The sequence below is a fragment of the Actinoplanes solisilvae genome, assembly GCF_003999975.1.
GTDB classification, from domain to species: Bacteria; Actinomycetota; Actinomycetes; order Mycobacteriales; family Micromonosporaceae; genus Actinoplanes; species Actinoplanes solisilvae.
In genome coordinates this window covers 1-46,120 of record NZ_RJAC01000041.1, presented here as the reverse complement: position 1 = coordinate 46,120, position 46,120 = coordinate 1, and the positions used below count along the sequence as shown (strand labels likewise).

41 protein-coding genes are annotated in these 46,120 nt (G+C 70.1%); 20 read left to right on the top strand and 21 right to left on the bottom strand.

Annotated elements, in window-relative coordinates; genetic code table 11:
- Positions 1–180 precede the first annotated feature (180 nt).
- On the top strand, positions 181–1,092 hold the full coding sequence (locus EER30_RS44390; RefSeq protein WP_127508610.1) for an ABC transporter ATP-binding protein: 912 nt from the start codon (positions 181–183) through the stop codon (positions 1,090–1,092).
- Positions 1,082–2,719 (top strand): ABC transporter permease, encoded by a 1,638-nt coding sequence (locus tag EER30_RS44385; protein WP_127508607.1) that lies wholly within the window; start codon positions 1,082–1,084, stop codon positions 2,717–2,719. Before EER30_RS44390 ends, EER30_RS44385 begins: the two co-directional genes overlap by 11 nt.
- A 256-nt stretch (positions 2,720–2,975) precedes the next feature.
- On the opposite strand, the gene EER30_RS44380 is transcribed toward EER30_RS44385, so the two are convergent.
- Together EER30_RS44380 and EER30_RS44375 are read right to left on the bottom strand one after the other, a co-directional pair.
- Entirely contained in the window at positions 2,976–4,481 is a 1,506-nt protein-coding gene (locus EER30_RS44380; RefSeq protein WP_127508604.1) for a long-chain-fatty-acid--CoA ligase, read from the bottom strand.
- A 29-nt stretch (positions 4,482–4,510) separates the two neighbouring features.
- Entirely contained in the window at positions 4,511–5,947 is a 1,437-nt protein-coding gene (locus EER30_RS44375) for a WS/DGAT/MGAT family O-acyltransferase (protein ID WP_205650695.1), read from the bottom strand.
- Positions 5,948–6,057: 110 nt separating this feature from the next.
- On the opposite strand from EER30_RS44375, the gene EER30_RS44370 reads away from it, so the two are divergent.
- The 3 genes from EER30_RS44370 to EER30_RS44360 are packed head-to-tail and all read left to right on the top strand — an operon-like array spanning position 6,058 to position 8,266.
- Positions 6,058–6,933 carry an alpha/beta fold hydrolase gene (locus EER30_RS44370; RefSeq protein WP_127508601.1) on the top strand — a complete coding sequence of 292 codons (876 nt, stop codon included), beginning with the start codon at positions 6,058–6,060 and terminating at the stop codon, positions 6,931–6,933.
- Positions 6,934–6,974: 41 nt separating this feature from the next.
- A complete protein-coding gene (locus EER30_RS44365; RefSeq protein ID WP_127508598.1) occupies positions 6,975–7,922 on the top strand; it encodes a patatin-like phospholipase family protein in 948 nt (315 codons plus the stop codon).
- A 5-nt stretch (positions 7,923–7,927) separates the two neighbouring features.
- Complete coding sequence (locus tag EER30_RS44360; RefSeq protein WP_127508625.1) at positions 7,928–8,266, top strand: helix-turn-helix domain-containing protein; 339 nt, start codon at positions 7,928–7,930, stop codon at positions 8,264–8,266.
- Between the two features lie 23 nt (positions 8,267–8,289).
- Here the strand turns inward: EER30_RS44360 and EER30_RS44355 are convergent, their stop codons facing one another.
- Complete coding sequence (locus EER30_RS44355; protein ID WP_127508595.1) at positions 8,290–8,571, bottom strand: hypothetical protein; 282 nt, start codon at positions 8,569–8,571, stop codon at positions 8,290–8,292.
- 246 nt (positions 8,572–8,817) lie between these two features.
- On the opposite strand from EER30_RS44355, the gene EER30_RS44350 reads away from it, so the two are divergent.
- From EER30_RS44350 to EER30_RS44340, 3 genes are all read left to right on the top strand, one after another.
- Positions 8,818–9,108: a hypothetical protein gene (locus EER30_RS44350; RefSeq protein WP_127508592.1), complete on the top strand. Its 291-nt coding sequence runs from the start codon at positions 8,818–8,820 to the stop codon at positions 9,106–9,108.
- 103 nt (positions 9,109–9,211) lie between these two features.
- Entirely contained in the window at positions 9,212–9,607 is a 396-nt protein-coding gene (locus tag EER30_RS44345) for an Hsp20/alpha crystallin family protein (RefSeq protein WP_127508589.1), read from the top strand.
- 135 nt (positions 9,608–9,742) lie between these two features.
- Entirely contained in the window at positions 9,743–10,159 is a 417-nt protein-coding gene (locus tag EER30_RS44340) for a beta/alpha barrel domain-containing protein (protein WP_127508585.1), read from the top strand.
- Positions 10,160–10,228: 69 nt separating this feature from the next.
- Here the strand turns inward: EER30_RS44340 and EER30_RS44335 are convergent, their stop codons facing one another.
- The 6 genes from EER30_RS44335 to EER30_RS44310 form a co-directional block, all read right to left on the bottom strand.
- On the bottom strand, positions 10,229–10,735 hold the full coding sequence (locus tag EER30_RS44335; protein ID WP_127508582.1) for a flavodoxin family protein: 507 nt from the start codon (positions 10,733–10,735) through the stop codon (positions 10,229–10,231).
- A 13-nt stretch (positions 10,736–10,748) separates the two neighbouring features.
- On the bottom strand, positions 10,749–11,642 hold the full coding sequence (locus EER30_RS44330) for a class I fructose-bisphosphate aldolase (RefSeq protein WP_127508579.1): 894 nt from the start codon (positions 11,640–11,642) through the stop codon (positions 10,749–10,751).
- Between the two features lie 78 nt (positions 11,643–11,720).
- Positions 11,721–13,172, bottom strand: a complete 1,452-nt coding sequence (locus EER30_RS44325; RefSeq protein ID WP_127508576.1) for a bifunctional aminoglycoside phosphotransferase/ATP-binding protein — start codon at positions 13,170–13,172, stop codon at positions 11,721–11,723.
- 197 nt (positions 13,173–13,369) lie between these two features.
- Positions 13,370–14,947 carry an ABC transporter permease gene (locus EER30_RS44320; RefSeq protein WP_127508573.1) on the bottom strand — a complete coding sequence of 526 codons (1,578 nt, stop codon included), beginning with the start codon at positions 14,945–14,947 and terminating at the stop codon, positions 13,370–13,372.
- Complete coding sequence (locus EER30_RS44315) at positions 14,944–15,867, bottom strand: ABC transporter ATP-binding protein (RefSeq protein WP_127508570.1); 924 nt, start codon at positions 15,865–15,867, stop codon at positions 14,944–14,946. Before EER30_RS44315 ends, EER30_RS44320 begins: the two co-directional genes overlap by 4 nt.
- Positions 15,868–15,912: 45 nt before the next feature.
- Positions 15,913–16,389 (bottom strand): universal stress protein, encoded by a 477-nt coding sequence (locus EER30_RS44310; RefSeq protein WP_127508567.1) that lies wholly within the window; start codon positions 16,387–16,389, stop codon positions 15,913–15,915.
- A gap of 215 nt (positions 16,390–16,604) precedes the next feature.
- On the opposite strand from EER30_RS44310, the gene gap reads away from it, so the two are divergent.
- The 3 genes from gap to EER30_RS44295 all read left to right on the top strand — a co-directional run bounded on the left by gap (position 16,605) and on the right by EER30_RS44295 (position 20,877).
- Positions 16,605–17,618 (top strand): type I glyceraldehyde-3-phosphate dehydrogenase, encoded by a 1,014-nt coding sequence (gene gap / locus EER30_RS44305; RefSeq protein WP_127508564.1) that lies wholly within the window; start codon positions 16,605–16,607, stop codon positions 17,616–17,618.
- A gap of 1 nt (position 17,619) precedes the next feature.
- Complete coding sequence (locus tag EER30_RS44300; protein WP_240670713.1) at positions 17,620–18,237, top strand: CBS domain-containing protein; 618 nt, start codon at positions 17,620–17,622, stop codon at positions 18,235–18,237.
- A 246-nt stretch (positions 18,238–18,483) separates the two neighbouring features.
- A complete protein-coding gene (locus tag EER30_RS44295) occupies positions 18,484–20,877 on the top strand; it encodes a phosphoketolase family protein (protein ID WP_127508619.1) in 2,394 nt (797 codons plus the stop codon).
- A gap of 302 nt (positions 20,878–21,179) precedes the next feature.
- Here EER30_RS44295 and EER30_RS44290 read toward each other — a convergent pair whose 3' ends face one another.
- Together EER30_RS44290 and EER30_RS44285 are read right to left on the bottom strand one after the other, a co-directional pair.
- On the bottom strand, positions 21,180–22,190 hold the full coding sequence (locus EER30_RS44290; protein ID WP_127508561.1) for a hypothetical protein: 1,011 nt from the start codon (positions 22,188–22,190) through the stop codon (positions 21,180–21,182).
- A gap of 94 nt (positions 22,191–22,284) precedes the next feature.
- On the bottom strand, positions 22,285–23,244 hold the full coding sequence (locus EER30_RS44285) for an Acg family FMN-binding oxidoreductase (protein ID WP_127508558.1): 960 nt from the start codon (positions 23,242–23,244) through the stop codon (positions 22,285–22,287).
- A 114-nt stretch (positions 23,245–23,358) separates the two neighbouring features.
- On the opposite strand from EER30_RS44285, the gene EER30_RS44280 reads away from it, so the two are divergent.
- Positions 23,359–24,003 carry a response regulator gene (locus EER30_RS44280; RefSeq protein ID WP_127508555.1) on the top strand — a complete coding sequence of 215 codons (645 nt, stop codon included), beginning with the start codon at positions 23,359–23,361 and terminating at the stop codon, positions 24,001–24,003.
- Between the two features lie 48 nt (positions 24,004–24,051).
- Here the strand turns inward: EER30_RS44280 and EER30_RS44275 are convergent, their stop codons facing one another.
- Positions 24,052–24,435 carry a hypothetical protein gene (locus EER30_RS44275; RefSeq protein WP_127508552.1) on the bottom strand — a complete coding sequence of 128 codons (384 nt, stop codon included), beginning with the start codon at positions 24,433–24,435 and terminating at the stop codon, positions 24,052–24,054.
- A 9-nt stretch (positions 24,436–24,444) separates the two neighbouring features.
- Positions 24,445–27,102 carry a pyruvate, phosphate dikinase gene (gene ppdK, locus EER30_RS44270; protein ID WP_127508549.1) on the bottom strand — a complete coding sequence of 886 codons (2,658 nt, stop codon included), beginning with the start codon at positions 27,100–27,102 and terminating at the stop codon, positions 24,445–24,447.
- Positions 27,103–27,255: 153 nt separating this feature from the next.
- Here ppdK and EER30_RS44265 point away from each other — a divergent pair, with 153 nt between their 5' ends.
- The 8 genes from EER30_RS44265 to EER30_RS44230 all read left to right on the top strand — a co-directional run bounded on the left by EER30_RS44265 (position 27,256) and on the right by EER30_RS44230 (position 35,120).
- Entirely contained in the window at positions 27,256–28,296 is a 1,041-nt protein-coding gene (locus EER30_RS44265; protein ID WP_127508547.1) for a zinc-dependent alcohol dehydrogenase family protein, read from the top strand.
- Positions 28,293–28,937 carry an SRPBCC family protein gene (locus EER30_RS44260; RefSeq protein ID WP_127508544.1) on the top strand — a complete coding sequence of 215 codons (645 nt, stop codon included), beginning with the start codon at positions 28,293–28,295 and terminating at the stop codon, positions 28,935–28,937. The genes EER30_RS44265 and EER30_RS44260 overlap by 4 nt, the downstream gene beginning before the upstream one ends.
- Before the next feature lie 30 nt (positions 28,938–28,967).
- A complete protein-coding gene (locus tag EER30_RS44255; RefSeq protein ID WP_240670712.1) occupies positions 28,968–29,660 on the top strand; it encodes a CBS domain-containing protein in 693 nt (230 codons plus the stop codon).
- Positions 29,661–29,703: 43 nt separating this feature from the next.
- Positions 29,704–30,180: a Crp/Fnr family transcriptional regulator gene (locus EER30_RS44250; RefSeq protein WP_205650694.1), complete on the top strand. Its 477-nt coding sequence runs from the start codon at positions 29,704–29,706 to the stop codon at positions 30,178–30,180.
- Positions 30,181–30,438: 258 nt separating this feature from the next.
- On the top strand, positions 30,439–31,098 hold the full coding sequence (locus EER30_RS44245; protein ID WP_127508540.1) for a sensor histidine kinase: 660 nt from the start codon (positions 30,439–30,441) through the stop codon (positions 31,096–31,098).
- A 150-nt stretch (positions 31,099–31,248) separates the two neighbouring features.
- A complete protein-coding gene (locus tag EER30_RS44240) occupies positions 31,249–31,443 on the top strand; it encodes a hypothetical protein (protein ID WP_127508537.1) in 195 nt (64 codons plus the stop codon).
- A gap of 59 nt (positions 31,444–31,502) precedes the next feature.
- Positions 31,503–32,390 (top strand): universal stress protein, encoded by an 888-nt coding sequence (locus EER30_RS44235; RefSeq protein WP_127508534.1) that lies wholly within the window; start codon positions 31,503–31,505, stop codon positions 32,388–32,390.
- Positions 32,391–32,423: 33 nt separating this feature from the next.
- On the top strand, positions 32,424–35,120 hold the full coding sequence (locus EER30_RS44230; RefSeq protein ID WP_127508531.1) for a cation-translocating P-type ATPase: 2,697 nt from the start codon (positions 32,424–32,426) through the stop codon (positions 35,118–35,120).
- A 325-nt stretch (positions 35,121–35,445) separates the two neighbouring features.
- Here the strand turns inward: EER30_RS44230 and EER30_RS44225 are convergent, their stop codons facing one another.
- From EER30_RS44225 to EER30_RS44190, 8 genes are all read right to left on the bottom strand, one after another.
- A complete protein-coding gene (locus tag EER30_RS44225) occupies positions 35,446–35,988 on the bottom strand; it encodes a flavin reductase family protein (RefSeq protein ID WP_240670714.1) in 543 nt (180 codons plus the stop codon).
- Positions 35,989–36,107: 119 nt separating this feature from the next.
- Entirely contained in the window at positions 36,108–36,875 is a 768-nt protein-coding gene (narI, locus tag EER30_RS44220; protein WP_127508529.1) for a respiratory nitrate reductase subunit gamma, read from the bottom strand.
- Positions 36,872–37,537 carry a nitrate reductase molybdenum cofactor assembly chaperone gene (gene narJ, locus EER30_RS44215; protein ID WP_127508526.1) on the bottom strand — a complete coding sequence of 222 codons (666 nt, stop codon included), beginning with the start codon at positions 37,535–37,537 and terminating at the stop codon, positions 36,872–36,874. Before narJ ends, narI begins: the two co-directional genes overlap by 4 nt.
- The gene (narH, locus tag EER30_RS44210; RefSeq protein WP_127508523.1) at positions 37,534–39,216 is read right to left on the bottom strand and encodes a nitrate reductase subunit beta; all 1,683 of its coding nucleotides are present in this window, start codon (positions 39,214–39,216) and stop codon (positions 37,534–37,536) included. Before narH ends, narJ begins: the two co-directional genes overlap by 4 nt.
- Positions 39,216–42,884, bottom strand: coding sequence for a nitrate reductase subunit alpha (locus tag EER30_RS44205; RefSeq protein WP_127508520.1), 3,669 nt, complete (start codon positions 42,882–42,884; stop codon positions 39,216–39,218). The genes narH and EER30_RS44205 overlap by 1 nt, the downstream gene beginning before the upstream one ends.
- 110 nt (positions 42,885–42,994) lie before the next feature.
- Positions 42,995–44,170 (bottom strand): MFS transporter, encoded by a 1,176-nt coding sequence (locus tag EER30_RS44200; protein WP_164842749.1) that lies wholly within the window; start codon positions 44,168–44,170, stop codon positions 42,995–42,997.
- 426 nt (positions 44,171–44,596) lie between these two features.
- The gene (locus EER30_RS44195) at positions 44,597–45,517 is read right to left on the bottom strand and encodes a universal stress protein (protein ID WP_127508515.1); all 921 of its coding nucleotides are present in this window, start codon (positions 45,515–45,517) and stop codon (positions 44,597–44,599) included.
- Between the two features lie 75 nt (positions 45,518–45,592).
- On the bottom strand, positions 45,593–46,120 hold a 528-nt coding region (locus EER30_RS44190), incomplete at its 5' end, for a universal stress protein (RefSeq protein WP_205650692.1).

Here is a 46,120-nt window from a genome sequence, read left to right as displayed (position 1 = left end):
GGCACACCTGGGGTCTGGGCCGGTGGTGGGCGTCCCTGCCGATCGTCCAGAAGAACCGCTGGCTCATCTGAGCCACGGCTCCGAGCCCGGCCGCTTGATGGCGGCCGGGCTTGCGCGTGCCCGGCCGATCGGGACCAACGGCTCTGGTCGGCGTGGTGCTTCGGCCCGGATGCTGTCGTCATGGCCACCATCGTCGTGCAGGACCTGACCCGGGCGTACGGATCGGTGCCGGCCGCGGACCACGTCAGCTTCTCGGTCGGTGAGGGCGAGATCTTCGCCCTTCTCGGCCCCAACGGCGCGGGCAAGACGACCATCGTGGAGATCCTCGAGGGCTACCGGTCGCGGGACTCGGGCCGGGTCGAGGTCCTGGGCTACGACCCCGCGACTGGTGGTTCCGCCTACCGCGCACGCATCGGAGTGGTGCTGCAGTCGGCCGGTTTCGAGGAGGAGTTCACCGTCCGCGAACTGCTTCGCCTGCAGTGCGGCCTCTTCCCGCGCCGGCACGACCCGGACGAACTGATCGACCTCGTCGGGCTCGGTGACAAGCGCGCCACCCGGGTCAAGGGCCTCTCCGGGGGCCAGCGACGCCGCCTCGACCTGGCGCTGGGCCTCGCCGGCGCCCCCGAGTTGCTGTTCCTGGACGAGCCGACCACCGGCTTCGACCCGGCGGCCCGGCACCACGCCTGGGATCTGGTGAGCCGTCTGCGCGGGCTGGGCACGACCATCCTGCTGACCACCCACTATCTCGAGGAGGCGCAACGTCTCGCCGATCGGGTGGGGGTGCTGCGATCCGGCCGTCTGCAGGCCGTCGGCACCCCCGACGAGCTGCGGGCCGCCAGCCGACTACCCACTGTCATCAGCTTCGGTCTGTCCCCGGCACGCCGCGCGGCCGACCTGCCGTCACTGAGCGTCCCACCCGAGGTCGACGGCTCCCACGTGCGATTCCTGTCGCGTGATCCGCTGCCGGACGCGCGACGGCTGACGCAATGGGCGTCGGACAACGAGGCCGCGCTGTCCGACTTCACGGTCGCTCCTCCGACGCTGGAGGACGCCTACCTCGCGTTGACCGAGGAGCCCGCCCATGTCAGTTGAGGACCGAGAGCGCGTACGCCTCGAACCCGCGAGCCGGTCAGCTGCGTTGCCGATGCTGACCGGGCATGCCGTGCGAGCCTTCCTGCGCAACCCTCTCGCCGCCTTCTTCACCCTCGCCTTTCCGCTGGCCTTCCTCGTCATCGTCTCGACGATCATCGGCGATCAGACCACCGGGCATGGGGTGCCGGTGACCCAGTTCCTGGTCACGCCGTTCGCTGTGTTCGGCGTGGCCCAGGCGTCGTTCACGCTGGTGGCCGTGGACACGGCCGTGCTGCGGGAGAGCGGGGTGCTGCTGCGGCTGCGGGCCACGCCGGTTCCTCCCCGCACGGTTCTCGCGGCCCGCGTCGCCGCCTCCGCCGCCATCGCCGGCGTCGCCGTGCTGCTGCTGACCGTCGTGGGTGTGGTCGCCTACGACGTGCAGGTCGTCGGGAACAAGCTGCCGGCCGCGCTGCTCACCCTGCTGCTGGGTATTGCCTGTTGCACGGCGCTGGGTCTGGCTCTCGCCACCGTGACCAGGACCGTGACGGCCACCCAGGCGTTGGCGCAGGGGCTGCTGATCCCGCTGGCGTTCGTGTCGGACGTGTTCATCGTGGGCGCGGAACTGCCCCGGCCGTTGTCCGTGATCGGCTCCCTTCTGCCGTTGAAGCACTTCGCCCGGGCCATGGCCGAGACGTTCGAGCCGGGCGCCGGCGCGGGATTCTCACCCGGGCACCTCGCCGTGCTGGTGGCCTGGACTCTGGGCGGGATGCTGATCGCCCGGCTCCGGTTCGGCTGGCAGCCGCGGGGCGGAGCGATGTCCCGGCGAGCCGCGGCGGAAGTCATCGGTCCCGCACGGTCGAGCCTGTCCGCACCGCGGGAGCCCGGCCGCGGTTCGCCGGCCGCGCTGCTCGGCGGCCAGATCTCGTACGCCCTGCTCGGTCTGCGTCGCGACCCGCTGTCGGTGTTCTTCGCGATCGTCTTCCCGGGGCTGCTGCTCGCGCTCTTCCCGAGCGTGTTCGGCGACGCCCGGGTGCACGGCTTGACCATGGCCCAATACCTGTTCGCCGGCCTGGCCGCCTACACGGTCGCGGTCACGGGCTTCGTCGACATGCCGGAGGGTGTCGTGGGTGCCCGGTCCGCCGGTGTGCTGAAGCGGTTGCTCGGCACGCCGTTGCCTTTCCGCTGGTACGTGGCCGGACGGGTGTGCGCCGCGCTGATCGTGGGGCTTCTCGGTGTCGCCGTGCTGGCGACGGTGGGCCTGACCTTCTTCGGCGTACGCGTCGACCCGGCGCGGCTGCCCGCCGTCCTGCTCGCGGTGGCGCTCGGCTCGTTGTGCTTCTCGGCGCTCGGACTGGCCGTGGCGGCCCTGCTGCCGGCTGCCCGCTCCCTCGTCGCGGTCACGCTCGGCGTCCTGCTGCCGTTGTGCTTCGTGTCGGAGATCTTCGTTGTCGGCGACCGTCCGCTCCCCGGCGGGATCACCGCCTTCGCCGACGTGTTCCCCGTGCGGCACCTGCTGCAGGCGCTGCTCACCGCCACCCGGCCGGACGGGCCCGGCGCCGGGTTCGCCTGGGGCCATCTCGCCGTCGTGGCCGCCTGGGCCGCGCTCGCGCTCGTGGTGGCGCGGGTTCGCCGATCCGGTCTGACGTGAGCGAGGCCTGACAGGAAGGCACGGATCGGGGTGGCCGGCGCCGCGCGACTGCCCTCTCCGAACGCCACTCGTGCTGACGCCCGGCGCACCGCCCGAGGTGGTGGTCCCCGCATGCTGCTGAGCTGACATCGCCCGCACGAGGCCGGCGATGCGCTGAGAAGCGCGCCCAGCGCGGGAGCGCCGGCCGAGGCCGGCCGAACGGGGAGATCGGCAACCGCCCTGAGTGGCGGGGTGGTCATCGCGATCCGGGCCACGTTCAGACCAGATCCTTCTTGAGCACCTTGCCGGTGCCGGTCAGCGGGAGCGAGTCCCGGAACTCGACGAGTCTGGGGTACTTGTACGCGGCCACCCGTTCCCGGCAGTACTCGACGATCTCCTGGGCGCTCAGGCTGTGCCCCGGCCGGGCCACGATGATGGCCTTGACCTCCTGGCCGAGCCGATCGTCCGGCACGCCGACGACGGCGGCGTCGCGAACGCCCGGGTGGTGGTAGAGGACCTCCTCCACCTCGCGGGGGTACACGTTGTAGCCACCGCGGATGATCAGCTCTTTCTTGCGGTCGACGATGTACAGGAAGCCGTCGGGGTCGGCGTACCCGAGATCCCCGGTGTGGAACCACCCGCCCCGGTACGCCTCGGCGGTGGCTTCCGGGTTCCCGTGATAACCCCGCATCGTGTGATATCCCCGGGTGACCAGTTCGCCCACGTGCCCACGGCCCGGTGGCATCCGCCGGTCCTCCGCGTCCCACACCTGAACCTCCACGCCCCAGACGGGCTTGCCGACGCTGTACGGGCGGCGGTCGTCGGGCGCCGGGTTGAAGGTGATGGTGGAGGCGGTCTCGGTCATCCCGTACCCCTCCAGGATCGGCACCCCGAAGCGCTGTTCGAAGGCGTCGAAGACGTGCGCCGGGATGGCGTCCCCGCCCGAGACGCACACGCGCAGCGACGACGTGTCGTACGTATGACCGTCGGTGTAGGCGAGGAGCGCGCCGAACATGGTGGGCACGCCGTCGAAGATGGTCGCGCGATCGCGTTCGACGGCCTCGAGCACCTTCTCGGGGGTGAAGCGCGGCACGAGCGACAGCGCACAGCCGAAGCGGATGCCGAGGTTCATCGCGCTGGACATGCCGTACACGTGGAACAGCGGCAGGACGGTGAGCACGACGTCCTCCGGTTTGATCTCGAACAGCCGGCCGGGGATGTCGGAGTTCATGTACATCTGGAAGTGCGTCAGCTCGGCGCCCTTCGGCAGCCCCGTCGTGCCGGAGGTGTAGATGATCGCGGCGACGTCACCGGGGGAGCGCTCCGCCAGCGGGACCGGTTCGGCGACGGGCGTGGTGAGCTCGGCGAAGGGCCGGCCCGGGCTGTCCGGGCCGCCGTGGATGACGAACACCTCGGGGACGTCCGCCTCCGCGGCGCCTTTCGCGGCCTCGTCGGCGACCCCGGCCCACGTGATGAGGGTGCGGGCGCCGGAGTCTTGCAGCTGATGGGCGATCTCCGGACCGCGCAGCAGGACGTTGAGCGGAACCACCACCGCGCCTGTCTTCAGGATGCCGAAGTAGGCCACCGGGAACTCGGGAATGTTGGGTGCCTGGAGGGCGACCCGATCACCGGGGCCGATGCCCCGGTCGAGGAGCGCCGCGGCCACGGCATCCGAGCGGGCGTCGAGCTCGGCATAGGTGATCGTTCCTCCGTCGTGCAGCAGGGCCGGCGCGTCCGGGCGGCGCCCCGCCGATTCGTGCAGGATCACGGCAAGGTTCAGCATCGCTGTACACCTCTTTCCGGTACAGGGAGTCAGGTGGGTTCCGCGACCCGGGCGGCTGCGGCGGTGCGCATGCGCGCTCGCGGTGCCGGTGCCGGGGCCAGTTGCCGCACCTCGTCGAGAATCGCGCCGGCGATGTCGCCGCCCTCGGGCACTGTCGCGAAATCGGTGGTCACGCCGATCACGGCCTGGCCCTGGTAGGTCATCACGGCGACGCCGATGCGCAGCCGCTCGGCGATCGGCACGTACGGCAGGATCTCGCGGATCGGCCGGCCCAGGATGAACAGCGGGACCGGCGGTCCGGGCACGTTCGTGGTGACCGTGGCGAGCCCGCGCTGGGGGAGGCGCAGCGCGGAGCGGACGACCAGCGAGACGGCCGGGAACGGCTCCTGGTCGGCCACCGCCACGAGCGCCACGCCCGCCTCGACCTCGTGCCGGGCCCGCAGCGCGGCGACGCGCTCGTGCACGGCCCGCAGCCGGCCGGGCCCGTCGTCGATCTCCACGGGCAGATCGACCAGCAGCGACGCCACCCGATTGTCGAAGATGTGACGGGCGCTCTCGGTACGCACGTTGACCGGAACCAGGGTCCGGACCGCTCCGGCTAGCGGCTCCTCGCCACGCGCGAGCATCAGCCGGCGCAGCGCCCCGGCGACAGCGGCCAGGTAGACGTCGTTGATGGTCACCTCGTGCGCCTTGGCGACCGCGCCGATCTGCTCCAGCGGCAGGCGAGCCACCGCGTAGCGGCGTGCGCGGCCGAGCGGCCCGGCCAGGGACGTGGCCGGGGCCGGGACGAAGGCAGAGACCAATGCCGCGGCGCCGCGCGTCAGGGCGCCGATCTGCCGGGCGGCGCGAGCCGGTTCGCGCAGGGCTCCGGCAAACCAGCGAGCCTGGTCGAACGGGATCCGCGCGAGTTGGCCGAGAGCGTCGAGGGTGAGGTCGACGTCGTCCTGCGGGACGCCGGGCTCCCATGTGTCGGGCACCGGCCGGCGCGGCTTCGGGCTGCTGTCGCAGATCAGGCGGTACAGCTCGTTGCCGGTCACTCCGTCGATCATGCAGTGGTGCACTTTGGAGATCAGCGCCCACCGTCCCTCCGGCAGACCCTCGACGAGCCAGTTCTCCCACAGCGGCCGGTCCCGGTCGAGCCGCTGCGACATGACCCGGCCGATCAGCCGTTCCAGGGCGGCGTCACCGCCGGGCTCGGCCAGTGCGGTGCGCCGCAGATGAAAGTCGAGGTCGAAGTCGGGGTCGTCGACCCACACCGGCCGCCCGAGGTTGAGCGGCACGCGGCGTACCTTCTGCCGATAGCGGGGCACGAGGGCCAGACGGCCGCGGATCGCCTCGGCGAACTCCGCCTGGCTGGGCGCCGGGCCGTCGAGCACGGCGACCGACGCGATCGCCAGCGACGCGTGCGGGTCTTCGTCCTCGGCGTCCAGGAAAGACGTGTCCAACGGGCTCAGGTAGTCCACCATGGCCTCCTTCAGGCGCGGCCGTCTCCTTACACCGTGGCCGTGGCCGTGTCCTGGTCACCAGGGTCGAACGGCCCGTGCGGCCCGGGCGGGAACGGGATGAGGCTCGAGGCATGACGTCAGGCATCGCGCGGCACGGACCCGTGGAAATCGCGTACGAGGTGGAGGGGCCGGACGGCGGCAGCCCACTCCTTCTGATCATGGGGCTGGGTTTGCAGCGGCTCTTCTGGCCCGAGACGTTTCGGAGGCTGCTGGCCGACGGTGGTTTCCGCGTCGTCACGTTCGACAATCGCGACGTCGGGCAGTCCACGCATCTGACCGGGCTGGGCGTCCCGTCCCCGCTGACGCTGCTGTCCCGGCATCCCGGTTATGGCCTTCCCGACATGGCCGCGGACGCGCTGGCGGTGCTGGACGATCTGGGCTGGTCCAGCGCTCACGTCGCGGGCGTGTCCCTGGGCGGCATGATCGCGCAGCTGCTGACCGGCTCCCACCCCGGCCGGGTTCGCACCCTGACGTCCCTTTCGTCCACTCCGTCACCCCGCATCGGCCGGCCGCATCCTCGCGTCCTGGCCACCCTGCTGGCGGGTCCCGCCCGCGACCGCGATCAGGCGGGCGAACAGATGGTGCGGATCTTCCGAGTGATCGGCTCGCCGGGTTACCCCCTTGACGAGGACTTCATCCGCGACGCCGCGGCCCGCAGTTTCGACCGTGCCCATGACCCGGGCGGGGTCCGGCGACAGCTCGCGGCAATCGCCCTGGCCGCCGATCGCAGGCCGGTGCTCCGGCGCCTGCGCCTGCCGACGCTGGTGATTCACGGTGACGCCGACCCGCTGGTGCGGCTCTCCGGAGGCCGGGCGACGGCACGAGCGATCGCCGGCTCGAAGCTGGTGGTGTTCCCGCGAATGGGCCATGACCTGCCCCGAGCACTGCAGCCGGCGATCGCCGAAGAGATCTGCCACCTGGCGGAGCAGTGGTCGCCGGCCCGGTGATCGTGGCACCATGTGCCTCAGATCACGGGACGGTGAGCTTGGTGAGCGGCAAACGCGTGGGCCTGGTGCTGGGCGGCGGGGGGATCCTCGGGGCGGCCTGGATGATCGGCGGTCTGGCCGCGGTCGAGGAACGCATCGGCCGGCCGCTGGACGACTGCGACGTCATCGTGGGCACCAGTGCCGGCAGCATCGTGGCGGCCGCCCTGCGGCTCGGCTTCACGCCCGCCCAGCTCGTGGCGCACCAGCTCGGTGACGGCGAGGCGCACCTGCCGGGCGCGCACGAGTTCCAGCACGACTCCGGGCGCCTGCCGCCTCCACCGCGGATGCGAATCGGGTCCGCCCGGATGCTCGCAACGGCGGCGCTCGCGCCCCACAGTGTGCACCTGCGGGCGCTGGCGAGCGCTTTCGTTCCGCAGGGCCGCGCCGAGCATCGAACCCTGCGCCGCTATCTCGAGACGATGGTAAGCGACGATCCGGACCAGTGGCCCGAGCGCGACACCTGGATCGTCGGCGTCGACTACGAGCGCGGTCGCCGGGTGGTGTTCGGTCGTGCCGGGAGCCCGTCGGCCTCGTTGCCCGACGCGGTGGTGGCCTCCTGTTCCATCCCGGGCTGGCACGCGCCGACCGTGATCGGCGACCGTCGGTATGTCGACGGGGGAGTGCGTTCCGCGGCCTCTCTCGACCTGCTGCAAGGCCGAGGGCTCGACGAGGTGTACGTGCTGGCGCCGATGGCCAGCTATGAGACGGATCGGCCGCTGCGGCCGTCCTGGTGTGCCGAACGCAGGTTGCGTCAGGCGTTCGCCGTGCAGGTCAGCCTGGAACGACGGAAGGTGGAGCGAGCCGGTGGCCGGGTCACGGTCATCACCCCCGGCCCCGACGACCTGCCCGCGCTCGGGATCAACCTGATGGACGGCCGGCGTCGTCATGACGTCCTGCGGACCGCGCAGGTGACCATCCCGGCCACGCTGAGCAGGTCCGGCGTTCGGTGAGCACCATGCCGAGCCTCGGCGAGATCATCCGGCACCGGCGCGAGCTGGCCGAGCTGCCGATCCGCCAGTTCGCCTCGATGGTGGGAATCTCCGGCCCCTACCTGTCGCAGATCGAGCGGGGGTTGCGGGCACCGTCGGACCGCGTGCTGCACGCCATCGCCGGGTCCTTGCGGACGACCGCCGACGCGCTGCGCCGTGAGGCCGGACCCGACGAGGACGCCTCGCCGGCAGTGCTCACCGCGATCGCGGCCGATCGGCGGCTCACCGCGCGGCAGCGCCAGGCGCTGGCCGAGGTCTATCAGGCATTCGTGGCGACCGGGAACGGGTCAGGGCCCGGGGAGTGACCCCCGGGCCCTGACCCGCCACGTCACCGCAGCGCCTGGCGTGCCGTCTTGACATAGGCAGCTCCGACGTCCTCGACGAGCCCCGCCGTCATGGTCAGCGCGGACTTGACCCACGGGTACGGAGCGATCTTCGCGGCATCCTTCTCCAACGCCACGATGTCGGCGATGCCGCGCTCGTAGGCGTTGACCGCCAGGATGCCGACGTCGCGTCCGATGCGGCGGGTGCGCTCGCGGCGCTCCTCGGGCTTGGTCGCGGGCTTGGCCGGTGCGGACTCGCGGACGGTCTTCGTATTGGTGGTCGTCATGTTTTTTCGCCTCCTCCCGACTTGACCCTTCACTTAGCAAGTTAGCCCGGTTCAGCTAACAGCGTCAGGGTCGAAGGTCCCCTCGTTCCGGCGGCAACCACCGGTGGCCGGGCATTCCACGCGGTCCGGAGATCGCGGGGAACTGTCGCGCGACCAGGGCTGAAGGTCCCGGTCCGGAGTTCCCTTCGCTCCTGTCGCGCCGTGGTTGCCCGCCGATACCGTCAGGCGTCAGGAGGAGGCGCCGACGTGATCATGTTATTGCTGGTCGTCACGGTGTTGCTGACGATCATGGCCGTCGGGATGTGGGCCGCCCTCAAGGACCTGCCGGCGCGCGATCCCGACGACTCCTCGCCCGGCGAACGGCGACCGGCTTCCTCGCCGACCGCGAGCAGCCTGGAGGGAGCCCTGGTCGCGAGCCTCCTGCGACACGAGATCACCCCCGGTCAATACCAGCGGGCGATCGAACGGCTGGCGGAGCGGGACGACGACATCCATCCGTTCACGGTCCCTCCCGAGGGAAGCGTCGGCCACGAGTGACGTCGTGCCCGGGAGGCGACCGGCAGACGGGTCCTTCGGCCCTGCCCGGGCGCGCGATCCCGCAGTCGGATGGAGGCAGAGGCAAAGGCGGAAGGAGAAGGAGATGGCTGGAGGACTGCTGCCCCGGCTCTTCGAGGACATGACCGACTGGCTGGAGGTCGATTTTCCGCGCCCGCTGCCGGCGATCCGTTTCGAGGACCGGATGTCCGATCAGGAGTATCTGCTGCGTGCGGAGCTGCCCGGCTTGGATCCCGACAAGGACCTGCGGATCACCGCGCTGCACGGGGTGCTGACCGTGAAGGCCGAGCGCCGGGAGGAGGAGAAGGGCCTCAACCGCAGCGAGTTCCGTTACGGATCTCTGCAGCGCTCGGTGCGGCTGCCGGCCAATGCGGACGAGGGCAAGATCGTGGCCTCGTACCGCAACGGAATCCTGGAGATCAAGGTGCCGCTCACCGCGCCGCCACCGGCCGGTCGCCACATCGCGATCACCGCGGAGTGATGCTCCCTCATCACCGACCGGCGGCCAACCCCCTCAGGCCGCCGGTCGGTCCGTGGGCCGGGGACCTATGACCCTGGCTCGACGGGTACGCCGGCGGGATGATGAAGCAAGAGGTCGAGTACCCGGAGGACGACGATGATCAGTCACTCGCGTGAGCCGTGCGTACCGACCGGACAGGGCCCGGTCCTGGCGGCAATTCTGTCGGTGCTGTCCGCCGACGACGTCCTGCGAACCGCCTTCACCGAAGCTGATCATCGCTGCGTGCCGCTGGTCGTGCAGATGTCCGCGGGCGTGACCGGCGATGAGACATTGACCGAGTCGATCGAGCGGTGGGCGGAGAAGTATCCGCACGTCCCGTTCTCGCTTTCGGTAGCGCGGGGAATCGACCCGGCGATCACGCTGACCGCCGCGACCGCGGGGTCTGCGCTTGCCGTCCTGCCCGCGCCGGCGAACACCTTCGAGGCCGCTCTGCTGAGGGCGGTGACGCGCCGGGCACGGTGCCCGGTCCTGACCGCCCTCACTCCGGGCGACGGGAGCTTCAGGCCGGCCTGACCACCGCGACCGGGCAGCGGCGTGGTGCAGCAGGGATCGGTTTGTTCATGGCCCATCCCTTTTCGGGGGTCAGACCGGGTGGCGTTCGATCAGCGTTGCCGCCGCGACGCGGCCTGCCCACTGACGGGCCCTGTCCACTTCGCCGGGGAGCAGCGGTCCGCGGGTGCCCGACACCCGGAAACTCTCGGGCGCGGCGGGTAGGCGGCAACCGAGCCCGCGCAGACGACGATGCGCTCGTCGCGCGGCGGAGCCCGGCAGTCGCGGTTTGTCGACCCGGGTGTCGAAGGCCGCCGCCGTGCAGGTGAGCATGGGTGACACGTCCAGGTACTCGCGAAGCCCGACATCGGGACGGCGGGTGCTGCCCTGCCGTACGGCGTCCTCGCGGGTACCCGGACGGCTGAGGCCGAACGCGTGCGTCGGCGCGCCCACGACCAGCAGGTCAACGCCGTCGGCCGAGGGGATGTCGCAGGCCGGCGCCAGAGTGACGTCGAACGCGGACTCCAGTTCCTCGGCCACCGCGTGGGCGATCAGCTCGGTGTTTCCGAACATCGACTCATAGACGACCAGGGCCTTCATGGCTGTGCTCCGTTCAGGGCGTCGGGTACTTGGCGAGGATCTGCCGCAAGCGGTCCACGAAACGCAGCGATTCCTCGTGGTCGCGCTGCCAGACGTTGCGGCCGAAGATCAGGCCCGTCGCGCCGGCGGACATGGATTCCTGGGCCTTCTCGAACATGGCCTCATCACTCGCCCGGCTGCCTCCGGACACCAGCACCATTGTCCGGTTGGCCGCGCGGACCACCGCGTCGATGGCGTCCTGGCTGCTGAAGTCGACCGCGTAGTCGGCCGGCACCGCGATGTGCTTCTCCGGGTGCGGGAAGTTGACCTTGACTATGTCCGCGCCGAGCTCGCTGGCGACGCGGGCGGCGTAGTGCACCGCGTAGAAGGAGTCTTTGCCGCCCTTCTTCTCGATGGCCTCGCCGCGCGGGTACGCCCAGACGATCAGCGGCATGCCGAAGCGCTGGGCCTCCTGGCGAACGACCCGGTACTGCGCGAAATCGTCCTCCTGGGCGGGTGTGCCGACGTACAGGGTGTAGCCGACCGCGTCCGCGCCGAGGCGTACGGCGTCCTCGACCGACGCGTGCAGCGGTGAGAGGGCCCGGGCGTCGTTCGGGATGTCGGTCTTGCCGTTCAGCTTCAGGATCAGCGGGACCTCACCGGCGTAGTCCCAGTAGAACTTCTCGGCCAGCCCGATCTGGAGGGCGATGCCGTTGAACCCACCCTCGAGCGCCAGCCGCACGATGTACCGGGGGTCGCCCGCGATCGGATCGGCGAAGAAGTCCCGCGGTCCGTGTTCGAGGCCCTGGTCGTACGGCAGGAACAGCGCGGTTCCGTTGCCGAGTCCGTGTTTGTAGAGAATCCGGTGCAGCCGGGCCCTCTTGCCCGCGCTCAACCCACAGTTCGCCAGTCGTAGCCGCGCGCTCATGGCGGTCTCCCTTCCTCTGCTCTCACGCTTCTCCCGCACCGGGCCGGGCGTCAGGGCCGGACGTCCCGACCGGCGCGCCTACCGGCCTGGTTCGACGACGGCGAGCGCACGTTCGAGGGTCTCCCCGACAGTGCCGGCGGTCAGCACGTCGGCCTCCGGCCAGGGCGCCGCGGTGGCCGCCATCGCGTCGGCGATCCCGGCGTCGGCGTCGGACATGGTCGCCGTGCGGTGGGCCAGGCGCTCGACGACCGTTGGCCGGTCAGCCGTGCATCGCAGCTCGTAGAGGTCGCTCCGGGTGCCGGTCGCGAGCTCGCGCGCGGCCTGGCGGTGCCGTGCCGCCGTCCACGAGGCGTCCAGAACCACCGTCTCACCCCGCCGCAGCAGTTCTGCGGCTCGGTCGAGCAGCTCCCGGTAGGCGCGGTCAGTCCACTCCCGCGTATAGATGCCGTGCCGGTAGGCGGCGGCGGCGCTCATCTCCGGTGCGAGACCGGTCATCTCCTTACGGATCCGGTCGTTGCTCAGCACGACCGCGCCCAGCCGGTCGGCGATCCCTCCGGCCAGTGTGGTCTTGCCGGTCGCCGGCCCGCCGCCGACCACGATCAGTCGCACCGTTCCGGCGCGCAGATGCCGCACGGTCAGGTCGGCGTACGAACGCACGTCGGAGGCCGCGGCCGGATCGCCCTGGCGGTGCCGCAGGCAGGCCACCTTGGCCCGGACGAAGGCCCGATAGGCGAGGTAGTGGTGCCGCAGGGGCGGCGGGGCCGGGTCGCCGCTGAACTCCGCGTAGTGGTCGAAGAACTCGGAAGCTTCTCTTGGCGCGCCCAGGTGCTCGATGTCCATGGCGAGGAAAGCGGCGTCGTCGAGCGCGTCCAGATAGCGCAGGCGGTCGTCGAACTCCAGGCAGTCCAGCGGGCGAGGACCGTCCGGGAGGCAGAAGATGTCGTCGGCGATCAGGTCGCCGTGCCCGTCAACGATGCGTCCCTGCTCCACCCGGTGGGCGAACAGCGTCTCGCGCCCGGCCAGGAACCGGTGCGTACGCTCCTCGATCTCACCGGCGGCCGCGTCGTCGAGGACGTCGCCGCGGAAACCCCGCAACTGTTCGAACGTGGCGTCCCACCGGCCGAGCAGAGCGTCCCGGGTGCCTTCGGCCGAGATCGCCGGTCCTCGATCGGCGGTGGCGTGGAAGCGCGCGAGCAGCCGGGCCAGCCGCCGCAGATGGTCGTCGACCGCGTCACCGGCCCGGATCATCGTGGAAAGGCGCCGGTCGTCGGGCATGCGCCGCATCACCACCAGATGCTCGCAGACCTTGCCGTCGGGACCGTGCACGTCGGCGACGCCGAGATAGACGTCGGGGGCCAGCCGCCGGTTGAGCTCGACCTCGCGGTGGCAGACAGCCTCCCGGTCGGCCCGCTCGCAAAAGTCGAGGAACCCGAGGTCGACGGCTTTCTTCATCTTGTAGACCCGGTCACCGAGGAAGAACAGCACCGCGGCGTGCGTCTCCAGCGTGGTGGCGCGGTCGGCGTTGACCATGACGGAAACCTCCATCGCCTTCGGATGTCCGTCTCCAGCGTGGGTCGCGGCGCGGCGCCGGCGTAGGGGGCTAGGAACCGCCTTGCCGGGACCTTCGGCACGGCCGCCCAACGCGCGTGGCCGCCGACGACAGCGAACAGTTCACGCGCCGCCCGGCGCCCCTGACGTCCTGACAGGGCGGCGGTGCCGGCCTCGCCTCAGCGACCGAAGTCGCGGCGGCGCAGGCCGGCGTAACCCGTGACGGCCGACGCGGCGGCGATCATCCCGATGATCAGGAGCGGGGCGACGGTGAGCGTGTCGAGCGGAACCCGTGGCGTCTGTGCGAACGGCGAGGCACGCTGAGTCCAGCCCGGCAGGTCGAAGGAATCGGCGAAGAGCCCGACGACGGCGCAGTAGCCCACGGTGGTCCAGGCGATCGGTGCCGCCGCCTCCGGCAGCCAACCGACGGCCAGCACGGTCACGGCGATGATGAGCCACACCGCGGGCAGATAGGCGAACGCGACCCCGATGAGCCGGGGAACCTGGCCGAGGTCCGAGACCGTCAGCGCGTACGCCAACCCCTCACCTGTGCCGATGGCCAGCATGGCCAGCGCGCTGCCGGCCAGGGCGACGACGGTGTGGCTCGCCAGCCAGACGAGACGGCTGGTCCTGGTGGCGAGTACGGGTTCGGCTCGGCCGGACGTCTCCTCGACGCGCAGCCGCAGCACGCTGGTTACCCCGTAGGCCGACGCGATCAAGGCCGACAGGCTGACGGTCAGGGCCAGATACGAGTCGACGACGCTTTGCGCGCCCCCGGCCAGGAATTGCGCGATCTCGGGATTGTCCTCGACGTACTGCTCGATGCTGTTGCCGACCGACCCGTACGCGGCCCCGAGCAGCATCAGTCCCGCCACCCAGCCCACCAGAGCCGGTCGCTGCAGGCGCCAGGCCAGCCCGAAGGCGTTGCCGAGGGCGGGGGAAGCGGTGGCCCGGCCCGCGCGGGACGGCACGAGGCCGGCCCCGAAGTCGCGTCGCGCCAGCAACGCCGCGGCGAGCACGACCAGCAGCGCGCTCGTCGTCAGGGGCAGCAGCAGAGGCCACCAGCGGTCACCGGCGTACGGGAAGGTTCTTTGCCCCCACCCGATCGGCGAGAGCCAGGACAGGGCGCCGTTGCCGGCGTCGCCGACGGCGCGTAGGGCGTAAGCCGCGCCGAGTACGAAGGCGACGGCGCCGTAGACGGCGCGGGTGTTCTCGAAGAGCTGAGCCGCGACCGCGGTGAGCGCGGCGAAGGTCACCCCGACCGCGGCCACGGCCGCGCCGGCCAGAGCGGACCCGCCGATCGGAAGGCCGGTGCCGTAGGTCGCGGCGAACACGAGCAGCCCGGCGGAGAGGTCGGCGAGGCCGGCGAGAGCCAGCGCGGCCGCCAGGGGTGCGTGGCGGCCGACCCGTGCCGAGCGCATCAGTTCGGCGCGCCCGGCTTCCTCGTCCGCCCGGGTGTGCCGGCCGACCAGGAACATGGTCATCAGGGCGACCACGATCGCCGTGAACGCGAAGATCTCGAACATGACCTCGCCGCCGATCGAGTCGAGCAGCCGGGTGGGGCCGCTCATCGCGATCACGGCGGTGTTGCCGCCGATTGTGCGGCGCAGGTTGGCGAGCTCTTCCGGTGTGCCGTAGAGGTTCTGGCTCTGCGTGGACTGCACGAGGACCAGCAGGGTGGCGCCCAGCAGCCACCAGGGCAGGCCGACGCGTTCGCGGCGAAGCATGAACCGCAGCAGTCCGAGCGTCCCGGTCATGATGACACGGCGGGGATCCGCGCGCCGTCGTCGCCGTAGTGCCGCAGGAACATCTCCTCGAGCGTCGGTGGAGTGCTCGTCAGGCTGCGCACGCCCAGCGGGGCGAGACGGCGCACCACGGCGTCCAGGTCGGCGGTGTCGACGTCGAAGCGGGCGCGGTGGCCCTCCAGCACGAGATCGTGAACGCCCGGCAGGTCGGCGACGTCGTTCAGCGGTTCGGCCGTCTCCACGATGATCGACGTTCGGGTCAGGTGGCGGAGCTCGCGCAATGTCCCCGACTCGACCCGTCGCCCGAGCCGGATGATGCTGACCCGGTCGCACAGGGCCTCCACCTCGGCGAGGATGTGGCTGGACAGCAGCACCGTCCGGCCTTCCTGCCGCACCTCGCGGATGCAGTGCTGGAAGGCCGACTCCATCAGGGGGTCGAGGCCGGACGTGGGCTCGTCGAGCAGCAGCAGTTCGGCGTCCGAGGCCAGGCCGGCGATCAGGGCGACCTTCTGCCGGTTGCCCTTGGAGTAGGTGCGTGCCTTCTTGCTCGGGTCCAGGTCGAACATCCCCAGAAGCCGGTCGCGGCGGCGCCGGTCGAAACGGCCGCGCATGCGTCCGAGGAGGTCGATGACCTCACCGCCGGTGATGCCCGGCCACAACGTCACATCGCCGGGCACGTAGGCAAGCCGGCCGTGCAAGGCCACGGCGTCACGCCACGGATCCTGACCCAGCATCACGGCGGCGCCCGAATCGGCGCGCAACAGGCCGAGCAGGACGCGGATGGTGGTGGTCTTGCCGCTGCCGTTGGGGCCGAGGAAGCCGTGCACCTCACCGGCCGCGACGCTCAGATCGAGCCGGTCCAGGGCCTTGACGGAGCCGAACGACTTGCTCAGGGCCGTGATGGAGATGGCGGGCCCGCTGAACCTGTTCATGAAGCCTCCAGCTCCGTGCCCGGCAGCATCGCTGCGCGAGCCCGTTCACCGACGAGGAACGGGCTCCGTCTCCTCGGTGTGCGCGTCGGACGGCACCGGAATCACGACGACGGGGCACGTGGCCTTGCGGACGACCTTCTCGCTGACTGAGCCCAGGACGGTGTGCCGCACGCTGCCGTGCCCGTGGCTGCCCAGCACCAGCAGGTCCGCCGTACGGCTGCACGCGCCGAGCACCTCTGCGGGCGCGCCCTCGATCACCTCGGCTGCTACCGGGATGTGGGAGCCGTACTTCGGGAGGAGAGCCTTGATCTCGGCGTCGAGCAGACGGGTCGCTCGCTCCCTCGCCTGCTCGGGATTCGTCGCGAGGACCGGGCCGAACTCCATCCCGTCCCACGACCAGGCGGTGACGGCCTGCACCGCGCTGCCGCGCTCACCGGCCTCGCGCACGGCCCACTCCAGAGCGCGCCGGCCGCCTTCGGAACCGTCCACGCCCACGACGATCAGATGCCGGGTGGTCGTCATAGTTTCACCTCCGTCAGCTTCGCACTCCACGGTGCCGTCCGTCGATGTGTTTCAGCAGAGTCCAAAGTCCCGACCACGGGCTCCGGCGAACCCCGGGCCGGCCGTCGTCGGAGTGGACGGGCCGCGCAGGACCCTTCGCGCCGGGTCCTTCGGCCCTGCCGCGTACGGGCCGGCGGCGAAAGGCTGAGGGCACCGACGACACATGGAGGACGACGATGACCTACCGCATCGCGATCAACGGCTTCGGCCGCATCGGGCGCAACTACCTGCGCCGGCTGACGGAGAAGAAGTTCCGCGACGCCGGCCTCGAGGTGGTGGCGATCAACGATCTGTACGACACGGCCACCCTCGCGCACCTGTTCGAGCACGACTCGACGTTCGGCCGCCTCGACGCGGAGGTGAGCTCCAGCGACAACGAACTGATCGTCGACGGGCGGCGCATCCCGACGTTCAGCCGGCGTTCGCCCGAGGAACTGCCGTGGGCCGAGCTGGACGTCGATCTGGTGATCGAATCGACCGGGAAGCTCCGGACACGCGACGACGCGGCGCTGCATCTCAAGGCGGGCGCCGACCGGGTGCTGATCTCGGCTCCCGGCAAGGGTGTCGACGCCACTCTGGTGCCCGGCGTGAACGCCGAGACCTACGACCCGGCGCGCCACCAGATCATTTCGGCGGCGTCCTGCACCACCAACTGTGTGGCCCCGCTGCTCAAGGTGCTGCACGAGGCGTTCGGCATCGAACGTGGCTACCTGACCACCGTGCACGCCTACACAAACGACCAGAACGTGCTCGACGCACCGCACAAGGACCCGCGCCGGGCTCGCGCGGCGGGAGTCAACATCATCCCGACGAGCACCGGTGCGGCCAAAGCGGTCGGGCTCGTGCTTCCCGACCTCGCCGGACGTCTCGACGGCGTCGCCCTGCGGGTGCCGGTGATCGACGGTTCCGTCTCCGACCTGACCCTTCAGTTCGCCACCGAGGTCACCGCCGAGCAGATCAACGAGGCGGTCGCCGCGGCCGCCGCCGGCCCGGAACTGCGCGACATCATCCGGTACGCCGACGCACCGCTGGTCTCTTCCGACATCATCGGCGACCCGGCGTCCTGCGTGTTCGACGCCCGTCTGACCCAGGCGCAGGGCCGGCTCGCCAAGGTGTTCGGCTGGTATGACAACGAGTGGGGTTACACCAGCCGCCTCGTCGACCTGACGCTGCAGATGGCCCGGAGGTGACATGATGCGTGCCAAGGACATCATGTCGAGCCCCGTCCACACCGTTTCCCAGACGGCTTCGGTCGAGGCCGCGGCGGCGCTGATGACGGCCAAGGCCGTGACCGCGCTGCCGGTGGTCGACGACGACGATCGCCTGGTCGGGATGGTGAGCGAGAGCGATCTGCTCTGGCACCGGGTGCCCTCGGACCCGACCACGCACCTGCGGGCCCTGCCCGACCTGGACCCTTCCGCCCGGCCGGGCATGGTGCTGGAGGTCATGGCCTCCTACCCGCTGGCCACCCAGCCGGAGACGGACGTGGCGGACGTGGCCGAGGCCATGCTGGAGCACGACGTGCGCAGCCTGCCGGTCGTGGACGACGGCGCCCTGGTGGGCATCATCAGCCGTCGTGACATCCTGCGGGCGATGGTGCGCACCGACGAGGTGCTGGCCCGTGAGGTGCGGCACCGGCTGGAGGAGTACAGCGACGGTGCGCCGCGCTGGACCGTGGCGGTCAAGGACGGTGTCGTCACGGTGTCGGGGGAGTACGACAACGATACCGAGCAGGCGATCGTGACGGTGCTGGCCAGGACGGTCCCCGGCGTCGCCGGGGTCCGGACGGGTTCGCCCGCGCTGTCGTGAGCGGATCGACGAAAGGTGGCGCCGATCCGGCGCCACCTTCGTTCGTGCGACCCGGCTTTCCGTCTGCGTCCTCCGCCCGGGCCCTACGCGGATCGGCGGAACCCCGGCCGTGGCGCGCGTTGACGGTAGACTAGGGCCGAAAGTCCCGTCGGCTGCTTCTTGCGGCCCTACGGAGCCTGCGTTCGCCACCATACGGTCGTAGACGACCGCAAAGCCCAGAACGAGGGAGTCGCCGTGACCGCGGTTATGTCCGATCTGCAGAAGACCCTCGCCGAGCCCGACGAGGTCGACCTCGGCCGCCTGGACGCCTGGTGGCGGGCCGCGAACTACCTGACCATCGGCCAGATCTACCTGCAGGGCAATCCGCTGCTGCGCGAGCCTCTGACCGCCGAGCACATCAAGCCCCGGCTGCTGGGCCACTGGGGCACCAGCCCCGGCCTGTCGCTGATCTACGCGCACGTGTCCCGGCTGATCCGGCACACCGGCCAGGAGGCGATCTACCTGACCGGACCCGGCCACGGCGGTCCGGCGCTGGTCGCCGCCGGCTATCTCGAGGGCGCCTACAGCGACATCTACCCCGCGGTGAGCCAGGACGAAGCCGGCATGCTGCGGCTGTTCCGGCAGTTCTCCAGCCCCGGCGGCATCCCGAGCCACGTCTCGGTGACCACGCCCGGATCCATCCACGAGGGCGGCGAGCTCGGCTACGTGCTGGTGCACGCCTTCGGTTCGGTGATGGACAACCCCGACCTGCTCGCCATAGCGGTGGTCGGTGACGGCGAGGCCGAGACCGCCCCGCTCGAGGGCTCGTGGAAGGGGGTGTCGTTCATCAACCCGGTCCACGACGGCGCCGTCCTGCCGATCCTGCACCTCAACGGCGCGAAGATCTCCGGCCCGACGGTTCTGGCCCGCAAGGACCCCGCCGAGGTACGCGAACTGCTGAGCGGCCACGGCTACGACGTGATCGAGGTCGAGGGCGAGGACATGCCTGGCATGCACTTCCGCTTCGCGGCCGCACTGGCCGAGGCGTGGGGCCGGATCCGCGAGATCCAGACCTCCGCCCGCGAGGGCGAATGGGACGGCACCCGGCCGAACTGGCCGTTGATCATCCTGCGTTCACCGAAGGGCTGGACCGGGCCGGAGGAGGTCGACGGGATCAAGGTCACCGGCACGTGGCGGTCGCACCAGGTGCCGCTGTCCGGGGTGAAGGACAACCCCGAGCACCTCGCGCTGCTGGAGCGCTGGCTCAAGTCGTACCGTCCGGAGGAGCTTTTCGATTTTGCCGGGGCGCCGGTCGCGCCGATCCGTGAGCAGGCGCCCGACGGCGACCTGCGGATGAGCGCCAGCCCGCACGCGAACGGGGGCCTGCTGACCCGCGACCTCGACCTGCCCGACTTCCGTGACTACGCCGTCGACGTCGCCGAGCCGGCCCGGTCGCACGCGGAGTCGACGCGCAAGCTCGGTGAGATGATGCGCGACATCTACACGCGCAACCCGGACCGGTTCCGGCTGTTCTCGCCGGACGAGACCAACAGCAACCGCCTCGGTGCGGTCTTCGCGGTCTCCGACCGTGCCTTCATGGAGCACGTCACCCCCGACGACGTGGCGATCGGCCGTGACGGCCGGGTGATGGAGGTGTTGAGCGAGCACAACTGCCACGGCTGGCTGGAGGGTTACAACCTCACCGGCCGGCACGGCATGTTCGCCACCTACGAGGCGTTCGCCATGGTCAGCGCGTCGCAGACCGTCCAGCACGGCAAGTGGCTGCAAGAGGCCAAGAATCTGCCCTGGCGGGCGAAGGTGCCCAGCCTCAACGTCCTGCTCACCTCGACGGCGTGGCGCAACGACCACAACGGCTTCAGTCACCAGGGCCCCGGCCTGATCCAGGTGGTGCTCACACAACGCGGCGACGTCGCCCGGGTCTACCTGCCGCCGGACGCCAACACCCTGCTGTCGGTGTCCGACCACTGCTTCCGCTCGCGGTCGTACATCAACCTGATCGTCATCGACAAGCAGCCGCAACTGCAGTACCTGTCGATGGACGAGGCCATCAGGCACTGCGCCCGCGGCGCCGGCATCTGGGAGTGGGCCGGCACCGACGACGGCGGCAGCGACCCCGACATCGTGCTGGCGTGTGCCGGCGACGTGGTCACCATGGAGACCGTCGCCGCAGCGCAGATCCTCAAGGAGCGGCTACCCGCCTTCAAGGCCCGGGTCGTCAACGTGGTCGACCTCATGACGTTGCCCCGGCCGAAGGACCACCCGCACGGCATGACTGAAACCCTGTTCACCGAGTTGTTCACTGACACCGTCGACGTCGTGTTCTCGTTCCACGGCTACCCCGGAGCGATCCATCAGCTCGTGCACGGCCGGCCGGACGCCGACCGGTTCCGCGTGCGCGGCTTCATCGAACAGGGCACCACCACGACACCGTTCGACATGACCGTCCGCAACAAGGCGTCGCGCTACCACCTGGTGATGGACGCGATCAACAACGCCAAGCGGCTGCCCCGTGGGGCAGCGGACCTGAAGGCGTGGTGCGAGAGCCAGCTCGAGCGGCACGAGGCGTACGTGGTGGAGCACCTGGAGGACATGCCCGAGGTCCGCGATTGGACTCTCGGCGACTGGGCTCAGCGCGGTTGATGCGGCCCCGGCCGGTGGCTTTCCGAAGCCATCGGCCGCGCCGTGGCGCTGCCATGACATCGCGAGTCCCCGGGCCTTTGGTCCCGCAGGCGAGGGCTGGTCGACCCTGCCGGTACGGGACTCCTCGGGACAGGATGAAGAGGAAGGGCGGCGAGCCGCCCGGAGTCACGGCCGGTAGACATGCGGCAACTACCCGAACAGGGTGGGGCGGACCGAGGGATTTCCCCGCGCCTACATGCGAGGTTCGACTCCTCGCCCGGCCACCATCTCGCCGGCAGCCTGGTCCTGGCGGTCGCCGGCGGTCAGCGCCGGAGCCGGTAGAGGCCGGCGTGATCGTTCGCGTCGCCGACCGATCCGACGAGTTGGCCTCGATCGCCAAGAGCGTCGAGTGTCGGATATTCGGGAACGCCGCGCCGGTGGAGGTCGATCGTCGTGCCGTCGCGCCACAGAAAGGCGTGCGTTGCGGCGTCAGCTCCGGCAGGTTGGCTGAGACCCAGGATCTGACCGCGGTTGTCGATGTCTATCGCCTCCGCACCGCTCCCGCCCAGCGTTCCTAGATCGACGAAGGAGCCGGCCCTCCACAGGTACGCCCGGAGATCCGTTCCGGCCCAGGCATTGCCCACGATCCAGCCGCGATCGTTGATGGCGACGGGGGTCCAGTCGTCCGACCCGGCCGGCGCGCCGAGGTCGTACGCCCTGCCGCGGACCCAGAGTGCGGCGCCTGTCCCGGTAGCCGACCCGATGATCTGGCCCTGGTCGTTGATGCCGGTGGCGATGCCCGGCCCGAGGTCGGTCATCACCCCGTTCTGCCAGGAGACGGCGTGCCGGCCACCGGGGATGTATCGAACCCCGGCGACCTGGCCGTGGTTGTTGATCGCGTTCGCCATGCTGTCGTACGCGGACCGGTCGAGGTCGGTGAGCACGCCGTTCTGCCAGAGGAAAGCATGCTGGCCCGACTGCTCGGGGTCCTGCCGCACCACGCTGAAGCCGACCACCTGCGCGTGATCGTTGATGTCGGTCGCCCGTCCGTACTCCCGTTCACCCCGCTCGAGTACCCCCAGGTCGGTGATCGTGCCGCCGGTCCAGAGGAACGGATGGAAGTGCGCCTCTCCGGCCAGCTGGCCCTCGCCGACGACCTGGCCCCGGCTGTTGATCGCCCTCGCCTCGCCGCCGAATCCGAGATCTACCACCTCGTAGGGCGCGGGCCTCACCGCGGCGGCCGGGCTGGGTGCGATCGCCGCTGCCGACGCGAGGCCCAGCGAGGCGGCAGCCGCTAACGGCCTCAGTGCGAGTTTCCTGGTCTTGAGTTCCATTGGTCACCCCTTGCCTGTTTCCCTGTGGATAGTCCTGTCCGCGAGGGGTGCACAGGGGCGGAAGTCCCGAGAGCCGCCGCGAAGTGGGGGACCGTTACTCGATGACGGTGATCACTTCGCGAGGGTCTCGGCGGGGGACCGGCGGCAGACCCTCGTTGTCCGGGAGGTAGCCGAGCCGGACGACGAGGAACGGTTCCCCGATGCCGGCGAGCAGGTCCCGCAGCAGGGTGCGCGGCCACTCGACTTCGACGGCATCGCTGAGCGGGGCCGTGGCCAGACCGTCGGCGGTGGCGAGCAGCAGCAGAGCCGAGAGCGCCTCCCCGCCGCGGAGCAGGTCCAGGGGCGAGTCGCCGGTGCCGAAGATGACCACGTAGGCGGCGCCCTGGTCGTGTGCGGAGCCGGCGGCCAGCCCGGCGGTGCTGTCCGGGGCGAAGTCGCGCAGCGGCACGCGGCGCAGTTCCGGGCGGACGGCGGTCGCGGGTGGCACGCCGTCGCCGGTGAACGCGGGCCGGGTGGTCCATTCATTCAGCTCGGCGCGGTAGGCCGGATCGTCCAGTTCGGCGTCGCCGGCGAGCTCGGCCGAGATGGCCAGCTGGGGGACCTGATCGGGACGGACGACGTGCAGGTACGCGCCCTCGGCCTCGACGAAGCGGCGCAGCTTGGTGAGCTCCTGCTCGGGCACCGTGCGATCGCCGAAGGCGCGCCGGTCGGTGCGGCGCCGGGGGATCACCGCTGCCATGCGCTGCGCCTCCGGGTCCGGCGGCACGGTGTGGCCGAGCCAGATCCGGGCGAGCAGCTCGGGTCGTCCGGTGTCGGGGAATCGTTCGACGACGGCTGACCAGCCGGCGGCGTTCAGCGCCGTGCGGGCGTGGTGCAGCGCGGCGCCGCAGCTGAGCAGCAGCAGGCGCCCTTCGCGGTCGACGGTGGTGAGACGACGGCCCGGGTCGGCGTGGAGCTCCAGGTCATCGCCGACGATTCGCCAGGTCCAGGGCTGGGTGTTGAAGACCGATGGCGCGTGCTGGGCTGCTCGGGCAGCGTCTTCAAGCGATGTCATGTCTCCACGGTGCCGCCGTCCAACCATCGGGTTCAGGGCCGAAAGTCCTGTCGGCGCCGCCCCTAGGACCTTCGGCGGTGGGTGCCGGGCGGCCGTACAGGGTAGAAAGAACACATGATTCGGGTCTTTCTCCTCGACGACCATGAGGTGGTTCGTCGCGGCCTCGTCGATCTGCTCCAGTCGGCCGGTGACATCGAGGTCGTCGGCGAGTCCGGCTCCGCTCAGGAGGCGACCCGGCGCATCCCCGCTCTGCGCCCCGACGTGGCGATCCTCGACGGCCGGCTGCCGGACGGCAGCGGCATCGACGTTTGCCGTGACGTGCGCGCGGTCGACTCGTCCATCAAGGGACTCATCCTCACGTCGTACGAGGATGACGAGGCCCTTTTCGCCGCGATCATGGCGGGCGCCTCAGGTTACGTGCTCAAGCAGATCCGCGGCACCGACCTGGTCGACGCGGTCCGCCGGGTGGCGCAGGGCCAGTCACTGCTCGATCCGGCGGTGACCCAGCGGGTGCTCGAGCGCATCCGCAACGGGGTGGAGCAGCCCCGCGAGCTGGCCGGGCTCACCGATCAGGAGCGCCGGATCCTGGAGTACGTCGCCGAGGGCCTGACGAACCGCGAGATCGCCGGGCGCATGTTCCTGGCCGAGAAGACTGTCAAGAACTACGTGTCGAGCATGCTCGCGAAGCTGGGGCTCGAGCGGCGCACGCAGGCGGCCGTGCTGGCGACCCGGCTGCTCGGCGAGCACCCACACGGATAGGGCTGACGGCCCCGGCCAGGGCCGTCAGGTCGGCGCCCGACTTCGTGCTCACCTGTGCGGACGGCGTGGGTTCCGGTCGCGGGTCACGAGCGGGTGGGCGCCGATCAGGCGGGCCCACCACGGCCTCCGCGTCCGGGCCCGCGGTCGTGGGCTCGCGGCCCCCCTGACGCTGACCCAGCCGCCGGGGCCCATGGTCACCGCGCCGATCGCCGCGCGGCGCCGAGCCACCGCGACCGTGGTCACGGCGATCGCGCCGGCCACGGCGAGGATCGCGCCGGCCAGCCCGGTGACGTCGACGACGGGGCGGAAGACCGCGGTCTCGCGGTTGACGATCCACGCGCCGACCGGTCGTTCACCGTCGAGGACGGGAACGACCGTGATGGCGCGTGCCTTGGGACCGGCGTCAAGGCGTGTGTCCAAGGACGTGTTCATCGCTATGACCTATCGGCTGTCGGAGGAAGACGCTGTGACGGGTGCCCGGCCGGCTTCGAGCCGGGCGATCGGCACCCGGAACGGGGAGCAGGACACGTAGTCGAGCCCGGCGTCGTGGAAGAACCGCACCGAGGCCGGGTCGCCCCCGTGCTCGCCGCACACCCCGATGGTCAGGTCGGGCCGGGCGGCGCGGCCGCGGGTCACGGCGATGCGGACCAGCTCGCCCACGCCCTCGGCGTCGATGGTCTCGAACGGCGAGACCCCGAAGATTCCCAGGTCGAGGTAGCGGCCGAAGAACGCGCCCTCGACGTCGTCGCGGGAGAAGCCCCACGTCATCTGGGTGAGGTCGTTGGTGCCGAAGGAGAAGAACTCGGCCGCGCCGGCGATCTGCCCGGCGATCAGAGCGGCCCGGGGCACCTCGATCATCGTGCCGATGCGGATCGGCGGAGCGCCGGGCACGCTCGCCAGCACACCTTCGGCCTCGGCGCGCACGGTCTCCAGCTCCTGGACCGCGCCGACCAGCGGAACCATGATCTCCGGCTGAGGGTCGCCACCCGCGGCGGCGCGGGCGGCCGCGGCCTCGGCGATCGCGCGAACCTGCATCGCGAACAGCCCGGGGATGACCAGTCCGAGGCGTACGCCGCGCAGACCGAGCATCGGGTTGGCCTCGTGCATCCGGCGGACAGCGGTCAGCAGGGCGCCGTCGTGTCCAGGGTCCTCGCCGAGTGCTTCGGCACGGGCCACGCGGGCGGTCAGCTCCTCCAACGGCGGCAGGAACTCGTGCAGCGGCGGGTCGATCAGCCGGACCGTCACGGGCAGCCCGTCCATCGCGGCGAAAAGCTGCTCGAAGTCGGCGCGTTGCAGGGGCAGCAGGGCCGCGAGCGCTTGATCGCGCCCGTCGTCGTCCTCGGCCAGGATGAGTCTCTCGACGAGCACTCGGCGGTCGCCGAGGAACATGTGCTCGGTGCGGCACAACCCGACGCCGCCGGCGCCGAACCGGCGGGCCCGGGCAGCGTCGGCGGCGGTGTCGGCGTTCGCGTGCACGTCGAGGGTCGCGACGTGGTCAGCGTGGATCATGAGGCGTTCGACCGCGGCGAGAAGCGGGTCGCCGTGCGCGGTGACCTCGCCCTCGAAGTAGCGGACCACCTTCGACGGGCGCACCGGAACCGCGCCGGCGTAGACCCGGCCGTTGGTGCCGTCGATCGAGATGATGTCGCCGGCGTGCAGGGTGTGGCCGTTGACCGTCACCTCGCCGTCGCCGATGCGCAGCTCGTCAGCGCCACAGACACAGGTCTTGCCCATGCCGCGTGCGACGACCGCGGCGTGTGAGGTCTTGCCGCCGCGGCTGGTCAGGATGCCCTGCGCGGCGATCATGCCGGGCAGGTCGTCCGGGTTCGTCTCGCGGCGCACGAGGATGACCGGGCCGGTGGCCACGACCGCCTGGGCCGAGTCGAAGACGATCGCCCCGACGGATGCTCCCGGTGAGGCCGGGACGCCGGTCGTCAGGGGTTCGTGGGCCGCGGCCTCGTCGAAGCTCGGGAACATCAGCTGGGCGAGTTGTTCACCGCTGACCCGCTGCAAGGCCTCGTCGAGAGTGATGGTGCCCTCGTCGACCAGTTGCGCGGCGATCACGAACGCTGCCGCCGGAGTGCGCTTGCCGACGCGGGTCTGCAGCATCCACAGCTTGCCGTTCTCGATCGTGAACTCGATGTCGCACAGATCGCGATAGCGCTGCTCCAGGCGCTGCATGATGGACAGCAACTGCCGGTAGCTCGGCGGGTCGATGGTGGCCAGCTCGGCCAGCCCGACGGTGTTGCGGATGCCGGCGACGACGTCCTCGCCCTGCGCGTTGCGCAGGTAGTCGCCGTAGGCTCCGCGCCGTCCGGTGGCCGGGTCACGGGTGAAGGCGACACCGGTGCCGGAGTTCTGCCCCCGGTTGCCGAAGACCATCGCCATGACGTTGACCGCGGTTCCCAGCTCCTGCGGGATGCGCTCCTTGCGGCGGTAGACCCGGGCACGCTCGGCGTTCCACGACCGGAACACCGCCACGATGGCGAGAAAGAGCTGCTCGTGCACCGACTGCGGGAAGTCACGGCCGGTGTGGGCGTGGAAGACCTTCTTGTACGAGTGCACGAGGTCCTGCAACTGCCCGGCCGTCAGCTGCGAGTCGGTCCCCGCGCCGGCGGCATGCCGGGCGTGGGCGAGCTCGGTCTCGAACTCGTCGGCGGGCACGTCGAAGACGGTCCGGCCGAACATCTGGATCAGGCGGCGGTACGAGTCCCAGGCGAATCGCTCGTCCGAGGTGCGCCGGGCCAGGCCGGCGACGGTGGTGTCGTTCAATCCGATATCGAGGATCGTCTCCATCATTCCCGGCATCGAGAACTTCGCCCCGGAGCGCACGGACAGCAGCAGCGGGTCGTCCGAGTCGCCGAATGTCTTGCCGATCTGGTTCTGCATCATGCGCAGGTGGTGCTCCACCTCGGCGAGCATGCCCGCGGGGGCCGATCCGGTGTGCAGGTATTCGCGGCAGGCATCGGTGGTGACCGTGAATCCCGGCGGCACCGGCAGACCCATCCGGGTCATCTCGGCCAGGTTGGCGCCTTTCCCGCCGAGCAGGTCCTTGAGGTCCTTGTGACCCTCGACGAAGTCGTACACGAATCTGGTCATGGCCGGTCGCACCCCTCTCGCCTCCCCGCTGGAAGCCTGCCTTGTTGGTATCCCGGCCGAGGGCCCGGGTTGTAGGGCCGTACGTCCCTACTCGATGGGCCCGCATGCGACGACTGTGGAGGCGAAGAAGACATCGAACGAAGGAGGAGTGCCATGAAGGGACTTGTTTACGGCGGCCCGGGGGCCCGATCGTGGACGGAGATTCCCGATCCTGCGATCACCGATCCCAAGGATGCGATCATCAGGGTTGATGCCGTCACGATCTGCGGCACCGACCTGCACATTCTCGGTGGGGACGTGCCCGAGGTCGCATCCGGCCGGGTGCTGGGGCACGAGGCCGTCGGCACCGTGGTCGAGGCCGGCAGCGCGGTATCGGGTCTGGCCGCCGGGGATCGCGTGCTCGCGTCGTGCATCTCCGCGTGCGGCATCTGCCGTTACTGCCGGCAGGGCGCGTACGGGCAGTGCCTGGGCGGCGGCGGCTGGATCCTCGGTCACCTCGTCGACGGCGTGCAGTCGGAGTACGCGCGGATCCCGTACGCGGATCTGTCGACCTACAAGCTGCCGGAGCAGGTCAGCGACGAGTCGGCCGTGCTGCTGGCCGACATCCTACCCACCTCGTACGAGGTCGGTGTGCTCAACGGCCAGGTCAAGCCCGGCGACACCGTCGTGATCGTGGGCGCCGGACCGATCGGGCTCGCCGCGGTGCTCACCGCCAGGCTCTACTCGCCCGCTCACATCGTCGTGATCGACAAGGCGGAGAGCCGCCTGCAGGCCGCGAAGCTGTTCGGCGCGGACACGACGGTCCTCGCCGGCACCCAGGAACCCCTCGCCGTCGTTCAGGCGCTGACGGAAGGGCTCGGCGCGGACGTGGTGATGGAGGCGGTCGGCACGCCGCAGACCTTCGAGCTGTGCACCACGCTGGTACGCCCGGGCGGGCGGATCGCGAACATCGGCGTGCACGGCAAGCCGGCCACCCTGCACCTCGAGGACCTGTGGATCCGCAACGTCACCATCACCACCGGTCTGGTCGACACGTTCTCGACCCCGCGACTGCTCGACATGCTGGTCGCCGGTCAGCTCGACGTCGGCAACATGATCACCCACCGGTTCGGCTTCGACGAGTTCATGCACGCGTACGACGTCTTCGCCGACGCGGCGCACTCGGGGGCGCTGAAAGTGGTGGTGTCACGATGAGGACCTGGATGCTGGTCACCGCCGCGGGCCTCGCGGCGGGGGCCGCGGCCGTGTCGTCACCGGCCCGGCGTTACTGCCTCACCTGGGGCGCCACCGAGCAGGAGGCAACCGGACCGCTGCCGGGCGACGACCTGCTGCCGGGCGCCGCCGTGCGATCCACCCGGGCGGTCACCATCGGCGCCGAGCCGTGGGCGGTGTGGCCGTGGCTGGTGCAGATGGGCAGCGGGCGCGGCGGGGCGTACACCTACGACTGGATCGAGAACCTGTTCGGCCTCGACATGCACAGCACCGACGAGATCCTGCCCGAGTTCCAGAACTTGGCGGTCGGCGACGTCCTGCCGCTCGGACCGGACGGCCCGCGGATGCGGGTCGAGATCTGTGCCGAGAACCGGACGCTGGTCTTCCGGTCGACCGACGGCGCCTGGGTATGGGCCTTCATCCTGAGGCCGGTCGACGGGGGGACCCGGCTCATCAGCCGCAACCGCATCAGCCCACCGGACGGTCGTTTCTACTACGACCTGGTAATGGCACAGGGCAGCTTCGTCATGGAACGCCGGATGCTGCTCGGCCTGCGCCACCGCGCCGAAAAGCTCCAGGCGGCGGGTCTTTCGGCCCTGACCCGGCAGGCGGTGGATTCGTAACGTCCGGGGTGGGACCGAGGAGGGGCTGAGATGATGAGGACCTGGATCGTGGACGACGTGATGACGCAACCGGTGGTGACCGCCGAGCCGTCCACCTCGTACCGGGAACTGATCGACCTCATGGCCAGTCGCCGGGTCAGCGCGGTGCCCGTCGTCGACGGGCACCGGCGCGTGATCGGCGTGGTGTCCGAAACCGATCTGGTACGCAAGATCGAGTATGCGGGCGATGAGGAGCCCCACCTCCTCGATCGAACAAGCCGGCGCGGCGAGCGGGCCAAAGCTCTCGCCGACAGAGCGGCCGAGCTCATGACCAGCCCGCCGGTCGTCGCGCCGCAGGGAACACCGATCGCGACCGCGGCGCGCATCATGGACGCCGGCGGTGTCAACAGGCTACCGGTCGTCGACGACCTCGGCCGGCCGGTCGGTCTCGTCACCCGGGGTGATCTGCTGCGCGTGCATCTGCGCCCGGACAGCGAGATCGGCGCCGAGGTCCGGTCCGAGGTACTCCAGGTGATGCTCACCGGCCGGATCGAAGGCGTGGGCATCGAGGTGACCGAGGGCGTGGTGACGCTGGCCGGCCAAGCCGACCGCTGGTCGACCACCGACCTGGTCACGCGGCTCACTCGCCAGGTGCCCGGGGTCGTCCGGGTGATCGACGAGGTCGAGTTCGACTACGACGACCGCCGGATCCTCACTCCCGCGAGGCTGTTCGGCGAGGCATAGAGATCTCTCGCTGCCCGTCGATCACCGTGAGGGGGGTGTCGCCATGTCGCCATTGACCGTTTTCGATTTGCTGGCCCTGCACGACTTCGTCGCCGATCTGCCCGCCGGGTGGCTGCACCGGCTCGCAAGGGCCGGTAGGCCTGTCTTCCACCCGGCCGGGACGCGGTTGTTCCGGGAGGATTCGGCCGCGGACCAATTCTGGCTGGTGCACAGCGGTGTGGTCGCGGTCGACTTCCACGTGCCCGGCCGCGGCGACGTCGTGATCGAGACGATCGGGCCGGGCCAGGTCCTGGGCTGGTCGTGGTGGCGGCCGCCGCACCGTTGGCGCTTCGGCGCCGTCGTGGCCGAGAACGTTCGTGGGGTCGAGCTGGACGCGCGCCTCGTGCGCGAGCTGATGGCCGAGGCGCCCGACTTCGGGCTGGAGATCAGCGCCCGGCTCCTCGACGTCGTGGCGGGACGCCTCCAGGCCGCCCGCCACCGCCTCGTCGAGCTCTACGCCTATCCCACGGCGGGTTCTTGAGCTGGGCCATGATGGGTGCCCCGGCGGTGCCGGTCGTTCCTTGTCCAGTAGGGGTCGCCGCCTTCAATTCCGCGCTTGATGTGCTCGGGCGCTGCCGATCCGGGGTGCGATTCAGCCCTGAGTGAATGTTGGCTGCCCATATCTTGTGAGCCGGATTCGTGTTGGACTGCTGGGGATACTCATGCATTCGACGCACGTTTCTGGTCTCGCCCAGGTGCGGGACGCACGCAGGCGCCCGTCGGCTGGGCAGGAGATGACATGGATGGCACCAATAACGTGGAGCAGGCGCACGGAACAGGCGATCATGCTTTGACCAGGACGAGCGGCCAGTTGATGTCGTTGCTGGTCGACGCGGTCGACGAGTATGCGATTTTCATGCTTGACCCAGAAGGCCGGATTTTCACCTGGAATACCGGCGCGCGTCGGATCAAAGGGTACGAATCCGATGAAATTATCGGGCGACATTTCTCGGTGTTCTATACGCCGGAGGATGTCCGCGCGGGTAAGCCTCAACGAGGACTGCGGGAGGCCGCCGAGAGCGGGCATGCTCACGACGAGGGGTGGCGGCTCCGCCGGGACGGAAGCCGGTTCTGGGCCGACGTGACCATCACCGCGATGTTCGACCTCGACGGGCACCTCGAGGGGTTCGCCAAGGTCACCCGGGACGACACCGATCGCAGACTCCTGGACGAGCAGGCCCGCCGGCTCGAACTACTCATTGAGCGGGAGCGGATCGCCAAGGGCATGCACGAGACGGTCATTCACCGGATCTTCGAGGCGTCGATGATCATGGAGGGCGCACTGCCCCTGATCGGCAATCCCGTCGCCGCCCAGCACGTCACCACCGCTGTGAGTGTGCTCGACGCGACGCTCAAGGAGATTCGCACCGTCATCCTCGATGTCGAGGCGAAGGACTGACCTGGCCACGGGCCCGCCGCGTCGGAGGTCCCGGTGCGGCGGGCCGAACGACTCTGCCGCGTCCGGCCGCCTGGGCCCACGCTGGCAGGAGATCGGGTGGTAACGGCCAAGCGAACGCGAGGGCCCCACCGCCCGGAAGGAGGGGCCGTCGTGGACACCACGCAGGTCAACAAGGCCGAGATCGTTGCCATCTTGCGAACCCGGGGCAAGCACGCCCGAGCCGACTGGTTCGATCGCGAGCTTCCCGACATCGTCGACGTCGGCAAGAACCGCAGCCTGCTGACGACTCTCGAGATCGACCCGGCCGACCTGCACCCGGCCGACCGCGTGCTCCAGCAAGCGTGACCTCACCGGAGGTGCTTCCGCCGGGACAACACTCGACGGCGTCCAGGGAGGGCCGACGAATGACTGAAGTATCAGGGTCCAAGGTGTTGCTCGGCTACGACGGATCGTTGCCGGCTGGCGCCGCGATCGAAGTCGCGGCCCGGCTTCTGCCCGGCGCGAGGGCCAGCGTGGCATACGTATGGGCGCCGCCGTTCGCCAGCGAGCCCCTGCGGCGCAGGCTGTGGCACGGCACGAGCGGGATAAACGAGTTCGTCGCGGCCATCGAGCATCAGGGCGAGGCGGAGGCCAAACGCCTCGCGGACATGGGCGTCTCGCTGGCCGGGGCCCACGGATGGCAGGCCCAGGCGCTGATCCGGCGAACCTACGGCGGCGAGGGCCTGCAACTGGGCGAGATCGCCGAGGAGATCGGCGCGGACCTCATCGTGCTGGGTTCCCGCGGTCTCGGCGGCGCCCGGGCGGTCCTCGGCAGCGTTTCCGACGTGGCCGTTCACTACGCATCGCGACCCGTTCTCGTGATACCCCATCCACTGCTGGAGACCGAGCGTGCGATGCTCGACACCGGGCCGGTCGTTCTGGGCTGGGACGGCTCGGCCGGGGCCGAGGCCGCCCGCCGCAGCGTGTCGGAACTGTTCCCGCAACGAACGGTCGTGCCGGTATTCGTCGAGGACGGAGGCGGGCCGGAAGGGCCGGACATCACGGGTCTGATCAAGATGCCGCGCGCGGACGGCCATCTGGAGCACGGCAGAGGAACCGCCGCGGCACTGGCCGACCAGGCTCGCGCGAGCCGAGCCGCCCTGATCGCCGTAGGCTCGCGCGGGCGATCGGCGGTCCGCGAGATCCTGCTGGGCAGCGTCGCCATGGCCACCCTGCACCACGTCTTCCGCCCGGTGCTCGTGGTTCCTCATCGCGGACCGATGGCACTACCGACCCAGGTACTTCGACCCTGACCGGCACGGGCGGCGCGGACGACCGTCGGGGGTATGACACAGACGACGGCCCCGCCCGACTGCGACGGGCGCCAACCCCCGATCGAGCTCTTCCGGCACCTGCGTTCCGCACCGGAGGGCCTGCGGTCCAGGGACGCGGCACGCAGGCTGACCGTGTACGGCCCGAACGAACTCTCTCGGCGCCACAGCCGCCGGTGGCCCGGGCAGTTGCTGGCGCAGTTCACCCAGCCTCTCGCGATCCTGCTCATGATCGCCGCCGGGTTGGCCTGGGCCGGGCACTCACCCGCGCTGGCGGTCGCGGTCGTGGCCGTCATCCTGCTCAACGCCGCTTTCGCCTTCGTTCAGGAGCGTCAGGCCGAGCGCGCGGTCGAGGCGCTGGCCGCCTATCTGCCCGACTCGGCGCGTGTCATGCGCGACGCTGTGCTGATCGAGGTGCCGGCGCGGGACCTGGTGCCCGGCGACGTGATGGAGGTTGCCGAGGGCGACCGGATCTGCGCCGACGGCCGTCTCATCGAGGGAACCGTGGCGGTCGACCTGTCCGCGCTCAACGGCGAATCGATGCCGGCCACCCGCGCCGCGGACACGGATCTCGTGCCCGGTCCGCTGCTCGAGGCACGCGAGCTCGTGTTCAGTGGCACGTCCTGCACCGCGGGACAGGCCCGCGCCGTGGTCACGCACACCGGAATGCACTCCGAGATCGGCCGCATCGCGGCGCTGTCGCAGCGCGGCCGCTCCGAGCCGAGCCCGCTGGAGCGGCAGGTACGCCACGCCACCTGGATCATCGCGATCGTGGCGGTCGCGGCCGGGGCCACGTTCCTGCCTGTAGGCGTGCTGGCCGGCCTCGGCTGGGCGGCCGCGATCAGCTTCTCCATCGGGCTCATCGTCGCCAATGTGCCCGAAGGACTGCTGCCCACCATCACCCTCGCGCTCGCCGCCGGGGTCCGCGACCTCGCTCGGTCCGGCGCGGTCGTGAAACGGCTCTCGGCCGTCGAGACCCTCGGTTCGACGACCGTGATCTGCACCGACAAGACCGGCACGTTGACCGAGAACCGCATGCGGGTAACCCGCCTCTGGCTGGCCGGAGGCGACCGGGACGCGAAGGCGGGCCCCAGCGACCCGCGAGTCCGTGACCTCGCCGCCGCGGCCGCGACGTGCACCACCGCCCGTCCCGCCGATGACGGGACGGCGGACGGCAGCGGGGACCCGACCGAGCTGGCGTTGCTGCGGCTGGCGGTGGAGAAGGGCGTACCGGTGCGGGCCGCGGACCGTGACCCCGCCCGTACCGCGCTGTACGCCTTCGACCCCCGTACGAAGCGGATGTCCACCGTCTCCGGCGGCCGGCTTCACACCAAGGGCGCCCCGGAGTCCGTCGTGCCGCTGTGCACCACGATTCTCAGCACGGACGGCCACACCGCCGCGCTGACCGAGCAGACCCGGGCTGACGTCGCGGCGGCCGTCGACCGGTACGCCTCCACGGGCCTGCGGGTCCTCGCCATCGCCCGCCGGGTCACCGACCCGCCCCTGCTGATCGCCGACCGGGCCACCGCGGAGGCCGGCCTGACGCTCCTCGGCCTGGTGGCCATGGTCGACCCGCCCCGGGACGCGGTGCCCGCCGCCGTCGCCGCGGCCCACCGCGCCGGGATCACCGTGCACGTCATCACCGGCGACTACGGCCCCACTGCCGCTCAGATCGCCGCTCAGGTGGGCATCGGCGGCGGGCAGCGGCACATCGTCACCGGGTCCGAACTCGAGCGGATGGGTGACGCCGAGCTCGACCTGCTGCTCAAGGACCACCAGGAGATTGTTTTCGCGCGGTCGTCGCCCGAGGGCAAGCTGCGCATCTGTGAGGCGTTGCGCGCCCAGGGGCACATCGTCGCGATGACCGGCGACGGCGTGAACGACGCGCCGGCGCTGCGGCACGCCGACATCGGCGTCGCGATGGGTCGCGCCGGCACCGATGTCGCCCGGGAGGCGGCGACGATGGTGCTCACCGACGACAACTTCGCGACGATCGTGCGCGCCATCGAGGCGGGCCGGCGGGTGTACGACAACGTTCGCAAGTTCGTGCTCTACATCTTCGCGCACGCTGTCCCCGAGGTCGTGCCCTTCCTGGTGTTCGCGCTCTCCGGCGGCGCTGTTCCGCTGCCCTTGACCGTGCTGCAGATCCTCGCCATCGACCTGGGCACCGAGACGCTGCCCGCGCTCGCGCTCGGCCGCGAACGGCCGGAACCGGGACTGATGAGCCGGCCGCCGCGCTCACCGAAGTCGGGCGTCATCGACCGCCGGCTGCTGCTGCGCGCCTGGGGTGTGCTGGGCGTGACCTCGGCGGTCCTGGTCATGGCCGGCTACTTCTGGGTGCTGTGGCGGGCCGGCTGGAAGCCCGGCGCCGACCTGCCCGCCACGACATACGCGAGGGCCACCACGATGACCTTCGCCGGCATCGTCGCCTGTCAGATCGGCACCGCGATGGCGTCTCGCACCGACTTCGCGGCGCTGCGGACCATCGGCGTGTTCAGCAATCGGTTCCTGCTCGGCGGCATCGCGTTCGAGCTCGTCTTCGTCGCCGCGCTGATCTATTTGCCGCCGCTGCAAGCGATCTTCGGCACCGCCGCGCTGTCCGGTTCGGAACTGGCCTTCCTCGCGCCCTTCCCGCTGCTGGTGTGGGGCGCCGACGAGCTCTACCGCGCGGGCCTGCGCCGGCGGGGGAAGGATGTCTCGCACGCCCGGTGACCGGCATCGCGCCGCGCGGCGGTCATCAACCAGTGCCGAGTGCCGAGGGGCTGGTGGCCGATCCGCCGGCCACCAGCTGGCGGTCAGTCCGGCCGCCGCGGGCGTTGATCGGCCCGTTCCTGGACGCCTGGAGAGCCAAGCGGATCTCGGTCGTGGGCCGCACGGCGAGCAGGATCTCCGGGAGATCGTGAACGCGATCTTGCATCAGAGCCGGACCGGCGGCGACAACGGGGAAGATGCTGGTAAACGGGAGCCTGGAATATTCGTTCTTGCCGAGAAACAGGCCTGACCTTTTGAACGCCCGCCGAGGTGCGGCTCGAATCCTTCAGGCCATAGTCGGCCGAAGTCGATGCGGCATGCGCCAGCCGGCAGCCAAGCGCGACGGGTACACGTTGTCGCCACCGCCGAAGAGCTCGCAGAACTTCATGATGAGCGGATCCCAGCGCAGCGGGTCGACGTAATGAGTTCCCGGCACCAGCAGGTCCTCCTCGACATGTGCCCGGATCACGTTGACCTGCAACGCCGTAGCCTGCGGCTCGGGCACGCCGAACGGATGCGCCGCAGCCACTTCGCACTCCAGTTGGATGGGGCACTCAGCGACCCGCGGTGCCGCGACGATCTCGCCGGCCTGCTCGGTCAGTCCGGCGGTGGCGAACTTGTCACTGTCGTACCGGTACCCGATCGCCGCCTTGTGGGCGGGGACGACGGGTGCTGCGGTGGTCAATGCGAGCCGGTCTACCGCGCCCGCCATGGACGACGACGCCAGGTTGAGCACGCACTGGCGCTCACGCAGCAAGTTGGCGGTGGTCTGCGCACTGTTGCCCAGGCCCAGCAGGCAACTCTGGCCCAACCACCACGCCGACGACATCGGGGCGAGGTTGGCGGTGCTGATGGCCTTGTCATTGCGCAGCCGTCCGGACACGGCCGGTCCTCAGCCGAGAGCCGACCCGAGCGCTGCCGAGACGTGGTCGAGTGAGGGACCTGGGATCATCCACGACGGGTCGCCTTGGCCTTCACCGGAACATCGGTCGGCAGTTTCGGCGGGCCGTCCCAACCTGGCCGGTCGGGCCGTAGTCCGGGGCGGGAGTCGCGGCGGCGGTAGACGATGTACGGCCGGGTGAGATAGCCGACCGGGGCGCTGAAGGCATGGACGAGCCGGGTGAACGGCCAGAAGGCGAACAAGGTGAACGCGCCGACAATGTGGATTTTGAATCCGTTCGGCACGCCTGCCATCTGCTCGGGGTCGGGACTGAAGTAGAACAGCGACCGCAGCCATGGTGACACGGTTTCGCGGTAGTCATAACCGGCGCCGATGATGTTCGCCCGCACCGTGGCCACGAGACCCAGCACGATGACGAAGGCGAGGACGAGGTACATGACCTTGTCGTTCTTCGTGGTGGCGGCGAACACCGGGCCGGTGAGCCGGCGGCGGACGATCAGGATGGTCATGCCGATCAGGGTGCAGAGTCCGGCGATCGTGCCGATGAATACGGCTCCGAGGTGATAGAGGTGTTCGGTGATCCCCACGGCTTCGGTCCAGGACTTGGGGATGAGCAGGCCGCCGATGTGACCGACGAGGACCATCAGGATGCCGAAGTGGAACAGCGGGCTGCCCCAGCGCAGGATTGCCGACTCGTAGAGCTGGGAGGAGCGCGTGGTCCAGCCGAACTTGTCGTAGCGGTACCGCCAGATAGTCCCGCCGACGAGTACCGCGACGGCGAGGTAGGGGTATACCACCCAGAGCAGGACGTTCACCGACGGCCTCCGGTCGAGTCGACGTGCCCGAACGATTCAAGACCGACCTGCTCCACGGGCGGGCCGGACTGCGCCAGGCGGATGGCGGCGGCGATGTCGCCGGGTTGCGGCGGCGGCAGCATCGCCCGGACCGCCTCGATGGCATGCCGATAGACCGATTTCTCGGTTTCCAAGGCGGTCGTGAGCAGGTCGAGTCCGACACGGTTCTCGCGCAGCATCCGCCAGCCGCCGTCGTCGATCGCGGCCAGGTCGAGCACGGCGGGCAGGAAGTCGGGCAACTCACCGCCCAAGATCTCCAGACCCGCCGCCTTGTACGCGCCCGCGAAGATCACCAGGGCCTCGCCTCGTTTGCGGGTGTCGCCGCAGGTGTAGTAGGTCAGGTGCAGGCAACAGCGTCGGCGGAAGTCGAACAGCTGGACGTACTCCGTGGCCAGCGGGGCCGGATCGGTGCTGGCACGCATGTCCGCCACCTGCCGTAGGTGCTGCGCCACCGTCGCCGGCAACTCGTCGAGCGCGGCGACCACGGTCGGCAGGACCGTGCGGGACTCGTCGTCGGGGTACCGCAGCAGCAGCGATGCGGCTCGGGCAGCGACCGCCCGCCAGCTCGGCGTCGCGGTCGGGGGGCGATGCCGGTGGTGGAGCCAGTCCGTGATCGTCGTCATGGCCGGTCCCGGTCGTCAGCGGACGCCGAGTCGTCGCGCGGTGGGAACAATCCGTCCGGCCGGCCTCTGCCGTCCCAACTGAGGAGGTTGACTCGGCTCTCCTTGTCCACGGGAGCCGCGGACGTGTCGGCGGTCTGCCGGTCCCGCTGAATGTGGAAGTTCTCCACGGAGACCGGTGCCGGGGTCCCGGACGCTTCGCCGAAGGGTCCCGATCCGCCCATGCCGGGGCCCCCCTCGAAGTTGAGGCTGCATTCGCTGCCCTGTGCCTCGAGCCGGTGGGCGTCTTCGGCGTGTGCGGCCGGGATGACGTAGCGCTCCTCGTACTTCGCGATGGCCAGCAGCCGGTACATGTCGTCCATCTGCTGACCGGTCATGCCGACGGCGGCGGCGATCGACTCGTCACGGTCCTCGCCCAGGTTGATCCGGCGTTGATGGACCCGCATCGCGGCGAGCCGCTGCAGCACGGCAGTCACCGGTTCGGGGTCGCCGGCGGTGAACAGCCCGGCGAGGTAGTCGACCGGGATACGCAGCGCATCGACGGCGCCGAACAGGTTGCCTAGTTCCTCGCCGTCGTGCCCGGTGTCCCGGAGGACATCGACGACCGGTGACAGCGGCGGTATGTACCAGACCATCGGCATGGTGCGGTACTCCGGGTGCAGCGGCAGCGCTACCTCGAATCTCATGATGAGGTCCCAGATCGGGGATCGCTGCGCCGCGGTGATCCAGTCGTCGGCGATGCCCGCCTCGCGGGCCGCCGCGATGACGGCCGGGTCATGAGGGTCGAGGAACGTCGACTTCTGCGCGTCGAACAGCGCACGTTCGTCCTTGACCGCGGCGGCCTTGCCGACCCTGTCGGCGTCGTAGAGCATCAGGCCGAGGTAACGCAACCGGCCGACGCACGTCTCGGAACAGATCGTCGGTTGGCCGATCTCGATCCGCGGGAAACAGAACGTGCACTTCTCGGCCTTACCGGTGCGGTGGTTGAAGTAGATCTTCTTGTACGGGCAGCCGGTCACGCACATCCGCCAGCCTTTGCACCGGTCCTGGTCGACCAGGACGATGCCGTCCTCCTCGCGTTTGTAGATCGCTCCCGAGGGACAGGAGGCGACGCAGGACGGATTGAGGCAGTGCTCGCAGATGCGGGGCAGGAAGAACAGGAACGCCTTCTCGTACTCCTGACGTACCTGATCCGACAGTTTTCGCAGGACCGGGTCGCCGGCGGCGATCTCGTTGCCGCCGGCGAGCGAGTCGTCCCAGTTCGCCGACCAGGTCACCTTGGTGTCCTTACCGGTCAGCAACGACTTCGGCCGGGCGACCGGGGTGTCGTCCCCGGCCGGGGCGTTGATCAGGTGCTCGTAGTCGTACGTCCAGGGCTCGTAGTAGTCGGCCATCGCCGGCATCTTCGGGTTGGCGAAGATCGTCATCAGCTTCTTGAGCCGGCCGCCGGAGCGCGGCTTGAGCCGGCCGGTCCGGGTGCGGACCCAGCCGCCCTGCCACTTCTCCTGATCCTGATACGTACGGGGGTAGCCCTGACCGGGCCGGGACTCGACGTTGTTGAACCACGCGTACTCGACCCCGGACCGGTTGGTCCAGGCCTGTTTGCACGTGACCGAGCAGGTGTGGCACCCGATGCACTTGTCGAGGTTCATGACCATCGACATCTGCGCCATGACGCGCATCAGTACTCCACTTCCTGGGACCGGCGACGGATGACCGTGACCTCGTCGCGCTGGTTGCCGGTGGGGCCGAGATAGTTGAACGCGAACGACAGCTGGGCGTACCCGCCGATGAGGTGGCTGGGCTTGATGAGCAGCCGGGTCAACGAGTTGTGGATGCCGCCACGGCGGCCGTTCGTCTCCGCCTTCGGCACGTCGATCACCCGTTCCGCGGCGTGGTACAGGTAGACGGTGCCCTCGGGCATCTTGTGGCTCACCACCGCCCGGCACACGACCACGCCGTTGCGGTTGACGGCCTCGATCCACTCGTTGTCGGTCACGCCGATCTTCGCCGCGTCGGCCTCGCTCATCCACATCGTCGGACCGCCGCGGGACAAGGTCAGCATGATCAGGTTGTCCTGGTACTCGGAATGGATCGACCACTTCGAGTGCGGCGTGAGGTACCGCACCGTCAGCTCGAGTTCGCCCTTGGGGCCGAGCCGCGGTTCGCCGAAGAGCTTGTGCATGTCCAGCGGCGGCCGGAACGCCGGCAATTCCTCGCCGAGCTCCTGCATCCAATCGTGATCCAGGTAGAAGTGCTGCCGGCCAGTCAAGGTGTGCCACGGCTTGAGGCGTTCCACGTTGATGGTGAACGGCGAATAGCGGCGGCCGCCGTGTTCGCTGCCCGACCATTCCGGGCTGGTGATGACCGGCACCGGCCGGGCCTGGGCGTCGGCGAAGCGGATCTGCTTACCCTCGTTCTCCGCCGCCAGATCGGCCAGGCGCTGCCCGGTGCGCCGCTCGAGGAACCGGAATCCCTCGGTGGCCACCCGCCCGTTGGTGGTGCCGGACAGTGCCAGGATCGCCTCGCAGCAGCGGATGTCGGTGTCAAGGCGGGGCCGGCCGTCGGCGACACCACCGCGTACGGTGCCGTTGATCTTGCTGAGGAAGTCGATCTCCGGGTTGACGTCGACCGTGACGGCCTTGGTGGTGGTGCCGAGCCGGTCCAGCAGCGGCCCGAGCGCGCCCATCTTCGCGGAGATCGCACCGTAGTCGCGTTCCACCACGACGAACTTCGGCATCGTCCGTCCCGGCACCGCCGTGACCTCGCCCGTCTGCCAGTCACGCACCACGCCGCCGGGGGTTGACATGGCATCAGGTGTGTCGTGCAGCAGCGGCGCGGCCACCAGATCCTTGCGGACACCCAGGCGCGGGCCGGCCAGCTCGGAGAACTTGGCGGCGATCCGATGGAACGCGTCGAAGTCGGTGCGGGTCTGCCACGGCGGGTTGATCGCCGGGGTGAAGGCGTGCACGAACGGGTGCATGTCGGTGGTGTTCAGATCATGCTTCTCGTACCACGTCGCTGCCGGTAGCACCACATCGGAGAACAGTGTCGTGGACGTCATTCGGAAATCCATCGACAGCAGCAGGTCGAGCTTGCCCTCCGGGGCCTCCTCCCGCCAGACCACATCCCGGGGTCGCTTCTCCGGTGGCGCCTCCTCGGCGCGCAGCGAGGCGTCGGTGCCGAGGAGGTGACGCAGGAAGTATTCATTGCCCTTGGCGGAGGAGCCGAGGAGGTTCGCCCGCCATACCGTCAACACCCGGGGCCAGTTCTGCGGCGCGTCCGGGTCGGTGCCGGCGAACTTCAGGCGTCCGTCGACCAGTTCCTTTGCCACGTGGGCGGCCGGGTTCTCCGGGTCGGCGGCGACGGCGTCGTCGGCGAGGTCGAGGGGGTTGCGGTCGAACGTCGGCATGGTCGGCATCCAGCCCAGCCGGGCCGACTTGGCGAGCAGGTCGGCGGTGTGCCGGCCGGCGAAATCGCCCTTGGCCAGCGGCGAGGTGAGCACGTCGGCGGTGTACTGGTCGTAGCGCCACTGATCGGTGTGCAGATACCAGAACGCCGTCCCGATCATCTGCCGTGGCGGGCGGACCCAGTCCAGCCCGAAGGCCAGGTGCGACCAGCCGGTCACCGGCCGGCATTTCTCCTGCCCGACGTAGTGTGCCCAACCGCCGCCGTTCTTGCCCTGGCAGCCGGTGATGGTGGTGAGCACGAGCATCGCCCGGTAGGTGGTGTCGGAGTGGAACCAGTGGTTCGTGCCGGCGCCCATGAGGATCATGGAGCGGCCGCCGGAGCGTTCGGCGTTGTCGGCGAACTCGTGGGCGATCCGGGCCACTGCCGCCGCCGGCACGCCGGTGATCGGCTCCTGCCAGGCCGGGGTGTACGGCTTGGTCGCGTCGTCGTAACCCGCGGGCCAGTCGCCCGGCAGACCGGGCCGGGACACGCCGTACTGGGCGAGCATCAGGTCGAGGACCGTCGTGACGAGTCGGTCGCCGACCCGGGCAGTCGCAACGCCGCGGCTCATCAGCTCGGGGGTGTCGTTGTCGAAGCGCGGCAACAAGACCTCCGCGCCCTCGCCGCCGGCGCAGCTCAGCCGGGGGACGATCGCGCCCAGATCCAAGTTCCACTGGCCGACCCCGGCTCCGTTGAACCGGTGCCCGAGCGACCCGTTGGGTACCGCGACCGCATCGGTGACGGTGTCCCACAGCACCGGCCGGAAGGCAGCCTCGGCATCCGTCTCGCCGAGATCGGCGGCGGTGACGAACTTGCCCGGCCGGTAGCCGCCGCCGTCGATCGGTTCCAGTCCGACCAGGTACGGCAGGTCGGTGTACCGCCCGACATAGTCGACGAAGGGTGCGGTGGTCTTGTCGACGAAGAACTCCTTGAGAATGACGTGGCCCATCGCCATCGCGAGGGCGCCGTCGGTGCCCGGCTGCGCGGGTAGCCACTCGTCGGCGAACTTGACGCTGTCGGCGTAATCCGGCGACACCACGACGACCTTCTGCCCGCGGTATCGCGCCTCGGCCATCCAGTGCGCGTCCGGGGTCCGGGTGACCGGGACGTTGGAACCCCACATCATCAGGTAGGAGGCGTCCCACCAGTCACCGGACTCGGGCACGTCGGTCTGGTCGCCGAACATCTGCGGCGAGGCCACCGGCAGGTCCGCGTACCAGTCGTAGAACGACAGCATCGTCCCGCCGATCAGCGACAGGAACCGGGCGCCGACCGCATGCGACACCATCGACATCGCCGGGATCGGTGAGAACCCGGCCACCCGGTCCGGGCCGTACTCACCGATGGTGTGCACGTGCGCCGCGGCGACGATTTCCAGCGCCTCGTCCCAGTCGACCCGGATCAGGCCGCCTTTGCCGCGCGCCTTCTGGTACGTGCGCCGCCGGGCCGGGTCGTTCTGGATGTCGGCCCAGGCGGCGACCGGGTCACCGCCGAGGCGGGCCTTCGCCTCCCGGAACATCTCGATCAGTACCCCGCGGGCATACGGATATCGAACCCGGGTCGGTGAATATGTGTACCAGGAGAACGCCGCACCACGCGGGCACCCGCGAGGCTCGTACTCGGGGCGGTCCGCGCCGACGCTGGGGTAGTCCGTCTGCTGCTGCTCCCAGGTGATGATGCCGTCCTTGACGTACACCTTCCACGAGCACGACCCGGTGCAGTTCACACCGTGGGTGGACCGCACCACCTTGTCGTACGACCATCGATCCCGGTAGAAGCTGTCCGCCTCCCGGCCGCCGATCTGGTGCAGGGTGCGGCCGTCGTCAGACACCTCCGCGCGCCGCACCAAACCCCCGACGGACAGCAACGCCCGTCCCGCCCGTTCGGCTGTCTTCGACATGGCACTCATTCCCGAGTTGAAACTTCCTTGCCTACACGATCATGGTGCGAAGCCGGTTTCCGTGTGCGCACTTTGTCGACGAACGGCAACCGCAATCTCCTGTTCGGGCATCACGCCCCGCGGAGCGTGCCGGTGGCGAACTGGGACGACTTACGGACGGCGGTGCTCGCCAGTACCAGCGCGCCGGCCGCGACCGCCGCGAGCAGAGCCAAACCGACCGCGTACGACCCGAACTGGCCGTACAGCACGCCCATCAGCAACGGCGGCACGAACCCGCCGAGCCCGCCCGCGGCGCCGACCACACCGGTCACCGAACCGACCTTGTTCGCCGGCGCCAGCAGAGCCACCAGGGCGAAGGTCGCGCCGCTGCCGGCGCCCAGTGCCGCCGCCATCGCCAGGAACGCCACCGTGCCGAGGGGGGTCAAAGCCGGCGTGAACGCCTGCACGGCCGCGCCGAGGCCCACCACCAGCAAGGCACCGGACAATACCCGAGACGGCTCGTATCGGTCTGAGAGCCACCCACCGACCGGCCGCATGATCACGGCGAGAAGCACGAAACCGGCCATCCGGTTCGCCGCGTCCGCCTGGGTCAGCGCGTACGCGGTCTTCAGATAGGCCGGCAGGTAGACGGAGAAGGCCACGTAACCGCCGAAGACGACCGCGTACAACGCCGACGCGTGCCAGGTGATCCGCAACCGCATCGTCGCGGCCAGCCGGCGTGACAGGGCCTCGGTCGGCGCCACCCTCCCCGGGGCGTCGCGCAGCAGCAGCGCCGCCAGCGCCGCATAGGCGGCGAGGGCGATCGTGGTGACGATGAACGGTGTCGGCGTCCCGTGGGCCGCGACCAACTTGACCGTGGTCAGCGCACTGATGGCGGTGCCACCCATGCCCATGCCGAACACACCGATGGCCAGACCGCGCTTGGCGGGTGGGAACCACGCCGAGACGAACGGGACGCCGATGGCGAACGTGGTGCCTCCGATACCGAGGAAGAACCCACCGACCAGCAATCCCGCCAGGGACGTGTGTCCGGCCAGCCCCAGGTACAGCACCGGCACGATCGTCGACAGCGAGACGATCGGGAACATCAATCGTCCGCCGAACCGGTCGGTCAGCGCCCCGACCGGGATCCGGCCGAGCGATCCGACCACCACCGGCACGGCCACCAGCAGAGCCTGCTGGAAGGGGCTCAGTTGCAACGCGTCCTTGAACTTCGGTGCGAGGGGACTCAACAAGGCCCACGCCCAGAAGTTCACCGCGAACCCGAGGGTGGCCAGTGTGAGCATCACCCATCTCCGCGCGCCTGTCATCGCTCCGGAGGGCGCCGCAGTCGGTGCGGCTGGTGTTCGCTGCTGACTCATCACTGCCTCATCTGTCGTGCCGGGGCCTGATCGTCCGCCGGGAGGTCATGGGCAGCTCAGCCCTGCCCATCACTCAGAGTGCTCAAGTCATCGCACCACGGATGGGGCATTTGCGCCCTCCATTCGAGTCCGGAAGTCCGGGACATCTTGAACCTGGCCGGGCCCGCGGGGCGCTCGGCAGACGGCGGGCGTCGGTGCGGAGCATGCGGAGGTGGCCACGTTCTGTCAGCTGAGCGATCGACGGTGAGGTGGAACGTCAGCCGTCGACGGGTCCGACAGCCCTGCCACCGAGGCCACCTTGTCCGCCGCCCGTGACCGAGCGGCGTTGAAGGTGGTCCGCTGGAACCGAACTCACCCGGCCGAGGAACTCAGGGTGGCGGGGGCTCGTGCGGCGTCCCGGACTACCGCCACCGGGCAGGCGGAATGGAAGATCAGATATTGGCTCACCGAGCCGAGGAGCAGCGCGGCGAAGCCGCCGCGGCCCCGGTCGCCGACGACCATCAGCTGCGCTCGGCGAGACCAGGACGTCAGAACCGGTCCGGCTGATCCGCGGCCCAGCTCACGGTGGACCCGCAGACCGGGGTAGCGGTCACCGAGGCCGTCCAGAGCCGTCGAGAGGCGACGGTCTTCCTGGGCTTCGAGCAGGTCGAGGTCGTAGACCAGGGGCATAGCGTCGCCCGGCCCGGCCAGCGCCGGTGTCCGCCAGACGTGCACAGCGATCAGCTCGGCGCCGCGAAGTGACGCCTCGCCGGCCGCGAACTCCAGGGCGCGTGCCGACCTTGCGGAACCGTCGACACCGACCACCACGGGGCCGCCCTGCTTTTCGCTGCCCCGTACTACGACAACGGGAGTGGATCCGTAGGTCGCCAGGTGTGTCGCCACGGAGCCGGCCAGGATGCCGTCGAACCGGCCGAGGCCCCGGTCGCCGACGACGACCAGCGTGGCATGGCGGCTGCGCTCCAGCAGGACGAACGACGGGGGGCCGCTCGCCACCTCGGTGGTGATCACGATGCCCGCGGCGGCCTTCTCGGCGTGCGTCTTCGCTTCGGCGACGATGGTGTCGGCCTGAGTGCGTACCACGGTGGCAGGTTCGGGCGCGCCCTCCCTTGCCGGGCGGGCCGCGACGAGCGATGCCGGCCAGACGAATGCGTGGACGATGTGCAACCGGAGATGACGAAGCCCAGCTTCGGTCGCGGCCAGTTCGACGGCGTCGAGGCTCGACGGGGAGCCGTCGACTCCGACCACCACTGGTGCACCGGTGACTGTCGCCATGTCGGCCTCCTCGGTTGACGGTGGATTTGCCGGGCGTCCACCGAGGCCGGGCCGACCGTCACTCGGTCGCCCCGATCACGCCGGTGGCGCCTCGGTGGGCATCATCAGAAGCATGACGCCGGAGGGGTACGGCCGGGCAGGGCCGATGGTCCTGGACCAGAGGGTCTCCACCACCGGCGTCGCGCCACGAACCAGGATGATCGGTGCCGGGCTGTGGTGCAGCAGCGTCTGGGCGGCCGAGCCGAGCAGTCCCTGATAGGGCCGTTGCCCGCGGGCACCGATGATGACCGAACCGGCCCACATCGACGCCGCGACCAGAACAGCTTCGGGTTCGCCCGGCAGCACTCGGACCTGGGCATCGAGGTGATATTTATCCGCACGCGCGGCGACCAGATCGGTCAGGGCGGCGAGAGGGTCGCCCCCGGTGCCGTTGCCTGACCCGGAAGCCACGGCTCGGACGACGACCAGCTCCTCCTGCTGTCGGGCGGCGGTCTCGAAGGCGAAGTCGAGCGCCTGTTCGGACGACGATGATCCGTTCACGCCGACGATGATCGGACCGTCGCGCGGCGTCGTCGTCCTGGCCACCAGAACCGAACAGGCGGC

Bases quoted from the DNA above. Each gene is read 5' to 3' on its own strand.
- EER30_RS44390 (WP_127508610.1), top strand. From the start codon at position 181: ATGGCCACCATCGTCGTGCAGGACCTGACCCGGGCGTACGGATCGGTG.
- EER30_RS44385 (WP_127508607.1), top strand. From the start codon at position 1,082: ATGTCAGTTGAGGACCGAGAGCGCGTACGCCTCGAACCCGCGAGCCGG.
- EER30_RS44380 (WP_127508604.1), bottom strand. From the start codon at position 4,481: ATGCTGAACCTTGCCGTGATCCTGCACGAATCGGCGGGGCGCCGCCCG.
- EER30_RS44375 (WP_205650695.1), bottom strand. From the start codon at position 5,947: ATGGTGGACTACCTGAGCCCGTTGGACACGTCTTTCCTGGACGCCGAG.
- EER30_RS44370 (WP_127508601.1), top strand. From the start codon at position 6,058: ATGACGTCAGGCATCGCGCGGCACGGACCCGTGGAAATCGCGTACGAG.
- EER30_RS44360 (WP_127508625.1), top strand. From the start codon at position 7,928: ATGCCGAGCCTCGGCGAGATCATCCGGCACCGGCGCGAGCTGGCCGAG.
- EER30_RS44355 (WP_127508595.1), bottom strand. From the start codon at position 8,571: ATGACGACCACCAATACGAAGACCGTCCGCGAGTCCGCACCGGCCAAG.
- EER30_RS44345 (WP_127508589.1), top strand. From the start codon at position 9,212: ATGGCTGGAGGACTGCTGCCCCGGCTCTTCGAGGACATGACCGACTGG.
- EER30_RS44340 (WP_127508585.1), top strand. From the start codon at position 9,743: ATGATCAGTCACTCGCGTGAGCCGTGCGTACCGACCGGACAGGGCCCG.
- EER30_RS44335 (WP_127508582.1), bottom strand. From the start codon at position 10,735: ATGAAGGCCCTGGTCGTCTATGAGTCGATGTTCGGAAACACCGAGCTG.
- EER30_RS44330 (WP_127508579.1), bottom strand. From the start codon at position 11,642: ATGAGCGCGCGGCTACGACTGGCGAACTGTGGGTTGAGCGCGGGCAAG.
- EER30_RS44325 (WP_127508576.1), bottom strand. From the start codon at position 13,172: ATGGTCAACGCCGACCGCGCCACCACGCTGGAGACGCACGCCGCGGTG.
- EER30_RS44320 (WP_127508573.1), bottom strand. From the start codon at position 14,947: ATGACCGGGACGCTCGGACTGCTGCGGTTCATGCTTCGCCGCGAACGC.
- EER30_RS44315 (WP_127508570.1), bottom strand. From the start codon at position 15,867: ATGAACAGGTTCAGCGGGCCCGCCATCTCCATCACGGCCCTGAGCAAG.
- EER30_RS44310 (WP_127508567.1), bottom strand. From the start codon at position 16,389: ATGACGACCACCCGGCATCTGATCGTCGTGGGCGTGGACGGTTCCGAA.
- gap (WP_127508564.1), top strand. From the start codon at position 16,605: ATGACCTACCGCATCGCGATCAACGGCTTCGGCCGCATCGGGCGCAAC.
- EER30_RS44300 (WP_240670713.1), top strand. From the start codon at position 17,620: ATGATGCGTGCCAAGGACATCATGTCGAGCCCCGTCCACACCGTTTCC.
- EER30_RS44295 (WP_127508619.1), top strand. From the start codon at position 18,484: ATGTCCGATCTGCAGAAGACCCTCGCCGAGCCCGACGAGGTCGACCTC.
- EER30_RS44290 (WP_127508561.1), bottom strand. From the start codon at position 22,190: ATGGAACTCAAGACCAGGAAACTCGCACTGAGGCCGTTAGCGGCTGCC.
- EER30_RS44285 (WP_127508558.1), bottom strand. From the start codon at position 23,244: ATGACATCGCTTGAAGACGCTGCCCGAGCAGCCCAGCACGCGCCATCG.
- EER30_RS44280 (WP_127508555.1), top strand. From the start codon at position 23,359: ATGATTCGGGTCTTTCTCCTCGACGACCATGAGGTGGTTCGTCGCGGC.
- EER30_RS44275 (WP_127508552.1), bottom strand. From the start codon at position 24,435: ATGAACACGTCCTTGGACACACGCCTTGACGCCGGTCCCAAGGCACGC.
- ppdK (WP_127508549.1), bottom strand. From the start codon at position 27,102: ATGACCAGATTCGTGTACGACTTCGTCGAGGGTCACAAGGACCTCAAG.
- EER30_RS44265 (WP_127508547.1), top strand. From the start codon at position 27,256: ATGAAGGGACTTGTTTACGGCGGCCCGGGGGCCCGATCGTGGACGGAG.
- EER30_RS44260 (WP_127508544.1), top strand. From the start codon at position 28,293: ATGAGGACCTGGATGCTGGTCACCGCCGCGGGCCTCGCGGCGGGGGCC.
- EER30_RS44255 (WP_240670712.1), top strand. From the start codon at position 28,968: ATGATGAGGACCTGGATCGTGGACGACGTGATGACGCAACCGGTGGTG.
- EER30_RS44250 (WP_205650694.1), top strand. From the start codon at position 29,704: ATGTCGCCATTGACCGTTTTCGATTTGCTGGCCCTGCACGACTTCGTC.
- EER30_RS44245 (WP_127508540.1), top strand. From the start codon at position 30,439: ATGGATGGCACCAATAACGTGGAGCAGGCGCACGGAACAGGCGATCAT.
- EER30_RS44235 (WP_127508534.1), top strand. From the start codon at position 31,503: ATGACTGAAGTATCAGGGTCCAAGGTGTTGCTCGGCTACGACGGATCG.
- EER30_RS44230 (WP_127508531.1), top strand. From the start codon at position 32,424: ATGACACAGACGACGGCCCCGCCCGACTGCGACGGGCGCCAACCCCCG.
- EER30_RS44225 (WP_240670714.1), bottom strand. From the start codon at position 35,988: ATGTCGTCGGCGTGGTGGTTGGGCCAGAGTTGCCTGCTGGGCCTGGGC.
- narJ (WP_127508526.1), bottom strand. From the start codon at position 37,537: ATGACGACGATCACGGACTGGCTCCACCACCGGCATCGCCCCCCGACC.
- narH (WP_127508523.1), bottom strand. From the start codon at position 39,216: ATGCGCGTCATGGCGCAGATGTCGATGGTCATGAACCTCGACAAGTGC.
- EER30_RS44205 (WP_127508520.1), bottom strand. From the start codon at position 42,884: ATGTCGAAGACAGCCGAACGGGCGGGACGGGCGTTGCTGTCCGTCGGG.
- EER30_RS44200 (WP_164842749.1), bottom strand. From the start codon at position 44,170: ATGCTCACACTGGCCACCCTCGGGTTCGCGGTGAACTTCTGGGCGTGG.
- EER30_RS44195 (WP_127508515.1), bottom strand. From the start codon at position 45,517: ATGGCGACAGTCACCGGTGCACCAGTGGTGGTCGGAGTCGACGGCTCC.